The following is a 56,517-nucleotide window of genomic DNA, read 5'->3' as shown; positions in this document are numbered from 1 at the left end:
TCGCGCGTCCGCACGAGGTGCTGCTGCTGGACGAACCGGAACGCGCACTGGACGCCGAGGGCCGGGCCTGGCTGTCCACCCTGGTCACCACCAGTACGCAACGCGGCGCGGCGGTCGTGGTGGCGAGCCATCACCCGCCGCTCGAGGACGAGGTCGCGGACTACGTGGTGGACCTGTGAAACGCCCGGACCTCGTCCTGGCGCTGGTCATCGCGGCCGGCCTTCTGGGATCGCCGTTCTACAACACCGAACTGGTGCGCAGCCAGCTGATCGGCGGTGCTCCGGTGGGCGCGCTCGGCAGCGTGCTCGTACTGTGCACCGGCCTCGCCCTTGCCTGGCGGGCGACGCTGCGCCGCGGGTACGTCTGGGCCCATCCGGCCACGCTGACCTGGGACGATTTCGACGGCCAGCGTCCCGCCGTGCTCACCCGACGGCTCGTACTGGACTGGGCCGCCCGGTTCGCCGTGGCGGCTTATTTCTTCGCGGTGTCCGGGATGCTCATCGGCTTTCCCAGCTCGCTGGTCGGCCCGATCGCGCTTTTCGTAGTCATCGCCGCACTGGCCTTGGCGCTGGGCCGCCGACGTTCGTTTCCCGGCGAATCCCTTCTCCCGCTCACCCTCGCGCTGCCGCTGGTCATTCCACTGTGGACCTACGTGGTCGCCGCCGGTCTCGCGACGATCGCCTTGCTCCGGTCTTCTCCCTTGCCGCACACGGCTTCTCGAGACACCCTGATCCGGCACTACACCGAGCGCATGGTGCGCCGGACATCCGCCGCCTTCCTGGACGTCTGGGCGCTTCTCCCGGCGGGCCGCCCGGTTCCGTGGCGGAATGCGCTCGCGAGCCGGTTCGTCGTCACCCGATACGTCCTCACCGGAGTCCTCGCCCGGCGCTCCGCACTCGGCCTGCCGGTCTTCTTAGCACTCGCCGTCGTCGCGACCCACGCGACCTTCCCGGCCGTCACATCGGTCTGGCTGATCGGCATCGGCGGCTACCTGGGTTTATTGCCGTTCACCGCCCCGATCGCGCAGCTGCACCGGGTACCCGGACTGCGGCGCTGGCTGGCCGCGTCCGATCTGCACCTGCATGCCGTGACCTGCGCTTTTCTCTGCGTCCTCGCCCTGCTCTGGACCGCCGTCGTCCTGCTGCTCGGCATCCCAGCGTCGATCGGCGCGCTCGCGGCGGCCCTGATCGCGGCGCTGTCCGCCGTGCGCTCGGTGACCCGCGGCCCGCTGGACTTCAGCTCGATGGGAATGGTGCTGTACGAGGGAGTCCTGATCCCCGCAGGCCTGGTACGGCAGCTGGTCCGGGGGCCGGAGCTCCTCGTGCTGGGATTAATTGCCGCGAGCTTCCTCCCGGTCTGGCCCTAGGCTCCCCGCTCATGGGGCGACGCATCATGGTCACCGGATGCTCCGGGGCCGGAAAATCCACGCTGGCCAGGCAGATCGGCGCAGCGTTGGACATTCCGGTCACCCATCTGGACCGGCTGTACTGGCGCCCTGGCTGGGTCCCGGCCCCGCCGGCGGAGTTCCGCGCCGCGGTCGCCGAAGCCGCCAGCACGGACAGCTGGGTGATCGACGGCAACTACAGCAAGACCTTCGACCTGCGCCTGCCGTTCGCCGACACCGTCGTGCTGCTGGACGCGTCCCGCTACACCTGCCTGTTCCGCGCCGTGCGGCGGCAACTGCGCGAATGGGGCCAAGAGACGCAGGCCGCCGGATGCGTGTCGAAGATCGACGCCGAGCTGGTCCAGTGGATCTGGAAGTGGCCGACCCGCCGTCCGCTGATGCTGCAGCGGATCGCCGAGGGAGCCCCGACCGCGCGGCAGGTGTTGCTGCGCTCGCCGCGCGAGGTGTCGGCGTTCCTACAGCGCCTGCGGTGATCGCCTTGCGGGACCGGGAATACAGTGCCGCGCATGAAGACGGGAACGGCCGCGGAGACCGCCGCACAACTGGAAGCCGAGCTGGAGAAGTATCCCGAGGAGCGGGGAGAGATCCTGCTCGAGGCGGCACAGGCGTGGCGTCAGGCCGGTGACGACGACCGCGCCATCGCATTGCTGACCCAGGCGGTCGCTGCGGGCGGCGAGGAGGGAGGCAACGCCCGGGTAGAACTCGCCGAGGTCCTGTTCGACCTCGACCGGTCCGAGGAGGCCCAGACCTGCCTTGACGAGTTGCGGAACGAGCCACTGTCCTCACCGGTGCCGTATTACCTGGCCGCTGAGCTGCTGGAACACCGCGGCGAGCTCCAGCAGGCACTGACCTGGTTCGACCTGGCCGCAGCCCGACTGTCCGCGCCGGAGCCGACCGGCGGGAACGCGGAGTTCGGGTTCTTCACCCACGCGAACCACATCTTGACTGCTCGCCGACGGGTGCGCCGCGCACTGGGATTGCCTCCGGACGAGCAGGACGAGTCAGTCCAGAGCCCTTCGGATGATGCCCCGGCTCTCGCCCAGCCAGCGCCGCCAGGGGAAGTGCGAGTGTTGTTCTGGCCCCGCGCCGAGATCCCCCGCGCGCACGAGGCCTGGCCAAACCTGGTCCAGCACGCCGATGCGGACACCGCCATCGCCGACCGCGAGGCCGCCAACCGGGAGCTGTCCGAGTCGGGCATCGCGCGGATCGTGCTGGTCCCGTTGACCACCGCGAAGCTCCAGGAGTTCGCGACCCGCACCGGTAGCGACCCGGCCGCCGAAGACACCCGGCTGGCCTGCATGAACGAGATCTTCGAGGAAGGCGGCGCGATCGACTGGCCACCGGCGCGCAACGAACGCTGCTGGTGCGGCTCGGGCGGGAAGTACAAGAAATGCTGCGGCCGTCCCGTAAGCATCTGACCTGCGGTTATCCCTCCTCGGGAGCAAATCGCGGCACTCGTTCGTTCACTGGATATGGCTGTCGTGTTCCTGCTCTACGTCATCGCTGAAGTCGCCGCCATCTGGGCAGTCGGCTCGGTCGTCGGTGTGCTCGGCACGATCGGTCTGCTGATCGCGGGCGCGTTCGTGGGCTCGTGGCTGGCGCGTCGCGAGGGCGGCAAGGCGATGCGCGCGTTCATGGCGACCGCGCAGTCCGGCCGCAATCCGGAGAAAGAGCTGACCGACGGCATGCTCGTCGCGCTCGGCGGCGTGCTGATCATGGTCCCCGGCTTCGTCAGCGACGTGCTGGGCCTGCTGTTCCTGCTGCCGCCCACCCGCTCGATCGCCCGGCGGTTCTGGCTGCGCCGCGCGGAGAAGCGCGCCATCCGGTACGCCAACCAGCGCCGCGGTCCGGTGATGGTGGTGGACAGCGAGGTCGTCGCGGAGGAACCGCGGCAGGCGAAGAACCACCCGGTGATCGAAGGCCGGATCGTCGAGGGCTGAACCGCGCGCCACAATGGCTCCCGTGGAGCGGCTGGAAACGACTTCCGCGGTGAGCGCCCGCATGAGCAAACAGAAGTCGCGCAACACCGGGATCGAAATGGCGTTGCGCAAGATCCTGCACGCCGCCGGGTACCGCTACCGAGTGCACCGCCGTCCGGTGAAAGGCGTCCGCCGCGAGGCTGACCTGGTGTTCGGCCCCGCGCGAGTAGCGGTTTTCGTGGACGGCTGCTTCTGGCACGGCTGCCCGGAACACGGCACCTGGCCGAAGAACAATGCCGATTATTGGCGGACCAAGATCGAAACCAACCGCCGCCGGGACGCGAATACCGACGCACTGCTGCACGAAGCGGGCTGGCTGTCGGTGCGAATCTGGGAACACGAGGCGACCGATGTCGCCGCGTCGCGGGTGATCGAGACCGTGAAGGAACGCCGACCCCATTAATGTTGGCGCCATGCCTCAACCGGGTCAGCCCACCGCCGCGGAGTTCTTCGCCGGCATCGGTCTCGTGCGCCTAGGCCTCGAACCGGCCGGCTTCGACGTCGCGTGGTCCAACGACATCGAACCGGCGAAGCAGGCCATGTACGAGGCACACTTCAACGACCAGGGCGCACACGAGTACGTACTAGGCGATGTCGCCGCCCTCCGCGGCGCCGATCTGCCCGCCGGCCTCAGCCTGGCCTGGGCGTCGTTCCCCTGCACAGACCTCTCACTGGCCGGCTGGCGCCGCGGTCTGGCGGGCTCGCACTCGTCGACGTTCTGGCAATTCACCCGCATCCTCGACGAACTGGGCCAAGACCGTCCGCCGGTAGTCGCGCTGGAAAACGTGGTCGGCCTAGCGACCAGCCACGGCGGCGACGACCTCCGCGCGGCGATCGGAGAACTCAACCGCCTCGGCTACTCGGCCGATGTCCTCACCTTGGACGCCCGGCGATTCGTCCCGCAGTCCCGGCCCAGGTTGTTCATCGTCGGTGCGCAAAACCCGCCCTCGGACTCGCCCGCGCCGTCGCCGCTCCGCCCTCCTTGGCTCGCGCTAGACCCAGCGTTGCGGACACATCGCGCCGCCTTGCCCGCGCCGCCCCCGCTGCTGGTCACCGGGCTGTCCGCCGCCGTCGAACGCCTCTCGCCCGATGACGAGCGCTGGTGGTCCGCACCGCGCGCTGACGCGTTCATCGGGTCGCTGTCGCCGCTCCAGTTGGAGCGACTGTCGCAGCTCAAGGCAGGGAAAAAGCTGGTGTACCGGACGGCCTATCGGCGCACCCGCAACGGAAAACCAGTGTGGGAAGTCCGGCCGGACGACATCTCGGGCTGCCTGCGCACTGCCCGCGGCGGATCGTCCAAACAGGCCGTTGTGCAGGCTGGCCGCGGCTCGGTGCGAGTGCGGTGGATGACGCCGCGCGAGTACGCGCGGCTGATGGGTGCGGGGAAGTACTCGCTGGAGGGGCTGCGGAACAACCAGGCCCTGTTCGGCTTCGGGGACGCGGTGTGCGTGCCGGTGGTGCGGTGGTTGTCGGAGAATTACTTGATGCCGTTGGCTCGTGGGGAAATGAGCCTCGAAGCCGCGGGCTAGTCCGCCCCAGTCGGCTTGGGGATGTCGAAATACCCCGACAACCGCACCGCCGGCGCGTACTCGCCCTTGACCTTTACCTTCCCCGTCACGAACATCGCCGCCACCGCCGCGTTCCCGGTCGCCATGCGGATGAAGTCCTCAACCGCCACCGTGATCGTCGTGTCCGGGGTGCGGGCCAGGTCGGTGCTCGACACGCACAGGCCGTCCTCGATGACTGTTTGGTAGCGGTCGAAATCGTCCCCGGCGGGGAAGCGCCAGGAGACCACGACGTCCACGTGCCGGGCTCGGTCTGGGCGGAAGTGTTCGGACATCCGGCGGAAGATCTCGTCCAGGAAGACCGCGCGCAGTTCGTCGTGGTCGGCGATGCCTTTGAGCTGCTCCCGCGAAGCCGCCGCGACGACGTCGACCAACGACTGTGTGGTCAGCGAAGCGATTTCGATGCCGGCTCCGGCGGTGCCGAGCATGTGCAACGTCTCCAGGACCTGCACGAACTGCTCCGGGGTCAGTTTGCCCACCTCGAGAGAGCGGGCGAAACCGTTCACCGCGTGCTCACCGGGTGAGTGCGCGGCACGCATGCGCGAACGCCAGCGGGACACGGAGCGGCTCAGGCCGGTCGGGGCAGGTCGAAGTGGCCGACCAGCCCGGCTGCGAAGGCCAGGTCGCCCTTGACCTTCAGTTTTCCGGTCACGAACAGCACCGCGGGCGTTGCCTGGTGGGTGATGATGCGGAAGAAGTCCACGGGCGAAAGCGTAATCGTCACGCGGGCTTTCTCGCGCATTTCGCGGGACACCGTGCAGGTTCCATCGGAAAGCACCGTCTCGTAGCGGTCGTAGCCGCCCTCGCCGGTGCCGCCGGACAGCCGCCAGTGGACCACCGCGCGCAGTGACTTCGCACGGATGTGCGCTCCCATGCGCGCGAAGATCTCGTCCAGCACCCGCTCACGCAGCGGACGTTCGGCGACCACGGCTTCCAGCTGCGCCCGCGACGCCCGCGCGACCAGCGTGGCGAACTTCGTCGGGTCGACCTTGTCCAGCGAGAACGCCGGCACCTGTTCCGACAGCCGCATCAGCGCCGCCAGCAGCCGGTTCATGTCGGAGCGGCCCAGTTCGCGGGGGTCGATGGCGTCCGCGACCGCGTTGACGTCGAGCGCGCTCGCGTCGACGGCTTCGGTGCGGTCCAGCGCGTCCAGCAGCGCGACCCCGCGCAGGCCGGCCAGGTCAGAGCTGGTCGCCTCCGGGTTGTCGGCCATCTTCCACCCCTTCCGGAACTTTCCGCCGTAAGGCTACCGGTGAGTAGGTAGCGCGGCAAGCAACGCCGCCGACCTGGGGACGGGTACCGTCCGTGCCAGCGAGAGGGAGGAAACAGTCACCGTGTCCGACGAAGATCAGCGCCCACCCGAGCGAGCGAGGCGGCTCCCGAGGGCGGTCCGTGAACGCCAGATCCTGGACGCCGCGGTGCAGGTGTTCTCCCAGCACGGCTACCACTCGGCGTCGATGGACGAGATCTCCGAGGTCGCGGGCGTCTCCAAGCCGATGATCTACACCTATCTCGGCTCGAAGGAAGACCTCTTCGGCAAGAGCATCCAGCGCGAGGCGACCCGCCTGCTCGAAGCCATCCAAGCCGGCGTGCAGCCCGATCTGCCGCCGGACATGCAGCTGTGGCACGGCCTGCGCTCGTTCTACCGCTTCGTCGCCGAATACCGCGAGTCCTGGACAGTGCTGCACCGCCAGGCATTGACAGTCGGCGGCGGCTTCGCAGCGGAGATCACCGCGATGCGCACGCGCGCGATCGAACTGGTCGCGGCGCTCGTGGTGGCCGCGGGCACGCGCAAGGGACTCGGCGAGCAGACGGAGTTCTCCGGCCCCGGCTTGGCCGCAGCACTGGTCGGCGCGGCGGAATCGTTGGCCGACTGGGCACTGGACCACCCGGAGATCTCCGACGGCGTGCTCGCGTCCTGGCTGATGAACCTGGTGTGGCTCGGGTTCAACGACCTGGTCGAGGGGCAGGTCTGGAAGCCCTCAGAGGGCTGAGATCACCCCGTCCAGGTGCGGTTTCGGCTTCCGGGCGTGCCACAGCTCGAAGGCCCATCCGTCGTCCGTCTGCCAGGTCGTGAATGCCGCGCGGCCGGGCAGCAGCACCGGCTGCTTGAACCGCACCGCGACGCTGTATGCGTCCGGCAGCCTGCCCTCGAAGGACGCCAGCGCGTGCGCCTTCGTCCACATGCCGTGTGCGATCGCCTTCGGGAAGCCGAACAGGCGTGCGGTCAGCGGGTGCAGGTGGATCGGGTTGCGGTCGCCGGAAACCTCGGCGTAGCGGCGGCCGATGTCGCCCGGGACGTGCCACAGCGCGGACGGTTTCGGGGGCGTCAGCTGGGTGCGCGGACCCGACGAACCCGAGCCCGAGCCGGTGCGGCGGAGATAAGTCGACACCTCGCTCCACACCGTGTCCGCGCCCGCGTGGACCTCGCTCACCATGTCGAACTGGCTGCCTTTTTCGTGCGGGCGCAGGTTTTCCGCGCGCACGCTCACCCGGAACGTCTCGCCCAGCAGCAGCGGACGGTGTTGCGTGATCCGGTTTTCGACGTGCACCAAACCCAGCAGCGGGAACGGGAACCCCGGCTCGGTCATCAACGCCATCTGCAGTCCGAAGACCAGCATGTGCGGATACGTCGCGGGCAGCTCGTCCGAGAAGCGGAATCCGCAGACTTCGTTGTAGGCCGCGACGTGTGCCGGGTCTACGACGACCTCGGGGCGCACCAACTCCGTACTAGGCAGGGTCGAGCCGCCGCCGCGGCGCAGCAGGGCTTTCGGGTACAGCGTCGCCAGGCTGGGCACGCTCGTCACTTCACGAACAGCCATCCCTCACGCCCCCAGCAGCGCCTGGCCGCACACGCGGACCAGGTTCCCGTTGACCGCGGCCGACGCCGGGTTGGCGTACCAGGCAATGGTTTCCGCGACGTCCACCGGCAGCCCGCCCTGGCCGAGGCTCGACAGCCGCCGCCCGGCCTCGCGGATGAACAGCGGCACCGCGGCCGTCATCTTGGTCTCGATGAACCCGGGCGCGACCGCGTTGATCGTGCCGCCGTACTCCGCGAGCTGCGGCGCGCCGACGTTCACCATCCCGATCACGCCCGCCTTCGACGTCGCGTAGTTCGTCTGGCCGACGTTGCCCGCGATGCCCGCGATCGAGGAAACCCCGATGACACGGCCGTTTTCGCGCAGGATCTTGTCGCCGAGGAGCTTGTCGTTCACCGCGAGCTGCGCGGCGAGGTTCACCGCGATGACCGAATCCCAGCCGCCCTCGGTCATGTTGCCGAGCGTCTTGTCGCGGGTGATGCCGGCGTTGTGCACCACGACATCCACCCCGCCGTGGCGCGAAGTCAGGTACTCGGCGAGCTTGGCTGGCGCGTCCGCGGCGGTGATGTCCAGCTGCAGCGCCGAACCGCCGATCCGATTGGCCACAGTGGACAGATCGCCGCCCTGCGCGGGGATGTCCAGCGCGACCACGTGCGCTCCGTCGCGGGCGAGCGTTTCGGCGATCGCCTCGCCGATGCCCCGCGACGCACCGGTCACCAGCGCGACCTTGCCGTCCAGCGGCTTTTCCCAGTTCTCCGGCGTCGGCGCGGTCTTGGCGTGCGTGCCGACGCGGATGACCTGGCCGTCCACGAACGCCGACTTCGCCGACAGCAGGAACCGCAGCGTCGACTCGGCCGCGTCCTCCGCCCCTTCGGCGACATACACCAGTTGCGCCGTCGCGCCGCGCTTGAGCTCCTTGCCGACCGAGCGGACGAACCCTTCCAGCGCGCGCTGCGCGATCCGCTCCCGGCCCTCGGCCAGCTCCGGCGGCGTGCCGAGCACGACCACCCGGCCGGATGAACCGACCTTGCGGATCACCGGGTGGAAGAACCGGTAGACCTCACGCAGCTGGCCCGGGTCCTTCACACCGGTGGCGTCGAACACCAGCGCCGCGTTCCGGTCGGCGGGCGCGCTGATCACCTCGATACCCGCCTCGGTGAGCTGCGCCCGGACGGTCTTCTCCAGCCGGCCGCCCGGCGCGGCCCCGAGAAGTGCGGGACCCTCAAGAGCGGGTTGGCCGGGACGGTACCGGCGCAACGTCGCGGGGTTGGGCAGGCCGAGCTTCGGCACCACGAACTTCCCCAGCGGGGTCTTCGTGAACTGCTGGTACCTGTCCGCCATCACGTGCCTCCCGTGCAGTCTGCGTCACGTCGCAGTCTAACCTACTCGCTAGTAGGTTACAGTGTGAAAGGCACGACTCCAGAGAGGTGGACGGCATGGCGACCAGGAAAACCCCGGCGGTGCGCAAGGTCGCGATCGTCGGCGGGAACCGGATCCCCTTCGCGCGGTCGAACGGCCCGTACTCCCGGGCCTCGAACCAGGACATGTTCACCGCCGCGCTGGACGGTCTGGTCAGCCGGTTTTCGCTCCAGGGCGAGGTGATCGGCGAGGTCGCCGCCGGTGCGGTGCTCAAGCACTCCAAGGACTTCAACCTCGCCCGCGAAAGCGTCCTCGGCAGCAAGCTCTCGCCCGCGACGGCGGCATCGGACGTCCAGATGGCGTGCGGCACCGGATTGCAGGCAGTCATCAACGTCGCCCACAAGATCGCGCTCGGGGAAATCGATTCGGCGATCGCGGGCGGCGTCGACACCACGAGTGACGCCCCGCTGGCGGTGAACGCCAACCTGCGCCAGATCCTCGTGCAGCTCAACGCGGCGAAGACGCTCGCCGACCGGCTCAAGCTGGTCGCGAAGATCCGCCCTGGCCACATCGTGCCGGAAATCCCGCGCAACGCCGAACCGCGCACCGGACTGTCGATGGGGGAGCACGCCGCCCTCACCGCGCAGGTCTGGGACATCACCCGCGAGGCGCAGGACGAACTGGCCGCGACCAGCCACCGCAACCTCGCCGCCGCCTACGACCGCGGCTTCTTCGACGACCTGGTCACGCCGTACCTCAAGCTCGCCCGCGACCAGAACCTCCGCCCGGACTCCTCGGTCGAAAAGCTCGCCAAGCTCAAGCCGGTCTACGGCGGCCCGGACGGAACGATGACCGCGGGCAACTCGACCCCGCTCACCGACGGCGCGTCGACCGTCCTGCTCGCAACCGAGCAGTGGGCGAAGGCGCACAAACTGCCGGTGCTGGCGTACCTGACGTTCAGCCAGACCGCGGCTGTCGACTACGTGCACGGCGACGAGGGCCTGCTGATGGCCCCGGCGTACGCGGTGCCGCGGATGCTCGAGCGCGCCGGATTGACGTTGCAGGACTTCGACTTCTACGAGATCCACGAGGCGTTCGCGTCGCAGGTGCTCGCCACGCTCAAGGCGTGGGAGGACCCGGCGTTCGCCAAGGAGAAGCTCGGCCTCGACGCGCCGCTCGGCTCGATCGACCGCACCAAGCTGAACGTGAACGGCTCCTCGCTCGCGGCCGGGCACCCGTTCGCCGCGACCGGCGGCCGGATCGTCGCGACGCTCGCGAAGCTGCTGAACGAGAAGGGTTCCGGGCGCGGCCTGATCTCCATTTGCGCGGCGGGCGGCCAGGGCGTCACCGCGATCCTGGAGAAGTAAGCACGCCGACAAGGCCGCCGCCCGGAAACCCGGGTGGCGGCCTTGTTCGTGCACTCAGTCGGTAAGCGACTTCTCCGCGCGCTTGGCCAGCTTGTCGGCGCGCTTGCCCGCCTTCTTCGCCGCGCGCCGGGCCCGCCAGCCCAGCGACGGCTTGCCCGCCGTGTCGCTCGCGGCCAGCAGCAGCCCGCCGGCCAGCGACGCGTTCTTGAAGAACTGGATCTGCTGGGCCTGCTTCTCGCCCGGATCGGACAGCTGCCAGAACCGGTGCGCGGCCAGCGTCGTCGGCACCAGCGAGCCGAGCAGCGCCACCGCCGCCAGCCGCGGGGCCTTGCCGCTCGCCAGCGCGAGCCCGGCCCCGATCTTGACCGCCGCGTCGATCCGCACCAGCGTGGCGGGATCGCGCGGGACCTGGTCCGGAACCAGGCCCTCGACCTTGTCGAAGGTCTCGGTGAGGAACGGTTCGGCCGCCTTCGCGTGGCCTTGGGTGTCACGCAGGGCACCGATGCCGCCCAACACGAAGATCGACGCGAGCAGTGGACGTGCCACCCGGCGCAGTATCACGGTCTCGCCTCTCTGATCTGGAATCCCTGGAGATGAACCTACAACCGGGATTGCCCGCCACGCTCCCCGCCGAACCGAGCTAGCGATACCTAGGCGAATATTGCTTTTATTCTAGATTCTCCTAGACAGTTCTAGCGGACTTCGTGCTTGACCTTGCCGCTACGTCAACCTCTACCGTCGAAGCCGTGGTCAGGACGGAATGGTCGATCCAGGACATCGCCCGGTCCGCGGGCACGACGAGCCGGACCCTGCGGCATTACGACGCCGTCGGGCTCCTGCCGCCGACGCGGATCGGCAGCAACGGCTACCGCTACTACGACGAGGACTCGCTCGTCCGGTTGCAGCGGATCCTGCTGCTGCGCGAACTGGGACTGGGTCTGCCCGCGATCGCCGAGATGCTCGACGGCCAACGCGACGGCGCCGCGGCCCTCGAAACGCACCTGGCGCTGCTGGAGAAGGAGCGGCAGCGGATCGGGCGGCAGATCGAGTCCGTGCGGACCACGCTCCGGAAACTGAAGGGAGGTGAACAACTCATGGCAGAGGAAATGTTCGACGGGTTCGACCACACCCAGTACAAGGAAGAGGTCACCCAGCGCTGGGGCGCCGACGCCTACCGCAAGGGCGACCAGTGGTGGCGGTCGCTGTCCGAGGCGGAGAAGAAGGCCCACCAGCAGGAGCAGGTCGACATCGGCTTCGCGTTCGGAGCCGCTCGCGACGCTGGTCACGACGCCGGTTCGGCCGAAACGCAGGCGGTCACCGCGCGGCTGCACGAGTGGCTGAAGGCCACCGGGATGGCGATCTCGAAGTGCTACTTCGCCGGTCTCGGGCAGATGTATGTCGACGACCCGCGGTACGGCTCGTACGACGAGAAGCACGGCTCCGGCACGGCCGAGTACATCCGCGACGCGATGAAGATCTACGCGGAGCGGAACCTGACGGACTAACGCTCCGTCAGAGTAGGCGCTGGGGGTAAGGATGGACGGGGCTGCAGACCCGGCCATCCTTCGGCGACACGCACTAGCTGTATATGGCGGAATATCGGGCCCACGCTAGATACCTCGATACGGTGACAGAGTGGACCCCATCCGCAACCCCTTCGCGCCCGGCGCCGGGCAGCGGCCGCCCGAGCTGGCTGGCCGGGAAAGGGAGCTGAAGGCGTTCGAGGTCGTCCTTGAACGCGTCGCTCGCGGACGGCCGGAGCGCAGTCTCGTGCTGACCGGCCTGCGCGGGGTCGGCAAGACGGTGCTGCTGGGGGAGCTGCGGTCGATGGCCGTCCGGCACCGGTGGGGTGCGGGCAAGATCGAAGCGCGGCCGGACGCGGAACTGCGGCGTCCCTTGTCGGCGGCGTTGCACCGGGCGATCCGCGACCTCGCCGTGCGGCATCGCGCGCCGGACCGGGTCGAGGAAGTGCTCGGGGTGCTGAAGGCGTTCGCGCTCAAGGCGAACAAGCCGGACGCGAAGCTGCGCGACCGCTGGCAGCCCGGCATCGACGTGCCCGCCGCGCAGGGCCGGGCGGACTCCGGCGACATCGAAATCGACCTGGTCGAGCTGTTCACCGACGTCGCCGAACTGGCCGCGGACGTCGGCACCGGCGTCGCGCTGCTGATCGACGAGATTCAGGACTTGCAGCCGGACGACGTCTCGGCGCTGTGCGCGGCTTGCCATGAGCTGTCGCAGTCCGGCGCGCCGCTGGTCGTGGTCGGAGCGGGGTTGCCGCACGTGCCCGCGGTGCTGTCGGCGTCGAAGTCGTACTCCGAGCGGCTCTTCCGTTACTCGCGCATCGACCGGCTCAGCCGCGAGGACGCCGACTACGCGGTGATGGCTCCGATCGAACGCGAGGACGCCGGGATCGAACCGGAGGCGCTCGACGCGCTCTTCGACGCGTCCGGCGGGTATCCGTATTTCATCCAGGCCTACGGCAAGGCCGCCTGGGACGCCGCGCCCGCCGACCCGATCACGGTCAAGGACGTGCAGGTCGCCGCGCCCGAGGCGGAGTCGGAGCTGGCGGTCGGGTTCTTCGGGTCGCGCTACGAACGCGCGACGCCCGCCGAACGCGAGTACCTGCTCGCGATGGCCGAGCTGACCCAAGGCCGCGACGAGGCCGCCGGCACCGCCGATGTGGCCGTCTACCTGGGGCGAAAGCCGTCGTCGCTGTCGCCGGCCCGCGACAGTCTCATGAAGAAAGGCCTGGTCTACTCCGCCGAACGCGGGCAGATCGCCTTCACCGTGCCGCACTTCGGGCACTACCTGCTCGGGCGCGACTGAGCGGATCTTCCCTTCGCTACCGGTCTATGCGACTGCCTAGACCTCTCTAGTCATTTTGCTAGATATCCGTAGAGGAAGTTAGCGCGTTAGCGGTTTGTGACCGCCAACACGAGATTTGTCCGGCGTAGTCCAGGTTACTGCCGATGATTATTCGGCAAGTGCCCCATGTCACCGTAGATTCGTTGGCTTCCTTGTGAAAAAAGGTGCATACTAGAGACACAGCCACCGAAGACCTCTGAAGGGGATGCAGAAGACAATGAGCAACATCGCCTCCAAGCTCCGTGCCCGTCGCGCCGAGGCTCGCACTCGCCGGGCGCTGAACCGGGCGATCGACACCGCGGCCACCTCGACGGTCCGCCAGGAGCTCATCGCCCTCGCCCAGGCGCGTCAGCCGTTCATGCGCTGACCTGCACGGATAACCTGTTGGTGGGTCACTCACGCGAGTGATCTAGACCACAGCGAATCCTGGGTGTAACGCCGCGGAGAGCCGCGTCGATACCCACTACGACCCCGTGATGCTGGCGGACCCCCGACCTGGCAGCATCACGGGGTTTCCATATGTCTGGACCATTTCGGACGCTCGCCCACCACCGGGGGAATTCCCTTGCCCCGAGCGGGCGGCGGGGCGATGCTTGACTCAGTCAACGATCGAGTCAAGGTGGTCCCCGTGCCGGATTCCGTCCTCACCGAACGCGTTGCCACGGTTCGCGCATTCAACCGGCTCTACACCGGCGTGATCGGTGTCCTCGACGAAGGACCCGCCGACGCCGAATACTCGCTGAGCGAAGCGCGGGTGCTGTTCGAACTCGCCCAACAGGACCGGCTGCAGGTCAGTGATCTGCGCAAACGACTGTCCCTCGACGGCGGCTATGCGAGCAGGCTGCTCGGCAGGTTGGAAACCCGCGGTCTCGTCACCCGGGAACGCTGCGCGGACGACGCGCGCCGCCAGCTCGTCACGCTCACCGAGGAAGGCCGCGCCGCCTTCGCCGATCTCGACCACCGTTCGGCCAGCCAGATCGGCAGCCTTCTCGACCAGTTCGCGGACGCCGACCAGCGCCGTCTGCTCCGCGCGATGGGGACCATCACCGCACTCGTCGGCGAATCGGCACCGGAACCGACGATCTCCCTGCGCGCCCCACGGCCGGGCGACCTCGGCTGGGTGGTGCACCGGCACGGTGCGTTGTACGCCGAGGAGTACGGCCTCGACGAACGCTTCGAAGCCCTGGTCGCGCGCGTGATCGCCGACTTCGCCGACCACCGCGGCGACCCGCGCCAAGCCGGCTGGATCGCCGAACTCGACGGCGAACGAGTCGGCAGTATTTTCTGCACCCCCGGCGACGAGGACGGCACCGCGAAGCTCCGGCTGCTCCTGCTGGAACCGGGCGCGCGCGGACACGGCGTCGGCAAGCGACTGGTGCGCGAATGCGTCGAATTCGCCAGAGCGCAGGGGTATCGGTCGATGGAGCTGTGGACGCTGTCGCTGCTCACCGCCGCGCGCGGGATCTACCGCAGTGCCGGGTTCGAACTCGTCGGCGAGGAAGAGACGGACGCGTTCGGGCCGTTGGTGACCGGCGAGACCTGGCGGCGGGAGTTATAGATGTTCGTCTTGTACTGCGCCGTGTGCGATCGCCGGACATTGCTGGGCGTCGACGAGGTCGACTGGGTCGAGAACCTGACGCGCGGCGTGATCTCGGTGTCCGGCCACTGCCCACTGGGACACGACGCGGTCATCCTGACCGGCGACGCGTTCACCCCGCACGCGGACCCGAGGTATTTCGGGCCCGCGCCGCGAGTGTGGACGAAACCGGTGCACCGCCTGCGCGGCTGGCTGCGCACGAGGTTCCAGATGAGCCGCGACCTGCCGGGCCCGTTCTATCGCTTCTGACGCCCCATCAAGTAAAACTCCGGATTCGGCTTGAGCGCGGTCAGATGCGCGAGCCGGTTGGACATCGCGAACAACGCGGTGATCGCGCCGACGTCCCAGATCTCGTCCTCGGTCAGCCCCGCCTCGCGGGCCGCCTCCAGGTCGCCCTCGCCGAACAACGCGGACTCGTGGGACAACGCGAGCGCGAGATCGAGGATCGCCCGGCCGCGCTCGTCGAGTTCGACCTGCCACGGATTCGCGGCGACCTGATCGGAGAGTTCGGGGTCCTTGGCGCGGATCCGCAGGATGGCTCCGTGCGCGACGATGCAGTAGGTGCAGTGGTTCGCGCCGGAGGTGGCTACGACGACGAGTTCGCGTTCGGCCTTGGTGAGTCCGCCTTCGCGTTCCATGAGCGCGTCGTGGTAGTCGAGGAAGGCCCGCAGCTCGGCCGGGCGGTGGCCCAGGGCGCGGAAGATGTTCGGCGTGAAGCCGGATTTCTCCGCGATGGCACCGATGCGCTCGCGGAGATCGTCGGGAAGGTCTTCGAGTTCCGTCACGGGGAACCGGCTCACGGGGTTGGTCATGCCGCCCACGCTAACCCGCGCGGTTCGCGTACGGGAGGGGGTCGGATGCGCCCCGTTCACCCGGAAGGGGTTTGCTTACCCCGTGAACTGGACCGCGTACGTGGACGGTTACTGCGAGCGCACCGCGCCCGGACTCTGGGGAGAGCCGCTCAACGACCTGGCCAACCTGGCCTTTCTCGTGGCCGCCGGGATGGTCTGGTGGCGGGCCGACGGGCAGCGCGTCGGGCGGGTGCTCGCTGCGCTGATCGGGTTGATCTTCGTTGCCAGCAGCGTGTTCCACCTGGTCGCCACGCGGTGGGGAGCGGTCGCCGACTCCGCGGCCATCCTGGTCTTCACCTTGTTCTACGCCGCGGCCTTTCCCCGGGTGTTCCTGCAGGCGAAAGCCAAGTGGTCCTGGCTCGGGGCACCGGCGTTCCTGGCCGTCACCGGTGCGTCGGCGGCACTCGGCGGCGGGCTGTATCTGCCCGCACTCGCGGGGCTCGCTGGGTTCGCGATCGCGTTGGCGGTAAAGCGCGATCCGTACTGGCTGCACTTCACGATGGCCGCCGCGGTGTTCGCGTTGTCGTTGTCCTTCCGGACTGTCGACGGGGTGATCTGCGGAGACTTCCCGGCGGGCACGCATTTCCTGTGGCATTTGCTCAACGCGGTCGTCCTGTACGTCGTCGCGAAGGCGATGATCGGCAAAACAGAAGAGGCCCCCGCGCCGGAAACCGACGCGGAGGCCTCTGTCTAAAAAGGACTCAGTGCGCGCCGATCGGGCGCAGGTCCTTGTCGTGTTCGTCGGCGTGGTAGTCCTCGGGCGCGGTTTCGTCGTTGCCCGGGCTCCACTTCAGGGCCCGTGCGATGACCGAGACCACCGCGGCCACCACGATGTTCGCGATCAGGGCCACGAAACCGGGGTAGATCTGGACCACGGCGAGTGCGGTGCCGCTGAACGGGTGCCAGCCGAAGATCGACAGGTTGCCCATGGCCAGCGCGGAACCGCCGAAGTGGAGTTTTCCGTTGGTGGGGTTGGGGATTCCGTACAGCATGATCAGGCCCCAGCCCATGCCGACGATCCAGCCGGCGATGAGGCCCGCCTTGTGGAACCAGCGCGTGTACAGTGCGATCGCCACCGCGGGCAGGGTCTGCAGGATCAGCACGCCGCCGATCAGCTGCAGGTCGATCGAGAACTGCGGGTCGATCAGGATGATCACCAGCACCGCACCCAGCTTGACCACCAGCGACGCCAGTTTGGCCTGCTTCGCCTCCTGCTTCGGCGTCGCGTCCTTGCGGATGTACTCCTTGTAGATGTTGCGCGTCCACAGGTTCGCCGCGGCGATCGACATGATCGCGGCGGGGACCAGTGCGCCGATGCCGATCGCGGCGAAGGCGATGCCCGCGAACCAGTTCGCGAACTGCGAGTCGAACAGCAGCGGGACGATCGTGTTGCCGTCCGGCTTTCCGGTGGCGGCGTTCGTCAGCGGCTTGACGCCCGCCGAGATCGCGACGTAGCCCAGCAGTGCGAGCAGGCCCAGCACGAACGAGTAGGCAGGCAGCGCCACCATGTTCCGCTTGATCACGTTGCGGCCGCGCGAGGCGAGCACGCTCGTGAGCGAGTGCGGGTACAGGAACAGCGCGAGTGCCGAACCCAGCGCCAGCGTCGCGTACTGCAGCTGGTTGCTCGAGGTCAGCAGGATCGAACCGGACGGCTTGCCCGTCTTCGGATTCGGCTTGGCGAGCGTTTCCTTGGCGGTGTTGAAAATGTGGTCCCAGCCGCCGAGCTTCGAGGGCAGGTAGATGACCGCCACGATGATCACGATGTAGATCAGGATGTCCTTGACGAACGCGATCAGCGCGGGGGCCCGCAGGCCGGACTGATACGTGTAGAGCGCCAGGATCACGAACGCGATCAGCAGCGGCAGGTGCCCGACGATGCCGGAACCGTTGATCCCCATCGTGCGCAGCACGGCTTCCAGGCCGACCAGCTGCAACGCGATGTACGGCATGGTCGCGACGATGCCGGTGATCGCGACCAGCAGCGCCAGCGTCGGCGAACCGAAGCGGCCGCGGACGAAGTCGGCGGGGGTCACGTAGCCGCGCGAACGGCTGACCGACCACATGCGCAGCGCGGGCAGCAGGACGATCGGGTAGACGACGATCGTGTAAGGCAGCGCGTACAGGCCGAGCGCGCCGGCGCTGAACACGAGCGCGGGCACGGCGACGAAGGTGTACGCGGTGTAGAGGTCGCCGCCCAGCAGGAACCAGGTGATCCACGAACCGAACTTGCGGCCGCCGAGGCCCCATTCGTCGAGGTGGTCGAGGCCGCCGCCGGCCTTCCACCGCGAGGCGACGAAGCCGAGCACGGTGACGACGACGAACAGGAACGCGAAGACGATGAGTTCGACCCACTGGATGTTGCTCATCGGGCGTCCCCCTCGTCCAGGTCGTCAACGCTCAGCTCGTCCCGGCCGCCGCCCCGCGGCTTGTTCTTGGTGGCCAGGTAGACGATGCCGGTGCACAGCACGCCCAGCACCACGAACGCCAGCTGGAACCAGTAGAAGAACGGAAGGCCGAACAGCCGCGGCCCGTCGAAGTTGAACAGCGGCGTGACCAGGATCAGCAACGGGATCAGCAACAGCAGGTTCCAGGCACTGAACTGGAACCCGCGCACCCGACCGCCCGGTTTGGCAGTGGACATCGAACCTCACCTAACACTCACGTGACACGCGACCGCCTGACCCTAGACCCCGGTCATCCCGCCGTCATACGAGTTCGATATCGATTCGATCAGCACTACGAACACGTTCCAGGGTGTGGACAACCTCGGGGACAACTCGCTCCCGCGCCACCCCGGCGAACCGTTCGCTACCCCTATCAGCGGGACCGGGCCGCCCCGAATGCCCCAAGAGCTTGTGCCGGACGGCGGTTGTCCACGGGGTTGGGCAGCTTGTGCACAGAGTTATCCACAGGCAGTGGACAACTCTGTGGCTAAACTGAACGGCATGGTCCGCGTGCCCCTCACCGACGAAGAACGCTCCCGCGGCGAGCGGCTCGGCCTGGTGCTGCGCGCCGCCCGGGCCGGACGCAGCATGGTCGACGTGGCCGCGGAAGCGGGCATTTCGGTCGAAACCCTGCGCAAGATCGAGACCGGACGGATCCCGACGCCCGCGTTCTTCACCGTCGCCGCGATCGCTGACGCGGTGGGCATGCCACTGGACCGGGTGCGCGTCGCGTGCGAGGGCGACGCGGCGGCGTTTTCGCAGGCCAGCTGAGGTTTTCCGGGCTGATTGGGCAGTACTGCGGGACGGTTGAGCGGGCACCCGTGGGCTGAGGGATTCCCCTGTGGACAAGTCCGGTAGCTCAGCTGACCGGCGACTCTTCGCGTAGCGCCACCGCGGCGCGGACGAGCGCCGCTACCTCGGGGGAGCGGCTGTTCGGCGGCCAGCCGATCACCGTGGTGACGTCCGGGGCGTCGACGACCGGGACCGCGACGTGTTCCGGCCACTGCCAGGCCCGGCTCGACGCGGGGATTACCAGCAGTGTCCGGCCGAGCGCGACGAGCTGGGCGAGCGTCGACTGGGTGCGCACCTCCGGCCCAGGACCGTCCGGGTAGCTGCCGTCGAGGCGAGGCCAGCGGGCGATCGGCAGGTCCGGCACGTCGCTGACCTCGGCCAGGGTCAGCGTTTCCCGCGCGGCGAGCGGATGGGCGGCCGGGAGGATCGCGACCTGGCCCTCGACCTGGAGATCCTCGGTGTCGAAGCCGGCGAGGTCGTCGTACGGGCGGTGCATGATCGCCACGTCCGCCGAACCGTCGCGCAGCAGTCCGGCTTGCTCGCCGACCTCGCACAACAGGATCTCGACCGGCGGACCCGCGGCCAAGAGCCGCTGCAGAAGATCGTGCGACGCTCCGGCTTTGGTCGCCAGCACCAGCGGATGATTCCCGGCTCGACGCGTGCGGCGGGCAGCGGCCGCGACCGCGGCGAGGGCCAGCCGGGATTCGCGCAGCAGGACCCGGCCTGCCTCGGTCAACGCGACGCCGCGGCGGTTGCGATCGAGGAGTTGCACGCCGAGCCGTCGCTCCAGCTGGGCGATCGCGCGCGAGAGCGGCGGCTGCGCGATCCCGAGCCGTTCGGCGGCGCGGCCGAAGTGCAGTTCTTCGGCGACCGCGGCGAAGTAGCGGAGTTCGCGGGTCTCGAGGTCATCCACCAGCGCCAGCGTAATACCCCGCGGGTATCACAGCGGACTCACTTGATCTTGGACGCGGCAGGAACCCGCGCCGACCATGGACGGAGTGAACGACACGAAGACCGCGCTGATCACCGGCGCGAACAAGGGAATCGGCCTCGCCATCGCGCACGGCCTCGGCTCGATCGGCTTCACCGTCGCCGTGGGTGCGCGGGACGAAAACAACCGCGAGCAGGCCGTCAAAGAACTGCGCGGCGCGGGCATCGACGCGTTCGGGGTCGCGCTCGACGTCACCTCCGACGACAGCGTCGCCGCCGCGGCCAAGTCCATCGAACGGCTCGACGTCCTGGTCAACAACGCCGGCATCAGCGGCCCGTTCGACGGCGGCGCCCAGGATCCGACGACACTCGACCTCGACGTCCTCCGCACGGTCCTCGACACGAACGTCTTCGGCGTCGTCCGGGTCACGAACGCGATGCTGCCGCTGCTGCGCCGCGCCGATTCGCCGCGCATCGTCAACCTGTCCAGCAACATGGGTTCGCTGAAGCTGCGAACCGGACCGATCCTCGCCGCTTATGCGCCGTCGAAGACGATGCTCAACAGCATCACCGTGCAGTACGCCCGCGCGCTCGCCGACACGAACGTCATCATCAACGCCGCGTGTCCCGGTTACGTAGCAACGGATTTCAACGGCTACGCCGGAACCAGGACCCCCGAGCAGGGCGCGGCGATCGCGGTCAAACTCGCGACCCTGCCGGACGACGGGCCGCGCGGCGGATTCTTCGACGACGCCGGGGAGGTCCCCTGGTGACGCCTCAGCCGCGCAGGTCGGCGAGGACCCGTTCCCGGTCGTTGAGGTAGCGGCAGTCGCGGACCGGCAGTTCGAACGAGTTCAGCAGCTTCTCGAAGTCCGCGTACTCGTCCGGGTTGAGCTGGATGCCGGTCACCTCGAAGTGCGCGGCCAGGGTGTCGGCCAGCTCCTCCCATTCGCCGGACCACTGCAGATCGCGGTAGTGCTCGAGGTCTTCGGCAGGCATCCGGTCGGCGAGCAGGCGCAGGACGCTGTCGACGAAGTAGCTGATCCGGTTGCCCGCGCGGTCGTCGACGGTCGGGTTCGCCGGGTCTCGCGCGGCGTCCGCGTTCCGGACGACGCCGGGGCCCGGCAGCGGGTAGCTGGTGTGCACGTTCCCGTCGCCGTTGACCAGGACGACCACGCGCACGCCGTAGCGTTCGCCGACGCAGCGCCAGCGGCCGTTGTACTGCTGCCGCCGGGGTTCGCCCGGATCGTTGGCGACGTCCTTGACCACCGCGATGATCTGCTCGTCGCTCCATGCGGGCGGGAACTCGCACGTCGCCCTGCGTCCGATGCCGGAAGCGTGTCCACCGCCCACGTTCGGCTCCTCTCGTCGGCACGGAGCCTAACCCGGACTACGCCGTTCAGCCGAGTTGTGCCAACACCAGGATTCCGACCGCCAGCAGGTCCGGACCGCGGAACAGTTGCCGCATAAGGTTTGCTGGCATCGGGCCAGCAGGGGTGTCGACGAAACCCGCGCTGCTGTAGTCGACCGGTTGCCGCGTGACGGTGCGCAACACCGACAGCACCGCCAGGGCGACGGTCACCCACGAGAGCGGCGAAAACGCGGTGCCCAAAGCCAAAAGCGCCACTGAGAGCAGAGCGCACCAGACCAGGGCGACCACCGTCAGCGCGACACCGTGGGCGATCACCAGCTCCTGCGACGACGAACCCAGCCACCGTCGCCGACCTGGATTCCGCCACAGCACGCCGAGACCAGCCCCGAAAGGAGTAAGCGCGACGTACGCGCCGATGCCGAGGAGCACCGGTCCCGGCAGAGTGGGAACAGCAACATGTCCGACGGCTACCGCGAAAGCCACTAACAAAACCGCGCCCGCGTACCGGGAACGGCCCACGATCCCGACCCACGCGAGCCGGAACGCGGTGGGCGGGCGCAACGACCACGAACCGGCGGACGCGGACTCCGGCAGCATCATCATCGGGTCGAGAAACGTGACCGCCATCGCGCGCAGGACCCGCGCGTTCCAGCCGTTCAGCAGCACCGCGCGGCCGGCGCCGCTGACCGCTTCGCCGCCAAAAGCCAGCAACAGCCCGCATAACGCGAGCGCCGCGCCGACGTACTGCACCGCCATCGCGTCGAGCCTCGCCGCGGCGATGACGACACCAGCCACCGCGAGCAGCAGCGGTCCAACGGCTTCGAAAAGGAACGCGGTGCGCCGCGCGGTCGTGAACGCGAGGATCGTGCCGCCCGCGACGAGAGCTGCGGCGGCGCGCCACCAGTCGACCGAACTGCCGCCGACCGCCAGCATCAGCGCGGCGAGATATCCGATCACCACCACGAATCCGGTGAGCACGCCGGCCAGCCGGGTCGCCACGACGCGGCGACGGTCCACCTGCGCGAAGTCCATCCAGGTCAGCTCGGCCGGTTCGGCCCAGACGAACCCGCGGCGCAGCAGGCTTCGCCAGCCCACCGCGGCGCACAACGCGACGAGGCCGAGCACCGCCGAATAGTCCACTGCGGACGGTCCAAAGAGGACTCGATGCCAGGCGTCGGTGCGGAAAAAGGCGGTGAACAGGAAGCCGACGCCGAAGATCAGCACGAACGTAGGACTGTCACCGCTGAAAATGCCGCCGAACCGCTTGCGGCCGGGCACACGCAACCGGGTCACCACAGTTCGAGCACGCTGTCTGCCGTGTCCAGCAACGGTTGATGGTGCGTGGCAACGACAACTGCCGCCCCCGCGGCGGTGGAGCGGCCGATCAGTTTGACCAGCCATTCCTTGCCCGCGGTGTCGAGCGCGCGTTCCGGCTCGTCCAGCAACAGCACCCGATGCGGCCGCGCGGTGACGCCGAGCAGCAGCAACCGGCGACGCTGTCCGGCCGAGAAATGCCCGGCGGTGACGCGGGCGCGTTCGGCGAGCCCCGCGTCCGCGAGCAGTTCGCCGTAATCGCCGAGGTCTTCGCCGAACGAGCCGGAGAGCAGTTCCAGGTGCTGCATCGGAGTCAGTTCGGCGAAGAAGTCGGAATCGTCGAAGAGCACGGAAACCTTGCGACGGAAGGAAACACTGCGTTCGTCCGGTTTGGCTCCGTCGATCAGCACCCGGCCCCGCTGCGGTTCCTGCATCCCGTACAGACACCGCATCAAGGTGGATTTCCCGACGCCGTTAGGCCCGACGAGCACCGCGCATTCGCCGGGGTCGACGGAAAAATCGAGATCCTCCAACAGCCACAGGTCACCGGCCTTCACGCCGAGCCCGCGCGCGTCCACTATCGGCGACACAGCAGCTCCACCACCGGGGCCAGCACTTCGAGATTCGGCTCGAGGACGGTGAAATAGCTGAAACCGAACCGAGCGCGATGCGCGACCAGCTGCTCAGCGATTTCCTCGACGGTGCCGACCAGGACAGTGGGCACTTCAGCCAGTTCGTCCAGCGTGAGCGTGTCGCTGAGGCGCGCATGGATTTCGCGCAGCGCGCTTTCGCGATCATCAGTGATCTGGACGAATTGCACGAGCAGGTTGAATTCCGCGTCGCGGCCGGCGAGCCGCTCAACGACAAACCGCGTGCGTTCTTCCACCGCGTCCGCCGTCGCCAGCATCAGCGGCGCACCGTCGCGCACCTTTGCCATGCCGCTGAAGGCAATCGTCGCCGCGTGTTCGGCGGCGAGCGAAAGCAACCGGTCGCCGCGCCCGCCGATCATCAACGGGGGACCACCGGACTGCACGGGTTTCGGCGCGTATTCCGGATCCGCGTACAGCCGCGCGAGTTCCTTGATCGCGAGTTCGAGGTGATCGACCCTGGCGCCCGCACTGGGAAACGGCATTCCGGCCGCTTCGAACTCCGCTTTGACATAACCGGCGCCGAGCCCGAGTTCGAGCCGCCCGGACACGAATTGGTCCGTGCCCGCGACGTCGCGCGCGAGCAGCACCGGGTTGTAGAACGGCGCGTTGAGCACGAAAGTGTTGAGCCGCACCCGTTCGGTGACCGCACCGGCCAGCACGAGCGCGGGAAACGGCGGCGCGATGCCGAGGTGGTCGGCCACGCTCAGCACGTCGTAGCCGAGTTCCTCGACCCGGCGGCATTTCGCGACCCACTCGTCACGCGGGCCCGGCCGCACCAGGTTCACGCCGAACCGGAAAGTCTTCTCCCCAACAGAGGCCATGCGGCCCACGCTACCGTTTTCCGGCAACGAAGAAGGGGACGTCCGCGCCCGGTGCGAACGTCCCCTTCCTACGGCAGTGCGACGGCGTCAGCCCAGCCGCTGGGCCAGCGCGTCCAGCTCGTCGCGCAGCGAGGACGGCACCTCGCCGATCTTCGCGAACCACTCCTCGATGAGCGGCAGTTCCTCGCGCCACTCCTCGTTGCGCACCTCCAGCGCGGCCTGGATGTCCTCGACCGGCTCGGAAAGGCCCTCGAGGTCGAGGTCCTCGGCGTTCGGCACGAAACCGATCGGGGTCTCGACCGCGTTGCCCTTGCCCTCGACGCGCTCGAGCACCCACTTGAGCACGCGCGAGTTCTCGCTGAAGCCCGGCCACAGGAAGCGGCCGTCGTCGCCGCGGCGGAACCAGTTGACGTAGAAGATCTTCGGCAGCTTGTTCGCGTCGGCGTTCTTGCCCAGGTCCAGCCAGTGGTTGAAGTAGTCGCCGGCGTGGTAGCCGAGGAACGGCAGCATCGCCATCGGGTCGCGGCGCACGTTGCCGACCGCGCCGACCGCCGCGGCGGTGGTCTCCGACGACATGGTCGCGCCCATGAACACACCGTGCTGCCAGTCGCGGGCCTGGTTCACCAGCGGCACCGTCGTCTTGCGCCGACCGCCGAACAGGATCGCCGAGATCGGCACGCCCTTCGGGTCGTCCCACTCCGGCGCGAGGATCGGGCACTGCGACATCGGCACGCAGTACCGCGAGTTCGGGTGGGCGGCCTTCTCCTCCGAGTCGGGCGTCCAGTCCTGGTGCTTCCACGAGGTGGCGTGCGCGGGCTTGTTCTCCATGCCCTCCCACCACACGTCGCCGTCGTCGGTGAGCGCCACGTTCGTGAAGACCGTGTTGCCCTTCTCGATCGTGCGCATGGCGTTCGGGTTCGTGTGGTTGTCGGTGCCCGGCGCGACGCCGAAGAAGCCGTACTCCGGGTTCACCGCGTACAGGCGGCCGTCCTCGCCGAAGCGCATCCACGCGATGTCGTCGCCGAGGGTCTCCGCGCGCCAGCCCGGGATGGTCGGCTGCAGCATGGCGAGGTTGGTCTTGCCGCAGGCGCTCGGGAACGCCGCCGCGACGTAGTGGACCTTGTCCTCGGGCGAGATCAGCTTGAGGATCAGCATGTGCTCGGCGAGCCAGCCCTCGTCACGGGCGATGACCGAGCCGATGCGCAGCGAGTAGCACTTCTTGCCCAGCAACGAGTTGCCGCCGTAGCCAGAGCCGTAGCTCCAGATCAGCCGCTCCTCCGGGAAGTGCGAGATGTACTTGGTCTCGTTGCACGGCCAGGCGACGTCCTTCTCGCCCGGGGCCAGCGGCTTGCCGACCGAGTGCAGCGCGGGCACGAACTCGCGCTCCGAACCGTCCGGCGCGATGAACTTGTCCAGCGCGGCCTTGCCTGCCCGGGTCATCACGCGCATCGACGCGACGACGTAGGCGAAGTCGGTGATTTCGATGCCCAGCTTGGGGTTTTCGTCGCCGAGCGGGCCCATGCAGAACGGGATGACGTACATCGTGCGCCCGGCCATGCAGCCGCGGTACAGCTCCGTCATGGTGGCCTTCATCTCGGCCGGGTCGACCCAGTTGTTCGTCGGGCCCGCGTCCTTCTCTTCCTTCGAACAGATGAAGGTGCGGTTCTCGACCCGCGCGACGTCGTCGGGGTCCGAGGTGGCCCAGTAGGAGTTCGGCTTGGCGTCCAGCTTCACGAAGGTGCCGGCGTCGACCAGCTCCTGGTTGATCCGGGCGGCTTCCTCGTCAGACCCGTCGACCCACACCACGCGGTCCGGGGTGGTCAGCTCGGCGACCTCCCGGACCCAGGACAGCACGCCACTGTGCGTCGTCGGCGCGTTGTCCAGTCCGGGGATGGCGACTGCGGTCATCTCTACTCCTGACTTCCGACGACAAAAGAGCCCACACCGCGAACGACAGTGTTCTTGGTGCGGGCTTCGTTGCCGGCGACCGAATGGCTTCGCACACCGGCGGAAGACCGGTGTGCGGGTTTTGGGATTCCCCGACTGTAGCCGGATGGACGGCAGGTAACCGAGAGCTGACCTGTCGGTTCTCTCACAAGAACGATAAGGGAATCGATTCAGTTTCACCGGAACGGGCCAGCGCCGAAAATCTTTCCGCGTGGCCCGCGTCGCATTCGTGCCGGATGCCGGGAGAGGGGCTGAGCAGTTCCGATCTTGCGCGGACGCTGCCGGGCGCCGGTTCGCTGGAGCCGGGCGGATCGCGTCGGGATTTGGCGGCCCCGGAGACAGCGAAACGGGCCCGGCGCGCGGCCGGACCCGTTCGTGTGACGTCAGTTACCGAGGGCTCAGTTGGGGCTGATCCACTGCCCGGTTCCGCTGTCGATCTTCGCGACGCCGCTGAGCAGCTGGGCGCCCTCGCCGCCCCAGGCCGAGTCGCTGCCCGGGTCGGCCGCGGCCGCGTGGTTCGAGCCGCCGTCGGCCTCGGTCCACTGGCCCTGGCCGGTGTGCTCGAACGTGTGGGTGGAGCCGTCCGCGCCGACCTGCACCGCGACGTCGGCCTGGCCGTCGCCGTTGGTGTCGGTGAACGCGATCGTGCCGCCGGACTTCGTCTCGACCACGGCGGTGTCGTTGTGCCCGTCGTGGTCGGTGTCGATGGTGGCGACCCCGGCGTCGACGTTGCCGTCCGGCAGGTCGGCGTGGATGTGCCCGGTGGTCGAGGTGTCCTGCGAGTGCGTGTCGGTGCCGTCGGAACCGGACTGGCCGTGGCCGGATTCGACCCAGCTGCCGCTCTGCTCGTCGTAAACCGCCTGGTCCACGACGTGCCCGGTCGAATCGAGCACCGCGTAGTGGTCGGCGACGCCGTCGTGATCGGTGTCGGCGAACGCCTGCGCGGAGCCGTCGTCGTGCTCGACGACCGCGGTGTCGGAGACCCCGTCGTGGTCGGTGTCGTAGTTGACCTCGGCCTGGTACTCCTGGCCGTCGACGTGGACGGTCAAGGCCTCCGGGCCGGTCGCGTCGGTGCCGCCGCTCTCGTCGACCCACATGGGTTGGTCCCCCTTAGTACGCCGGGTCTGCCGTTTCTCGCTCGGTATGACTCACGTTAGGCCGGTTCGGTTCCCGTCCACAAGCCGATCACGTGCTCACGGCGGCAGGTTGGCCGGAAGCCCGTCGCCGGTGACGAAAACGCACCAGGTCCCGGCTTCCTCGCGGTTCAGATCCAGCCGGGTGGTCGTCGCCGGATGGGCGTTCCGGGTGACCTCGACCTCGAAGAACGCGCCGTCGCCGGGGCCGGTGGTCGGCTTGCCGAGGCGGATCCGGACGTTGTCCTCGTCGAAGCTCTGGACCGCCCGGGTCGCCGGATACTCAGTGGAGGCGTGGCAGTTGACGTTCTGCAGGCCGATCGGGTCGCGCCTGTTGACCGCGTCGACGTAAGCCTTGACCACGACCTCGGGCCCGCCTGCCGGGCGGTGCACCTCGACGCTGTCGTCGGTCGCGACGATGAAGATGGCGACGCCGCCACCAGCAAGAAGCACTACGGCACCCAGGCAGATCCCGATGATCAGCCCGATCCGGCGGCGCTTCTTCGGCGGTTGCGGTGGCTGCCACTGTTGCGGCGGCGGGCCGCCCCACTGCGGAGCGGGCGGCGGTGCACCCCACTGCGGTGGTTGCGGCGATCCAGGTCCGTACGTCACCCGCTGATCATGCCCGATCGCGGACCGTGCGAATGCGGGAAAGCAGAGTTTCGGCCCGGGTATGGCCCTCGGTCACGTCCTTGAGGCGTTTCGAGACGATCGCGATCTTCTTCGCCCGCTCCTGCGCGCTCATCTTGATCGTCTGGTCCACCTCTTTCAGCTCCGCCTCGATCGCCTCGATGCGGCGGCCGAGCGCCTCGTCGAGAGCGAGTGACAGTTGCTGCTCGGCCTCGATGAGCTGTTCGGCGATCAGCTGGTCGAGCGTCGAACGGGCGTCCGCGATCGCTTCGACCAGCCATTGCTTCAGATGTTGTTTGTCCGAGGCGTGTTTGCGGGTGCGCGCCATCCACCAGCCCGCGCCGAGGCCGATCACGATCGTCGCCGGGAGCACGACCGGGTTGAGGATCGCGACGCCGGCCAGCGGCAACGCGGCGATCTTCCCGGCGCCGACGCCGCCGGAAATGCCCATGAACACCAGCAGTTTGTCTTCGGCGGTCGGCGGTTTCTTGTCCGGCGGGCGCAGCACCACCGGCGGGCCGCCGGCGCGGGCGAACTGGGCGCGGATCACGTCGAGCTCCTCGGCGGAGAACAGCTCCGACAGCGCTGTGTTCGTCACCTGGTTCAGCCGCCTCGACAACTGCATCGACACCCGCTGCGACGCGGTCTGCAGCGCGATGTCGACTTCTTGCGGCAGCGCGGCCAGTTCGTCGCGTTTGGCCGCGTCGATGCGCTGGCGGAAATGCGCCTGCGCCTCGCGCATTTCGCGGCTGCTCTCGTGGCCGACCTCGACCCGCGTGCGCTGGATTTCGCCGCGCAGGCGCAGTTGCCAACCGCGGGTGGAGGTGCGGCGCTGGGACTGCAGATCGTCGCGGCGGGCGCGGAGTTGTTCGGCTTCCGCTTCGCCCGCGGACAGGGCCCGGCTTTCGGCTTGCAGCTTCGCCTTGATCCCGGCCAGCGCGCTCGACAGCGAGCGGAGCGTGTTGGCTTCCTTGAGCATCATCGACCGGCCGACCAGCAGTTCCTGCAGCGCGACCTGCACCGCGGCGATGCCGGACTTCTCCCGGAGCATCGCGGCGACCTGCGCGTTCGGTGCCTTCGCGGCGGTCTCGAAGACGCGCGCCGACACCGGATGGAAGACCGCGTCGGCGAAGCGCGGCGCGTGTTCGGCGAGCAGTTGCCGGTCGGCTTCCAGGATCTCGCGCCAGCCGCGGAACGCGTCGGTTTTGGCCAGTACGAAGACAACCGTCTCGACGCGGTCCGCGACCTCGCGCAGGAATTGCAGCTCAGTGGAGGTGAACGGGGCCGACGCGTCGACCACGAACACCAGTGCGGTCGCGCCCGCGGCGGCTTCCTTGGCCAGTTCGCCGTGCAGCGAATCGAGCCCGCCGACGCCAGGAGTGTCGACCAGCGTCAGCCGTTCCAGCAGCGGGACCGGGCCGGACACCTCGACGTAGCGCGGCGGCAGCTGTCCCGGCGGCAGCTCGTGCGCGGCGGACACCCAGTCGACCAGCTGCGTCAGGTCGAACGGCACCGACGCCAGCTGACCGGGGTAGCAGGCCTGCGCGCCCCACTGCTGCGCGTGCTCGAAAACGAGGTAGGTCGCGGTGGCCACGTCAGCGTCCACAGGGGACAGTCCCGGGGTCGCGAGCAGGGCGTTGACCAGCGAACTCTTCCCGCGGTTCGTCTCGCCGACGACCACCACGGACGGTTTCTCCGACCGGGCCTTACGCTGGTCCTCGACCCATTTGGCGGCCTGCGGATCGGCCTCGCGGACGACGCCGAGCAGCTGTTCGCGAGCGGCCTGGACCTGAGCGGGAAGCGTCGGTGCGGTCACTGCGCCCGCTTCGCGTAGACGGTGACGATCGGCGCGCGCAACAGCCGGTCCTGGTCGGCGAACCCGACGACCTCGGTCTCCGCGACCACGCCTTCCAGCTCCGGATCGTCGGTGGGCACCGCGCCGCCGGCCTCGTGGCGAGACGGGTCGAAGCGTTCGCCCTCGGCGCGCAACGCGGTGACGCCGATGTCGGCGAGCCCGTGTTCGAGCCGTTCCACGACGCCGCTGCTGCGGGCGCGGTCCAGCGCGTACAGGCAGAGCTGGATGAGCGCCTGCCGGTCGGAAAGCGCGCGTTCGAGGTCACCCGGGGCAGCTACGAGGTCCACATCGGGATCCGACGCATCCGCCGCGGCGGCGGTTCCGTCCGCCTCGGCGATGATCCGCGCGAGAGCGTCCGCGCTGATCTCGCCGGTCGGCGCTTCGGCCGCGTCGGCAGGTTCCTCGTGGCCGAACCACGCCATTGAGACCCTCCCCTGGTCGTCCGGGTGATTTCACCAGTTTGCGGCAATGCGGTGCGCGGCGGGGGCGGATCACTCAGACGGGCCGAGAATCCGGGTCAGCAACTGCCGCAGCACCGCCTGCTCGTGCTCGACGTCCAGGTCGGGGTCGAGGCTCGCACGGGAAAGCAGGGCGTCGACCAGCGCGACGACCCAGTTTCCCGCGTCGACGGGGGACAGCATGGGGGAGAACCGTCCGGTCCGGGCCCCGCGCTCGATCAAGTCCGCGAGACCGACGCGCATGCGGTCGTCGTTGCTGCGGATCAGCTCGTTGAACTCCGGATCGCGCGCGGCCTGCGCGGCCGCCTCGAGGATCAGCCGCACGACGCCGGGCACCACGATCGCCACCGTCATCCGCCCGACGACGGCGAGCACGCCTTCCCACGGGTCGGCCATGTCCACCGCGGTGGCGAGCAGTTCCTCGTTGTCGGCGGTGTCCGCCTCGAAAATGCCGACAAAGACCGCACGCTTGCTGGGGAAGTAGTGGAACAGGCTGCCGGAGCTGATCCCGGCGGCGCGGCAAATGTCCGCGGTGGAGGTCTTTTCGAACCCGTCGCGGGCGAAGCATCCCGCTGCCGCGTCGAGAATCGCGCGTCGTTTCGCCGCGTGCTTTTCCGGATCGACGGTCCTCACCACGGGAACATCATCGCTCAGGCGGCGGTTCGTCGAGCCACGGGCGGCCGTGCGCGGTGAACGCTTCGGCCAACTGCCGCCGCGACAGGTCTGTCTTCTCCCTGGCGATTTCCCGGTCGTTTTCGCCGAGCAGCACGAGCTTGCCGTCGTCGACGAACACGGAGGTGAGGGGAGTGTCGATGCGCCGGCGCCGCTCACGCCGTTCGAGCGTGACGCGCGTGGCGGACACCGTGACGATCAGCCGGTCCCACGCCCAGAACCAGGCGAACGCGACCCCGAGCAGCAGGCCGACGACGACCGCACCGATCAGCCGCCACGGCTGCGGCACCGAATGCAGCAGCCGGAACGGGCCCTGCACCGGAAACCACGGCAAGGACGTGATCCAGTCGGCGAGCGCCTGCACGCCCCAACCCAGCAGTGCCCCGGCGACCGGGCAGACCAGCCAGGACCCGCGGCGCACCCACGCCGGTTCGTCGACCACTGTCTCCATGGGGATCATTATTAGACCGAGTGCTCGGTTTATCAAACCAGGGTGCGCGAAACCCTGGGGCAAGCGTTTGCGCCAGGGTCAGGCGAGTTCGTGGATCAGCGAGCGCATCGCCTGGTCGAGCGCCGGAACGTCCGCGGCCAGCCGGGACGAGACCAGCAGCTGGTGCTCCGCCGTCCGCAGCCACACCCGGCCCGCGACCGGGATCTCCAGCACCGACAGCCGGAACGGCCGCGCGCGGCGGCCCAGCTCCACCTCGGTTTCGCGGACGAGCCGGCCGATCCGTTCGCTCGCGAGGATCTGGCGGCGGTGGAAGCCGGACGAGACCGGGCGGCGGGCCGCGGCGAAGTGTTCGGCGGCGGCGGGGGCGAAGTGCTGGGCCGCGAGGTCGATCGCCGAACCGTCGCCGGGAGCAGGGCTTTTCCGGCGGGTGCGGGCGGAACCGCGCTCGCGGAGGAAGGTCAGCAGGCCGTTCCACCACGGTTCCCACTGCGCCTGCACCGCCGCGCGGTCGAGGGCGGGCGGGACGTGGACCGGGACGGCGGGTTCGACCGGCGGCAGCAGCTGGCCGTCGGCGATCGAGAGCGCGAGCACGTCCCGGAGGAACAACGCCACGTCGACGTCGTGGTCGCTCCCCCAGTTCACCCGCCACGAGGTGGTGTCCTCCAGCCGCACGACATTCAGCCTACGCGTCGCGGACGGGTTGTTTACTGTTCGCGAATCTGTTGCCAGATCAGGAAATAGGCGCGGTGCACGACGTGGGCCACGCGGCTTTGCGCCGGAGTCGCGCCGAACGACGCGAAAGACCGCCACCAGCCGGCGCGTTCCAGCGCGTGCGCCGCCAGCTCCGGCCGCGAGGCGCCGGGAAGGCCGAGCTGCGCGCCGAGGTCGGCGTTGCTGCCGACCCGGAGCACCTCTTCCGCCAGGTCTTCCGGCATCTCGACCGCGCCAGAGGCGACGAGCGTCAACGCTTCCAGCAGCCGCAGCTGATGCGCTTCCGGGCGGGCCAGCAGCACCTCGATCGCGTCGTGCACGCGCTGCCGTTCGCCCGGGTCGCCGGACGCGTGCGCCAGCGCGGTCACCGACGCCAGCGCGGCCGCGGCCTTGATCCCGTCCGCGCGCGCGGCGAAGACGATCGACAGCCGACGGCGCACCGCGTCGAGTCCGGAGATGTCGAGAAGCTTGCGGCGCAACGCTCCCGCGGTGATCTCCGGTTCCGCGCGGATCGCGTCGACCGCGCAGCGGATTCCGAAGAGATCGAGTTTCTCCAGCAGCCGCAACCGGATTCCGGTCGGGATGTCGCACTCCCAGCTGGTGAAGATGTCGGCCGCGATGAGCATCGTTTCGAGTACGTCGTCGTCGAGCGCGGCGAGCTGGCCGAGCGCTTCGGCGTCGGCGGAGGTGAACCCGCCGGACTCGGCCGATTCGGCGATCAGGCCGATCACCGGCAGCACGTCCGCGACACGCGGCTTCAGCGTCGCGGCCTGCTTCTCGGCGAGCAGCTGCGCGGCCTTCCAGACGTCTCCGCCGGAGCCTTCGACAGTTTCCGCGACGACCGTGTCCGCCTTGTTCAACACGGCGATCGCGTTGACCGGCCCCGCGTCCCGGCTCGCGGTCGCGGCGGTGAACGCGGCCAGCGCCTGCTGATCGTCCGCGCGCACGCCCTGGGTCACCACGTAAAGCACGGCCTCCGCGCCCGCGACGGCGTTGCGCGAGGTGTCGTCGAGGTCGTCGGAACCCTCGTCCTGCTCGGCCGCGCCCAGCAGCTGCTCGGTCCGCGACACCGACGCGGCGTCCAGCGAGCCGAGGCCGGGGGTGTCGATCACCGTCATGTCCTGCAGCACCGCGTTGGTGAGGTAGGCCTCGAGGTGCGAGACCTCGGAGATGTCGACGCCGAGCTCGGCCGGGATCGAACCGTCCGCGGCGAAGGGCAGCACCTGCTTGCGGCCGTCGAGGAACACCACCTCGACCCGGTCGACGGTGCCGTACTGGAACCGCGTGACCAGCCGCGTGCACTCGCCGACGTCGGTGGGTGCGACCAGCCGCCCGATCAACGCGTTGACCAGCGTCGACTTGCCCGATTTGATCCGCCCGGCGACCGCGACCTGCAACGGCGCGCCGAGCCGCCGCAGCACCTCGGCGAACCCGGCGGCGGTGCGCGGGGACACCTGGGACCGCAGCCGGTGGCACAGCTCCGCCACCGACGCGGACAGTGGGCCGGCGAGTCGTCCCCGTTCCGCCGCTGCCGTCACCGCCCCGGCCCCCTTCCGGCTCGTTCGCTCACCCGAGCAGGAATCGTCGCATGCCGGTCATCCTTCGGTCGCACCGAAGGTGCTACCCGGGACCGACGCGGCCGCCCGGGACGCGACCTACTGTTGAGTCGTGCGACGGCTCAGCCTCTGGATGCGTGCTCACCCGATGGTCGGGGACTCGCTGCTCGCGCTGTTCCTCGCGGCGTTCGACATCCTGGTGTTCGCCACCAACAGCCTCGACCCCGAACTGCCCGGCCCGAAGTGGTACCTCGCGATCCCGATCGACCTCGCCGTGGTCGCGCCGCTGGTCTTCCGCCGCAAACGGCCGGTCCTCGCCGCGTACATCGTGTACGTCATTTCGTACGCGCACGGCGCGCTGGACCTCGGAGTTTCCGGACTGGCCGCGCTCGCGATCAGCCTCTACTCGGTCCAGGTCTATGTCGGACGCAAACAGGGCCTGCTCTACGGCGGCGCGTTCGTGGTGGCCATGATCGTCACCGCGATCGTCAAGCCCGAGCCGTCGATGCTGGCGCAGCTGGTGTTCAGCGCCTTCACCATCGCCTTCTGCTGGCTGCTCGGCGAATTCATGTACGCCCGCCGCGCCTACCAGCGCGAACTGGAGGCCCGGTTGCATCTGCTGGAGACCGAACGCGATCAGGCCGCGCGCATCGCGGTGGCCGAGGAGCGCGGGCGGATCGCCCGGGAACTGCACGACGTGGTGGCGCATTCGGTGAGCGTGATGGTCGTGCAGGCCGACGGTGCCGCGCTCGCCCTGAAGTCCAATCCGGAGCTGGCCGGACGCGCGCTGGGGACGATCTCCGAAACCGGCCGCGGCGCGCTCGGCGAACTGCGCCGGCTGCTCGACGTGCTGCGCAACGACCGCGGCGACGACGAACCCCGGGTGCCGCAGCCGGACGCGACCGCGCTGGGCGACCTCGCCGAGCGGATGCGCGCCGCGGGCGTCCCGGTCGACCTCGCCCTCGGCGACGGACTGGACGAACTGCCCGCCGGGGTGTCGCTCGGGATCTACCGGATCGTCCAGGAATCGCTCACCAACACGCTCAAGCACGCGGGGGCCGGGGCGAGCGCCGCGGTCCGGGTGCACCGGACCGGCGACCAGGTCGAGGTGCTCGTGCGCGACGACGGCGCGGGCCGGGCGCGGCGGCTGGAACAGGTCGGCGCGAACGGAGCGACCGGCTCGTCCGCGACGGCGGCGACGGTTCGGCAGCCTGCGCCGCGGCTGTCGGTCGCGGGCGGGAACGGGCTGATCGGGATGCGGGAGCGGGCGCACGTGTACGGCGGGACACTGGAGGTGGGCCCCGCCGCCGGCGGTGGCTGGCAGGTGCGAGCGGTGCTGCCGGTTAGGTTGAACTCGTGATCCGAGTGGTGGTCGTCGACGACCAGGAATTGATGCGCGTCGGGTTCCGGATGGTGCTGGGCGCGCAGGCCGACATCGACGTGGTCGGCGAGGCCGGCGACGGCGCGCAAGCCGTGCGGATGGCCGCCGAACTGCGGCCCGACGTCGTCTTGATGGACGTGCGGATGCCGGTGCTCGACGGCGTCGAGGCGACGAAACAGATCGTCGCGGCAGGCACCGCGCGGGTGCTCGTGATGACCACCTTCGACCTCGACGAGTACGTCTACGCCGCGCTGCAGGGCGGCGCGTCCGGCTTCCTGCTCAAGGACACCCAGCCGGACTACCTGGTGTCCGCGCTGCGTTCGGTCGCCGACGGCGACGCGGTGATGTCGCCCTCGGTCACGCGCAGGCTGCTCGACCGATTCGTCGGCTCGGGCGGTTCGGAAATGCGCGATCCGGCCGAACTCGACGTGCTGACCGACCGCGAACGCGAAGTGCTCGTACTGATCGCGAAAGGCATGTCGAACGTCGAAATCGCCGAAACCCTGTTCCTTTCCGAGGCTACGGTGAAAACCCACGTCGGGCGGATCCTGTCGAAGCTCGACCTGCGCGACCGCGTGCAGGCGGTCGTCCTCGCGTACGAGACCGGGCTCGCCCGTCCCGGGATCGGCTGAACCATCCCGTTCGGACACTGTCCACACCGGACCCCGCCGCGGATTCCGCAGCGGGGTCCGCGCGTACGGGGGAAAGTTCAGGGTCGGCTCAGGGGCATCCCCCATCGCGCTCCACCCTGCGACACGATTGAGTACTACTCAGGTCGGGTAGCCGGTTCGATCCACAGGATGACGCGAAAACGGCCGCGCTGAGACAGGATGAATTCCGTTAGCACCGCCGTAGAGGGAGCAGGGGATGATCGAGGCAACAGGTCTCACCAAGCGTTACGGGAGCACGCTCGCGGTGAACAACCTGTCGTTCAGCGTGGCAGCGGGGAAAGTCACCGGATTCCTCGGCCCGAACGGCGCCGGCAAGTCCACGACCATGCGCATGATCCTCGGCCTGGACAACCCGACCGCGGGCCAGGTCCGGATCGGCGGGAAGCTCTACCGCGAGCTGAAGGACCCGCTGCGCACGGTCGGCGCGCTGCTCGACGCGAAATGGGTGCACCCCAACCGCTCCGCGCGGGCCCACCTGCAGTGGATGGCCCGGTCCAACCGGATCCCGGCCTCGCGGGTGGAGGAGGTGCTCGACACCGTCGGGCTCACCAGCGTCGCGGGCAAGCGGGCGGGCGGGTTCTCGCTCGGCATGTCGCAGCGGCTCGGCATCGCCGCCGCGCTCCTCGGCGACCCGGAGGTGCTGCTGTTCGACGAGCCGGTGAACGGCCTCGACCCGGAGGGCATCCTCTGGATCCGCAAGTTCATGCAGCGCCTCGCCGCCGAGGGCCGGACCGTGTTCGTGTCGAGCCACCTGCTTTCGGAGATGGCGCTCACCGCGACCGACCTCGTGGTCATCGGCAAGGGCCAGCTGATCGCGCAGTCCACCACTGAGGAATTCGTGGCGCGGGCCGCGGAAAACACCGTGAAGGTGCGCTCGCCGCAGCTTCCGGCGCTGCGCCAGCAGCTGATCTCCGCCAGCGCACAGGTCACCGATTCCGGCGAAGCGCTCATCGTGTCCGGAATGGACAGTGCGAAGATCGGCGAGATCGCCGCTTCGGCGAACCTCGTGCTGCACGAGCTGAGCCCGCAGACCGGCTCGCTCGAACAAGCCTTCATGCAGATCACCGGCGACTCCGTCGAGTACCACACCGGGCTCGAAGCTGAGGCGCAGCAGGCCGCGGCCATCCGCTGACCACACTCTCGTTGGGAAGAGAAAACTCATGACTTTGCTCGCGGTCGAACGCATCAAGCTCTTCACCACCCGGTCGCCGTGGTGGTGCGCCCTCATCGCCGTCGCGCTCACCGTCGGCTTCGCCGGCCTCATGGCCACCGCGTTGCCGAGCGGGGAAACGATCTCGGTCGCCAACACCCAGGCCGGGCACCAGTTCGGCATCGCGGTGATCATGGTGCTGGCGGCGCTGTCGGTCACCACCGAGTACCGCTTCGGCACGATCCGCACCACGTTCCAGGCGGTGCCGCACCGGGGTTCGGTGCTCGTCGCCAAGGCCACCGTCGTCGCGCTGCTGTCGCTCGTGATCGGCGAGATCGCCGCCTTCGGCGCGTGGGCGCTCGGCTACGCGATCCGCCCGTCGGACTCGGTGGCGCTGCACACCTCCGCGGACTGGATCAACGTCGCGGGAGTCGGCGTGGTGTTCGCCTTCGCCGCGGTCATCGCGGTCGCCGTCGGAACGCTGATCCGGCACAGCGCAGGCGCGCTCTCGCTGCTGCTGATCTACGTGCTGGCGGTGGAAAGCCTCGTGCAGCTGATCCCGACCATCGGCCCGAAGATCCACCAGTGGATGCCGTTCAACGTCGCGGAGCGCTTCCTCGGCGGTTCGGCTTCCTCGCGCGGACCGGGCATGCCGGACGCGGTCCTGTCGCAGTGGGGCTCGCTGGCCTACTTCGCCGGGGTGGCCGTGGTGCTGCTGGCCATCGCGATCGGCGTCGCGAAGAAGCGCGACGCGTAAAGACCCACAGGGGCGTTCGGGCGAGTCAGGCGGGGGCCGGCGGAGCCGAACAAGGGGAAAAAGGGAAAAGGGGAACAAGATCCGGGTCGCCATTCGGGGGGCGGCCCGGATCTTTCCGTTTCGGTAGAGTTCGGTGCCACGAGAAGGGGGACGGCGTGCTCGAAGCGACTGGACTCACCAAGTCCTACGGCGACACCGTCGCGGTGCGGGACCTGACATTCACCGCGGAGGCCGGTCGCGTCACCGGATTCCTCGGTCCGAACGGGGCAGGCAAATCCACCACGATGCGGCTGTTGCTCGGGCTCGACGCGCCCACCGCGGGCACCGCGCACATCGAAGGCAAGCCGTACCGGCAGCTGTCCGATCCGCTGCGGACGGTCGGCGCGCTGCTCGACGCGACATGGCGGCATCCGGGCCGTTCCGCCCGGCAGCACCTGCGATTCCTGGCCGCGACGAACGGGCTGCCGGACCGGCGTGCCGACGAGGTGCTGGAGCTCGTCGGGCTGTCCGCGGTGGCACGCAAACGCGCGGGCACCTTCTCGCTCGGCATGCTGCAGCGGCTCGGCATCGCGAGCGCACTGCTCGGCGACCCGCGGGTGCTGCTGTTCGACGAACCGGTCAACGGCCTCGACCCGGAAGGCGTGCACTGGGTCCGCCAGCTGCTGCACGGGCTCGCCGCGGAAGGCCGCACGGTGTTCGTGTCGAGCCATCTGCTGCCGGAAATGGAGCAGACCGCGCAGGATCTCGTGGTGATCGGCCGCGGCCAGCTGATCTATCAGGGCACGATGGCCGATTTCGTGGAGCGCGCCGGATCGCGCGGGGTCCGGGTGCGCACGCCGCACGCCGACGCGCTGCGCACCGCGCTCACCGAAGCGCGCGCGGTTTTCACCGAGGATTCCGGTGCGTTCCTGGTGTCCGAAATGGACAGTGACGCGATCGGCGAACTCGCTTTCGCCGCGCGCGCCACGCTGCACGAGCTGAGCCCGCTGGCCGGTTCGCTCGAGCACGCCTACCTCGAATTGACCGGCCAGGCGGCCGAATTCACCAGTGGAGGTGCGCGGTGAATGTGCTGCGGGCGGAACGGATCAAGCTTTTCAGCACCCGCGCGCCGTGGTGGTGCGCGCTCATCGCGGTGGCCGCGCCGATCGCGTTCACCGCGTTGTTCCTCGGGCTTTCCGGGGCCGAAATCACCGCCGACGTGAGCAATACCCAGCTCGCCACGAGCACCGGCCGCACGGTCGCGCTGGTGCTCGCGGTGCTCGCCGCGACGGCCGACTTCAACTGGGGCACGCTGCGGCTCACCTTCCAGGCGGTGCCGACGCGGACGCCCGCGCTGCTCGCCAAGGGCGCCGTGGCGTTCGCGACGTGCGCGGCACTGGGCCTGCTCGCCGGCGTCGGCTCGTGGGGCATGGCGCATCTCGTGCGCCCGGACGCCGACCTCAGCCTGCACTCCGGGGCGGACTGGCGCATCGTGTTCGGCCAGATCCTGACCTTCGCGCTCACCGGGTTGCTCGGCGTCGGCGTCGGCCTGCTGCTGCGCAGTTCCGCGCTGGCGCTGGCGATCGTGCTGGTGTGGACCCAGCTGGTCGAGGGCCTGGTGCTGCTGATCCCCAAGATCGGCAGCGATCTTTACCAGTGGATGCCGTTCTACGCGGCCTCGCAGTTCGCCGGTGGCGATTTCACCAGGACCACGCTGAAACTGTCGCCGCCTTTCGGACCGTGGGGTTATCTCGCGTATTTCGCGGCGATCAGCGTGGTGTTGTTCGCCGCGGGCGTGGCCACCGCGAATCGGCGCGACGCCTGACCTGCACGTGCACATTCCCGATTGCGCGGCAGGCAATCGGATTAAATTCGCGTAAACCGGTGTGGCTTCTCTCACAGGGAGCGGACATACTGTCGGAAAGCCACGGATATTCACAGCAGAGCCCCGTCTCAGCTCTCCGGAGGTGAACCGTGACGGTGGACGTTGATCAGAATCTCGTTTCCCGCGACGCTGCGGTACCAACCCCTCGGCTCGAGCCGATGCTGGACCTCGAATGGTCCCAGGCGATCGAACTGCCCCGGTTCGCGCTGCCCGCGACCCGGCCCGCCGAACTGCGCCAGGCGTGGGTGCACCGCGCGCCCGAGGACGCGGTGCTCGGGCTGTACCGGCGGGCGAGCGGAGCCGACGACGCACTGCCCGCACCGTGGTGGCTGCGCGCGGTCGCGAGCGGACGGCTCGAATCGCGCGAACTCGGCTTCCGCATCGAAGACCGGGTGGCGCAGCTGCTCGGCAAGCGGATGGGCTGGGAGTTCGTCCCGTGGGCGGCCGACGGCGAATCCGGGTACTGGGAGTTCATGCCGTCCGAACGCGGCAAGTCCGGCCATTCCATCCCGACCACCGTGCTGAACACGGACCGGCACGACGGCTGGATCGACGTCTTGCCTGCGCACTCCGCCCGCGCACCGGAGCCGGTCGCGGTCGCCGGACTCGCCGGACTGCGCTCCCGGCTCGGGGAGTTCGAAGCGGTCCGCTGACGCGCCCGTATGTTGTCCGGGTGGAAAACGAGGACCAGCCACGGCTGCGCAGCGTGGTCAGCTACGTCAAACGCGGCGGGCGAATGACCGTCGGCCAGCAGCGAGCCTGGGAAGAACACTGGCCGCGACTCGGCCGGACGGTGTCGGAACTGCCTCCAGGACCAGTCGACTTCACGGCATGGTTCGGCCGCGAAGCGCCGGTCATGCTGGAGATCGGTTCCGGCATGGGCGAGACGACGTCGCAACTGGCCGCCGCCGCGCCGGAGCTGAACTACGTGGCCGCCGAGGTGTACGACCCCGGGCTCGGGCAGCTGATGCTGCGCGCGGAGAAGCTCGGAGTGACGAACCTGCGGCTCATGCACGGTGACGCGGTGGTCCTGCTGACGTCGCATGTCTCGCCCGACACGCTGTCCGGCGTGCGGCTGTTCTTCCCGGACCCGTGGCCGAAGAAACGCCACCACAAGCGGCGGATCGTGCAGCCGGAATTCGTGGCGCTGATCGCGTCACGGCTGGCTCCGGGTGGGACGTTCCACATGGCGACGGACTGGGAGCACTACGCGGAGCAGATGCTGGAGGTTTGCTCGGCGGAGCCTGCGCTGCGGAACCGGTATGCCGACGAGCCCGGCGGGTGGGCCCCCCGGCCGGAATGGCGGCCGGTGACGAAGTTCGAACAACGAGCGGACCGGGAGGGGCGGGTTTCGCACGATTTGATCTTTGAGAAGCGCTGATTCGTTGGGGGCTGGGCTCGGGTTGGTCTTTCAGCTGGGCGCGGGCCGGGGCTCGAGCTGGTCTTTCAGCTGGGCGCCGGGCTGGGCTCGGGTCGGTCTTTCACCTGGGTGCCGGGTTGAGCTCGGGTCGGTCCTTAACCTGGGCGCCGGGCTGGCTCGGGTCGGTCCTTAACCTGGGCGCCGGGCTGGCTCGGGTCGGTCCTTCACCTGGGCGCCGGGCTGGCTCGGGTCGGTCCTTCTGCTGGGCGCCGGGCTGGCTCGGGTCGGTCCTTCTGCTGGGCGCGGGCGAGGCTGGGCTAGGGCTGGCGAGTCTTGGCGGGGGCTGAGGCTGGCGGGGCTGGACGGGTCCGAAGCGCCCCAATGCCACATTGGGTGCGTCGCATGCACCCAATGTGGCGTTCGTTGCGTTGAGCGCACCCAATGCGGCATTGGGGCGGACGGCGAGGCGAAGTTGGCCGCGCGGGCGGAGCTGGCGAACGTCGGCGATGTTGTGAAGCACCGCTAGACCGCGAAGCGGCGGAACGCGCGGAGTTGGTGAAGCGGCGAAGCGGCCCACGGCGGCGAAGCAGCGACGCACGTGACGCTGGCGAGCATCGGCTGTGGCGAAGCGCCCGAGAACCGCGAAGCGGGCCGAGTTAGCGAGGCAGGCAGGGCTTGGCAACGCCCACAACGGCGCGAAGCACGCGAGGCTGGCGAAGCGGCGCGTGGCGGCGAAGCGGCGAAACGGCCCGCAGTGGCGAAGCAGCGACGCACGCGACGCTGGCGAGCATCGGCGGTGTGGTGAAGCGCCCGAGAACCGCGAAGCAACGAAGCAACGAAGCAGGCGAAGTCATCGCGGCAGACGAAGCAAGCCGTAGCCAGCTCACCGAGCGAAGCAGCAGGAAAGCGACGAAGGGCCGCCCCCGGGTTCCCATCCCCGGTGACGGCCCTTCGTTTCCTTCACCCCCGGTGCCGCCCCTCCCCCGACGAGGGGCGGCGGCCAGCTATTCGTCGGCCAGTGGCTCTGCCTGCACTCGCTTCAGCGCGGGCGTGCACACCGACGCACCGAGCAGAGCGACCCCGATGCCAAGCACCACCGGCGCGGCGATCCACGGACTGAACACGACCGAACCCCGTTCCATGGTTGCCATGAACAACCCCAGTCCGACCGCGACGCCCACCACACCGGCGCCGATGGTCGCCACGAGCGCGGGTAGGGCGGCTTCCATTCGCAGCGCTCGGGACAGCACTCGCACCGGTGTGCCCGCCGCCATCAGGGCGCCGAACGTCCGTCGGCGGTCCATGACCGAGCCCGCCGTCGCGACCGCGGCGCTGCAGCCGGCGAGGATGCCTGCTGCGATGAGGCCGATCACGGTGACCCGCCGCAGGTCGCTGAGCTGCACTTGCTGTCCGTAGAGGTGCTGCTCGCGACTGCCGATCTCCGCCCCGACCGCGTTGGGCACCAGTGCGGTTCGCACGCTCTCTCGGTTGGTCTCGGCGGTCGGCACGACCAGGGTGACCTGGCTCGGTTTGACCCCGGCCGGCACCGCGGACGGGTCGATCACGTATTCGCCGAAGTTGTTGTGCCGTTCCGGGTGATACGTGCTCAGGTTGACCGCGCCGAGCGGGGTGCCGGTGCTGTCCTCGCCGCCGTACCGCGCGACTCGCAGGTTGTTCGTGTCCAGTTGGTACGGGGCGTACAGGCCGACGCCCGGTTTGCAGTCCTGCTCGGTGATCCCCAGCCGGGTCAGCTTGGCGGCGTCGGCGCAGGTCATGACGTATGCACGCTGCATCGACTGGTAGTTCCCCTCGCCCTGCATCACGTAGACGCTGGCCACCGGGATGACGCGTTCGGACAGTCCCGCCTTCGAAAGCGTGGCGTTGGTTCGCTCGATCGCCTCGGGAGCCCGGTCCGCGGTGACGTCGACGTACAGCGCCGAGTCCACGTACTGGCGTCCGCCGCCGGCGAGGGATTCGATCGACGGCAGCAGGGTGAGCGCCATCGACCCGGTGAACACCGCGAGCACGATCCCGGCCGAGGCCCGGTAGGAACCCTTCGGGTCGTTGCGCAGCCGACGTCCGGCCAGCAGCGACGACGGCCGCCGCCAGATCCGGACGAACGTGCCGCCCACGGCCGAGGTCACCCACGGTCCGACCACCATCGCCGAGGCGACCACCAGCAGCAGGCCGAACAGCACCAGGTTGCCGCTTCCCCCGCTGCGTGCGCCGAAAACGGTGTAGAAGAAGAACAATCCGGCCGCGGGCAGTGCGAGCAGCCGCCACCAGCGCAACGGCTTCACCGTGTGCCCGCCGGTCGCGAACAGCGGCGTGCGCACCACCCGGCGCAGGCCGAGCACCCCGGCGAGCACCACGAGCAGCGGGACCAGCAGCACCGCGAGCACGGTCAGTCCCACCGGCAGGGCGAAGTCCGAGGCCAGCCAGGTTCCGCCGTCCCACGGCACGAACGTGGCCAACCCGCGCAGTGCCGGGCTCAGCAGCAGGCCGAACAACGCCCCGACGCCCGCGGACAATCCGGTCTCGGCGGCGACCATCGCGGTCACCTGACCAGGGGTCGCACCCGCCAGGCGGATCGCGGCGAGCCGTTGTTCGCGCCGGGCGGCGGTGAGCCGGGCGGACGACGCGACGAGCACCAGGCTCGGCACGAGCAGCACGATGATGCCGACCCAGGACAACACCGTCAGCAGGCCGTCCGGATGCCCCTGCCCGGTCGGGAAGGCCGTGGCCGGGAAAGCGTCCTGGCCAGGCTGGTCCTTGTGCCCGTACGGGCGCATCTCCTGCGGGCTGTGCCCGACGAGCGCGACGAGCTGTTCCGGGTACCGCAGCGCCTCCTCGCCGAACGCGGCGACCGGTTTGCCGAAGCGGTTCCCGAGCTGGTCGGCCGGGGTGGTGTTGAGCAGTTTCCCGAGCGCGGGCGACACGATCGTCTCGCCGGGGCCGGGCAGCTGCGGGATGCCCGGGGGCAGGCGCAGCGAGCCGGCCGGGCCGGTGACCGCGATGTCGACGCGGGCGACCTGCTTGCCCTCGAAGTAGTCCTTGGACGAGTTGACCAGCAGGGCGTTCTGCTGGCCGGAGTCGTAGCGGCCGCTGCTCTGCCACAGCGCCCGCTGCTCGCGCGCCTGGGTGGCGTACGGCAGGGTCGCCAGCAGCAGGACGAGCCCGGTCGCGACGGCGACGCCGACCGCGGTGAGGATCGCCGAGGTGCGGGTCCGCCGGTCGCCGCGCAGCACCCGCAGGGCGAGCTGGAACGGGTTCATGCCGCGAGCCTCGTCGCGATCAGGCCGTCGCGGATCGCCACGGTGCGCGGCATCGATTCGGCGAGTTCCCGGTCATGCGTCACCACGAGCACCGCGGCCCCGGACGCCTGCGCGGCGGCCAGCAGCGCGTCCATCGTCTCGCGGCCGGTGCGGGTGTCGAGCGCGCCGGTCGGCTCGTCGGCGAAGATCACCTTCGGCCGGTGGGTGAGCGCGCGGGCGATCGCCACGCGCTGCGCCTCGCCGCCGGAAAGCTCTCCGGGACGGCGCGCTTCCTTGCCGGCCAACCCGAGTTTGCCGAGCCATTCCCGTGCCGCGGCAATGGCTTCGCCACGAGTTCCGCCGGCCAGCAGCGACGGAAGTGCGACATTCTCTTCCGCGGTCAGCTCGGACACGAGCATTCCGGACTGGAACACGAAACCGAATTCGGTGCGCCGCAGTTCGCTGCGCCGCTTTTCGCCGAACTGGTCGATCCGCTGTCCCTGCAACCAGATTTCGCCGCTGTCGGCGCGCAGGATGCCCGCCAGCACGTGCAGCAGCGACGTTTTGCCGGAGCCGGACGGGCCGACGATGGCGATCGCCTCGCCCGGCTGGACGTCGATGTCGATTCCGGCCAGCGCGTGCTGCTGCCCGTAGCGCTTCACCAGCCCGCGCCCCGACAACACCGGTCCGGCGCTCCACTGTGGATTCGTCATCCGCCAGCTCTCTCCCTGTCTCCGTCATGCGTCTTCGGCTGCGACGGAAAGCAGCTTCGCGGATCCGGGCGGGTGTCCACTTCAGGCAGACGGCCGGTACCCGCGGCCCCGCCATCGGCCGATCGGCCGATGGCGACGAACCACGTGGCCAAGGTGCGCCAGGCCGCGGATCATCTACCGTCACGGTGTGCCGCACACCCCGCCGTCGAAAACGTTCGCCGCGCGGGCGACCGAACTCGCCCGCCGCCTCGACATGTCCGTGCTCGTGTTGTTCGGCGCACTGGCGTTCGACCTCGTGTTCGTGACCGACGCGGCACTCGACAACGTGGGCCCCCGATTCGTCGATCTCGGTCTTTTCCCCGGCATTTTCGTGATGGCGGCGTGCGCGTTCTGGGCCCGCAAACGCGCGGCGGTCGCGGGCGTATTCGGTGCGCTGACGCTGATGTTCTGCACCTTCGCCATCCGCTATCTGCACATCCCGACCTACTCCAGCGTGCTCGCGAACCTCACCATCACCGAGGTCGTGGCCGGGGTCGAAATGGTCTACTTCCTCGCCCGCCGGGCCCGGCCCGGGGTCGCCTTCGCGGTGATCTGCGCGCTGGTGATGGGCGCGCTCACCGCGGTGTTCGGCCGCGAATACGACGGCAGGCTCTACGGCAGCGCCATCGTGCAGGCGCTGCTTTTCGGTTTCCTGTTCCTCGTCGCGGCGGTGCTCACCGGGGTGGTCGGCCGCCCGCGCCGCGAACGGGATCCGGCGACGGCGGAACGCCTGCGCAGCATGCACCGGTTCACCGAACTGGTGCGCGGCCAGTGGCCGTTGATCGGCATGCTCAGCATCGGCGTGCTGATCGAATTCGGCTACACCTACGAAAGCGGCAGCCGCGGGTTCCCGCTGCTGGCCTGCTCGATCGGCGCCGCCGCGGTGACCACCCTGTCGCCGCGCCGGCCACGCGATTCGATCCTGGTGGTGGCCGGGCTTCTGCTGCTTTCCGCGCTCGCGACGCCGTTCCTGCACCCCAGCCACAGCTACCAGCTGCTCGGCGGCATCCCGCCGACGCAGATCGTGGCCGCCTTCGGCGTCGTGGTGAACGTGGTGCGGGCGGTGCCGCTCGCGCGGGCCTGGCCGCGGATCGTGCTGCTGTCCGGCGTGGTCGCGGTCGGTGCGGTGCTGAACTTCAGCCAGTACCGCACCGGACGGCTGCTCACCGACCCGATCACGCTCGGGATGCTCGCCACCGTCGCGGTCCTGCTGCTCGGCATCGCCATCGCGATCGGCCTCTACCTGCGTTCGCGCGATTCCGAGCGCGCTCAGGTGGTGAAATCGGCGGTCACCGACGCGCAGACGTCCGAGCGGATGGCGCTGGCCAGGGAACTGCACGACGTCGTCGCGCACCACGTGACCGGCATCGTCGTGCAGGCGCAGGCCGCGCGGATGATGGGGGAGAAGAACCCGGAGCTCGCGCTGGAGGCGATGGTCCGGATCGAGAACGCGGGCGTCGAGGCGCTCGCCGCGATGCGCCGCCTGGTCCGCAGCATGCGCGGCGACGCACAGGCCGGATCCGGCGAGTTCAACGAGCAGGCGACCACGGACCTGGCCGCTGACCTGCGCAAACTCGTCGACGCGGGCAACCACGGCATCCCGACGCAGCTGCGGCTCGACCTTCCGGCGGACCTGCCGCACGAGGTCGGCCGGTCCGCGCTGCGGCTGATCCAGGAGTCGCTCACCAACGTCGGCAAGCACGCCTCGGACTCCACCGAGGCGCTCGTGCTGGCCGAGGTCGTCGACGGCGAACTGCACTTGCGGGTGACCGACAACGGCACCGGGCAGACTCACCGTCCGGCGGGCGGGTCGGGCGGATACGGTCTGGTCGGCATGCGCGAACGCGTCGCGTTGCTGCACGGCAGGCTTTCGGCAGGCCGCGAGCCGAACGGCGGCTGGCGGGTCGAGGCGTGGCTGCCGCTCGAGGCGAACGGGGAGACAGACAGGTGATCCGGGTACTGATCGCGGACGACCAGGAAATGGTGCGGATGGGCTTCCGCATGATCCTGGACGCCCAGGACGACATCGAGGTGGTCGCGGACGTGCCGGACGGGGTCTCCGCGGTCGCCAAGGCGCGCGAACTGCGCCCGGACGTCTGTCTGCTGGACATCCGCATGCCGGGCCTGGACGGGCTGGAGGTCACCCGCCAGCTGGCCGGCCCGGACGTCGCCGACCCGCTGAAGGTCGTCGTGGTCACCACCTTCGACCTCGACGAATACGTGCACACCGCGCTGCGCAACGGCGCGAGCGGCTTCCTGCTCAAGGACGCCGGACCGGCCCTGCTGATCGAAGCGGTGCGCGCGGCCGACCGCGGCGACGCGCTGGTGTCTCCGCAGATCACCGTGCGGCTGCTGAAGCATTTCGACGGCGGGACCACCGCCAAGCGCGAGGCCCCGGCGCCGTCGGAGCCGCTGACCGCGCGCGAACTGGACGTGGTGAAGGCGGCCGCCCGCGGGCTCACCAACACCGAGATCGGCGCGGAGCTGTTCCTGTCGCTGTCGACGGTCAAGACGCATTTGGCTTCGGTGCAGGGCAAAGTCGGCGCGCGCAACCGAGTGGAAATCGCGGCTTGGGCTTGGCGTAGCGGCGTAGTCGATTAACCGCTACTGGGACGCCCGTACTATCTCGTTATGTCGCGTCGATTCCACGCCCCGGTTGTTCTGCCCGCCGACCCGTCCTGCTCGCTGCTCCGCGACGCCGTCGTCGATGTCGACGACGAGGGCCGGATTTCGTTCGTCGGACCGGCTTCGACCGCGCCGGAGTTCGCCGGCGAGGTGACCCGGCTGACCGGAATCCTGTTGCCCGGCTTGGTGAACTCGCACGCGCACAGCCCGATGACGCTGCTGCGCGGCATGGGCGGCGACCTGCCGCTGCTGCGCTGGCTGCGCGAGATCATCTGGCCGACCGAGGCGAAGCTGAAGCCCGCGGACGTGCGCACCGGCATGCTGCTGGGCTCGGTCGAAATGCTCCGGCACGGCGTGACGACCAGTGCGGAAATGTATTTCGAGGGCGAGCAGCTCGTCGACGCGGTGCTCACCACCGGCGGCCGGGTGCTCGTCGCGCCGCCGGTGATCGAACTGCCCGGACTGGACTGGCGATCGACGCTCGCGGCGATCGACCGGTGGATCGACGCCGACGGGCTGCGGTTCGGTCCCGGCGAGCGGATCGAGCTGGGCTACGGGCCGCATTCGGCGTACATGCTGAACCCGGACGGCCTGCGCGCTACCGCGGAATCCGCGGCGGCCCGGGGGGCGCTGGTGCAGATCCACGTGGCCGAGGCGGCCGCGGAGGACCTGGAGCAGCGCAAGGAGCACGGGTCGGTGCCGAAGCTGCTGGATTCGCTGGGGATGTTCAACGGGCGGACGCTGGCGGCGCATTCGGTGCATTTGTCGGACGAGGACATCGCGATCTTCGCCGCCCGCGGGGTCGGGATGGCGCACTGCCCTGGGTCGAACGCGAAGCTGGCTTCGGGGATCGCCCGGATCAAGGATCTGCGGGCGGCCGGGGTCGCGATCGGCCTCGGCACCGACGGTCCGGCGTCGAACGACGACATCGACCTGTGGGAAGAGCTTCAGCTGACGGCGATGCTGGCCCGGCTGGCCAACGACGATTCGACCGTGGTGACCGCAAAGGACGTGTTCCTGATGGCCACCCGCGGCGGCGCCGAAGCGCTCGGCCGCCCCGACCTCGGCGCGCTGGAGCCGGGGCGCTGGGCCGACCTGGTGCACGTCGACCTCGACGACCCGGCCTTCGCCGCCGGTCTCGACGTGCCGGACGAGCAGTTGCTGGCGAACCTCGTGTGGGCGGCCGGGTCGCGCCGGGTGCGCGACGTGTGGGTCGCGGGCGAGCAGGTCGTCGCCGACGCCGAACCGACGCGGGTCGACCGCCGCGAGGTCCAGGCGGCGGTGGCCGACACCGCCGCCCGGCTGCGGGCCTGACCTCAGCGAGGACGGACCTGGATCTCGGTGAAGTGGGCTTCCGGGGTGGCGGTCACCGCGGTGAGCACGGCCGTCGCCACGGAGTCCGGGCGCAGGTACTTGTCGGCTTCGTACTCGCCGCCTTCCTGGGCCCGGGCCTCGCGCTGCATGTCGGTGTCGGTGCGCCCGGGGAAGACCGACGTCACGCGCAGGTCCGGTTCTTCCGCGCGGAGTGAGTCGGTGAACGCTCGGACGGCGAATTTGCTTGCCGCGTAAGGACCCCAGCCGGGGCGGGCGGTGTAACCGGCACCGGAGTTGATCACCACGACATGGCCGTTCGCGTTGCGGAGGGCGGGCAGCAGCAGACGGGTCAGCTCGGCGACCGCGATGACGTTGACCTCAAGGTTCGTGCGCCACACCGAGGACGGCGCGTCGGCGACCGTGCCGATCTTGCCGACGCCCGCGGAGTGGACCAGCACGTCGAGGCGGTCGATCTTGCTGGCCGCGGCTTCCAGGGAAGCGGCGTCGGTGAGGTCGACCGGCCATGGCTCGGCTCCGGGCAGTTCCTCGGCCACCTTCGCGAGTGCGTCGGTGTCGCGGCCGCCGAGGAGAAGACGGTGCGTCGGGGAGAGCTGATGCGCGATAGCCGCGCCGATGCCCCGCGAGGCACCGGTGATCAGGGCGAGCGGAAGGTCGGTCATACCGGCCACGGTAGGCGTCCGCCGCTGAATCGCCAGCCCGGGGAGTCGGCGATCACTTCGCCGGGGCGCAGCGGACCGCGGCCCACGGATCGCGCGGGTAGCGGATCTCCGTTCGGTCCCACGAGCCGGTGAAATTGTCGATAAACCGACTCCAAGTGAGCGGTTCGCGGGTGGAGGCCAGAACGTTCTGCACGTCGGGGCAGCGCAGCGCGACACGGGCGGCGTCGATTTCGGCGGGCTGGAACATCCGGATCTCGCCGTCGGTGGCGTAGTCGCCGTACCCGGCTTCGGCGATTTCCCAGGCCGCGACCAGCCACTTCGAGTGCCCAGGACGGCCATTGGGGATCGACGACGAGTGCGCGGCCAGGTCGCTGGCCAGGCCGTAGCCGTCGTGGATGCGCACGTCGAGGGACACGATGTTGCTGATCGCACCCATGCTGTCGGCCGCCATGGTCACGTACGGCCGGGTGGTCGGGAAGCGGAACCACTGCTTCACGTCGCCGTAGCTGTAGACGAGCACGGCTGGCTGCTTCGTCGCCTGCACCGCGTCGACGGCGTGGCGGATGATGTCCTGGCCGAGGTAATCGGTCGCCAGCACCGGATGTTCGTGTCCGGTCGCCCAGGCCCAGTAGCCGCGTTCGTCGGTGACGCTCACCGCTTGGTGGGTGCCTTCGTACGGCACGCGCAGCCAGCCGCCCGCGACTACCGACCACGCGGCGACCCCGGCGACGAACGCGATGGTCTTCCGGGTCAGCGGGATCGCCATGACCGGAAGCAGCAGCACGAACAACGCGGGCAGCAACATCCGGCCGTGCATGAAATCTCCGCCGACGCGCACGACGTACAGCGCGAGCAACAGCGCGGCAATCAACGGAGTCAGCAACAGGATCCGCGACCGGCACACCAGTACCGCGGCGATCACCAGCAGCAGCAACGGAATCCACAGCACGTACGGGCTGATCAGGTCAGCCAGATACGCGAAACCGCGTGGCCAGTCGCTGTTGGCCGCTTCCTTCGCGAGCGCGGTGTTCGGCGTGAGCAGCCCGTAGTAGCCCATCCGAAACACCTGGTACGCCACCGGAATCGCGATTCCCGCGCCGAGCCAGCCCAGTGCGGCAAGCCATCGCGGGCGGAGCAAAAGCACCAGGGCGACGAAGCCGACCATGCTGAACAACGCCAGGTCCGGCCGGACGAGCGGGCCGAGTCCGAGCACGATCGCGGTGGCGACCGGCGTTTTGCCGCGCACCAGCAGCCACCAGCTCAGTCCGAGCCACAGCAACACCAGTCCGGTTTCCAGCCCGGAAGTCGCGAAATCGCGGAACGGCGGGAGCGCGCACACGATCAGCGCGCCGGCGGGTGCCACGGGTCCGGCGTAGAGCCGGCGGGCGCCGTCCAGGCCGAAGAACAGGCCGCCGACGGCGCACAGCAGGCCGGTGATCACCGCGATCCATTCGAGCGGCGGTCCGGGAATCGTGCCGATTCCGGCGAGCAGCCAGGTCCACAACGGACTCGTGCTCGCCTCGACGCGCTCGCCGACGTTGAACACCGGACCGTTCCCGGCGAGGATCTGCCGGACGGTGCGGAGCACGAGCAGCCCGTCGTCGCTCATCCACCGGCGCTGCCAGGCGAGCACCGTGTACAGCACGAGAACCGCCCCGGCGGCGGCCCACGTCCAGGTCATCGGGCGGCGGTACCACGGGAGCGGGTCGGCGGGCAGGCGGGCGGCCGCGGTCATGATTGGTCCAGACCTCCCCGAGACGTGACGTGCAGCCACAGTCTCGCATCCGCCGGGAAGCGACGCCGCGCGGTCGCCGTCAGCGGTCGGCCGAGGCGGAGGCGGTCGGCATCGGCGGCCCGCTCGGCGCGGGCGGGACGGTCGGCGCCGGCGGGGCGAGGCCGATGTCCAGGTCCATCCGCTCGCGCTCCTTGCCGCCGAGGGTGAACGGCGAGGTGCAGCCGGTCGCCGGGTCGACGGCCGAGTCCAGCCCCGGTGCGCCCGCGCCGCGCTGGGTGACGGTGAGCCCGTCCGGCAGCTTCGAGATGTCGAAGCACACCTGGTAGGTGCCGTCCTTGCGCTGGTCGAACAGGTAGCTGCCGTCGGCGTTCGTGCGCGCGGTGGCGACGGTGCCGCCCGCGCCGTCCTTGAGCGTGACCGGCAGCTCCGGGAAGCCGGGTTCGTCGTCGTCCTGCGTGCCGTTGCGGTTCAGGTCTTTCCACGCGCGGTCGCCGATCTTGCCGACCGCGGGCTGCGGCGTGACGGTGACCGTCGCGGTGGCCTTCTGCTCGGCGAGCGGGCCGCCCGGGCCGGTGCCGGTGACCTTCGCGGTGTTGACGTGCCCGTTGTCGTCCTCGGTGAGGTTCGGGTGGTCACAGGTGAGTTCCCGCGACGCGTTGGCGGCGAGGTCGAACGCGCCGGGGAGACCGGAGCACCACGGGTCCTTCACGAGCAATCCGGTGAGCGGCTGAGACCCGGTGTTGGAGACGGAAATGCGGAAGTGCGCGGCGTCGCCGGCCGGGATGGCAGCCGACGGGCCCCACGTTCCGTCCGCCGGATTCCGCACCTCCATCTTCACCGCGAACGCGGCGAGGGCCACGTGCACGCAGTCCCACAGCACCCAGTTGTGGTTGGTGTTGGCGAAAAACGAGACCGCCGCGGTGTCCTCCGGCGCGGTGAACGGCGGCAGTTGCTGTTGCGCGAGCCTGCCGTCGGACGCGACGTCGTGCGTGACCGCGAGCGGTTTCTCCGCCAGTACGCGCCCAGTACGGTCCGCGAAGCGCAGCCCGGTGGTCGCGCTCGCGCGCGAACCGAGGCCGGATTGCGCCGTCCCCGCCCACACCGACAGCGAGTATTGCCCGCCAGGCACCGCTTTCACCTGCTGGGCAGCCGAGCTGACCCGGCCGTCCGGCGTCTGGATCTGGGCGTTGACGTGCCCGTCGACCGCGTGCGCGGTGCTGGTGACGAGCTTCGGCACCCGGTCCGGCGGGGTGCTGCGCGGAACCGGCGCGGCGGGGCTGAACAGGTACCCGCTCGGCGCTCCGCCGGGCGAACCGGCGTCCTCCACGCTCGGGTTGGCCGCGATGCCGCCGCACTCCGGAGCCCCCTCGGCGGGAGCAGACCCGGGAGTGACGACGGCGAGCGCGCCGACCAGCATCGCAGTGCCCGCCGCCGCGCCCGCCGTGCGTCCGATCGCGACTTTCCTTGCCCGCCTCACGCGGTGAAGCTAGACCCAGCAAGCCCGATCGGCGGTAAGAAACACCCCAAAGTGTTACCGGTGCCCGATCCGACCCGGCAATCCGAAGGCACCCTTCTTCCAGACCGACACGATCGCCGGCCGCGGCTGGGAGCTTCCGCCGTCCGGCCAGTGCGAGGTCGGGTTCGCCGAACTCGGCGCGTCCTCGCCGGGGTGCTGCACCGCAACGAGCACCAGGTTCTCGGTGACGACCGGACCGCACGTCTCGGCGCCGACCGGCACGGACAGGAACTGCTTCACGTGCCCGCGCTCCGGTCCAGTCACCGGGACCGAGAAGAGGCCGTCGTTCGCGCCGAGGGTGTTGCCGTCGGTCGAGATCCACAGGTTGCCGTGCGGGTCGAAGGCCACGTTGTCCGGGCACGAGATCGGGCTGACCTGGTCCTTCGGGAAACCGCCGAAGTAGGTGTCGGCCGTGGCCGGGTCGCCGCAGACGAGCAGCAGCCGCCAGGAGAACCGGGTCGCGGCCGAGTCGCCGCGGTCCTCGTCCCATTCCAGGACGTGCCCGTTTTTGTTGCGGGTGCGCGGATTCGCCTCGTCCGGAGCCGCCTTGCCCGCCGCGCCGCGGTCGGAGTTGTTGGTGAGCGCGGCGTAGATCCGGCCGTTGACCGGGTTCGGCTCGATGTCCTCCGGACGGTCCATTTTGGTCGCCCCGGCGCGGTCGGCGGCCTGGCGGGTGAACACGTAGACCTCCTCCGCGGTGAATCCGTCCACAAAGGACTTGTCGCCGCTGGCGAGGGGAATCCACTCGCCGGTCCCGTCGAACTCGCCGTCGGCGGGCAGCTTGCCGGAACCGTCGATCTCGCCCGGGCTGTTGCCGGAGAACTTCGCGACGTACAGGGTTCCGTCGTCCAGCAGCGCCGAGTTGTGCCGCCGGGCGAGCGCGGAATGCCCCTTCTTGTACTTGCCCTTCGACACGAATTTGTAGATGTACTCGAACCGCTCGTCGTCGCCGGAGTACACCGCGACCCGGCCGTCCGCAGTGATCTTGACGTTCGCCGCCTCGTGCTTGAACCGGCCGAGCGCGGTGTGCTTGACCGGCGTGGAATGCGGGTCGTTCGGGTCGATTTCCACGACCCAGCCGAACCGGTTGGGCTCGTTGGGCTCGCGCGAAACGTCCCAGCGCTGGTCGAAGCGCTCCCACTTGCGCGTGCTCTCACCGGTGCCGATCGCGTACCGCTTGAGCCGCGCGGCCTCCGTCGGGTCGGACACCTTGTCCGCGTGCGCGAAGTACTGGTGGAAGTTCTCCTCGCCGGACAACACGGTGCCCCACGGCGTGACGCCGCCGGAGCAGTTGTTCTGCGTGCCGCGCACGCGCTTGCCGGACGGGTCGGCCGACGTCTTGAGGTACTTCGAACCCGCCGCCGGACCGCGCACCTCGAAAATCGTGTCGAGCGTGATCCGCCGGTTCAGCGGGCTCGGAACGGTGCGCAGCGCGCCGCCGATCGGGTCGCGCAGGGTCTGCAGCACCGACAGTCCGTGCGCCGCCCAGGCGATCTTCACCTGCTCCTCGGTGGGGTTGGCCGGGTCGTACTGATCGGCCGGGAAGAGGTGCACCTCGGTGGTGTACTCGTGGTTGACCACCAGCAGATTGCGCAGGCCGAGCGGGTCCTGCGGGATCAGGCCGACGAAGTCGTTGTTGTAGCCGAACTGCTTGGCCTGCGCGGCCGCGGTCTGCTTGCGGAAATCGAACTTCGGCGCGCCGGGGACCACCGGGTCGCCCCAGCGGATCACCACGTGCTGGGCGTACCCGTCGGGGATGCTGACGGCGTCGAGTTTGTTCGGCGGCACCGGCGTGAAGTCGGTGCCGGGCACGGTGCGGCCTTTCGCCAACGGCACAGGGGCCTGGGTCGGCGTGGCCGCGGCGGCGGTGCCGGACAGCGCGGCGAACCCGCCCGCGGCCGCGGCCATCACCGCGCCGGCCTTGAACACGCCGCGCCGCGAGACGCCCTTGGCGATGTCGCCGAAGTATTCGTTGCCGGTCGGGTTCGGGGCCTCGTGCGCGCACGCGTTGCCGCAGCGGTACTCGCAGGTGATCGGTGACCGGCCGCCGGAATGCGCGGTGAACAAGGGCAGCAGTCGTCCGGGCTCCAGGGACACGGGGCCTCCAGGGTCGCTTCTCGGTGGGAACCCGGCGACCGTATGCGGCGAAAACCCCCTGAATCAGACCAAAAGGTTAACGGCGGATGTATTCGCGCAAAGACGGCGATCGCCCCCGAACAGACAGTCCGGGGGCGATCGCCGAGTGTCGCGAAACGGCTCAGAACTCCTCGTCGCCGACGAGCGCGGCCTCCTTCGGCACGGTGTGCGGGTCGGCCTTCTTCTCGCGCTGCGAAAGCAGCACGGCGGCGATCACGCAGAGCACGGCGGCGACCAGGAACGGACCCTGCTCCCAGCCCATCCACTCGGCGACGTGCCCGACGAGCGTCGCCGCGATCGCGCCGCCGAACCAGCGGCAGAAGTTGTACCCGGCGCTCGCGACCGGCCGCGGCGCGTCGCTGATCGACATCGCGGTCCCGGTGAAGAGCGTGTTCAGCAGCCCGGAAACCAGCCCGGACACGATGATCCCGACGACCACCACCGGCTTGCTCGGGATGGCGAGCACCAGCATCAGCACCGTGTACCCGGTCACCGCCAGCGCGGCCGCGTGCCGTTCGCCGAAGCGGGCGGCCATCTTCGGCGCGAGCACCACGCCGGCGATCGCCACGCACAGGCCCCAGCCGCAGAAGATCAGGCCGACCGCGATGGCGTTCCAGCCGAGCACGAACGGGGACCAGGCGAGCACCGCGAAGAAGGCGGCGGTGTAGAGCGCCGAGGCGATCGACGTCCGCAGCAGACCGGGGTGCTTGAGCGCGCGGATCGGGTCGAGCAGCTTGATCGGTTCGCGTTTCTCGTGCGAGTCGCTCTTCAGGAAGATCGAGCACAGCACCAGCGCGGCGATCATCAGCACGGCGGTGCCGAGGAACGGACCGCGCCACGAGATCGTGCCCAGCAACGCCCCGAGCAGCGGGCCGACCGCGAGCCCGACGCCGAGCGCTGCCTCGTAAAGCAGGATCGCGCCGGATTGGCCGCCGGTCGCCGCGCCGACGATCACCGACAGCGCGGTGGCGATGAAGAAGGCGTTGCCCAGCCCCCACACCGCACGCAGGCCGACGAGCTGTTCGATCGAACCCGCCGCGGCGCACAGCGCGGTCGCGGCGACGATCAGGGTCAGCCCGACCAGCACGGTCCGCTTGGCCCCGAACCGGGCGGACATCGCGCCGGTGAAGAGCATCGCGATCACCTGCACGCCGAGATACGACGTGAACAGCAGCGTGACCTGGGACGGCGAAGCGTTCAGCCCTTTGGCGATGGACAGCAGGATCGGGTCGACGAGGCCGATGCCCATGAACGCGATGACCGCGGCGAACGCGGTGATCCACACCTGTTTGGGCTGGCCCTTGACCGCGTCCAGCAGGCTCGAGTGGTGCTCAGCGCTCATCGCGGATCAGTTCCTCCTTCAGACATGACAGCGAGTTCCGCGGCGGGGTCGTCACGGTGGAAGTCGGCGATCAGCTTGGTGAGCGCGGGGAGCGCGGCGTCGATGGCGGCGCGCTCGTCCGGGTCGAGCCGGTCGAGCCGCGCCCGCAGCTCCGCCTCCCGGCCCGCGATCATCTCGGCGTAGAACCGCTCGCCTTCCGGGGTGGCTTCCACGAGCACGGCGCGCCCGTCGTCGGGATCGGGACGGCGGGTCACCATGCCGAGCCGTTCGAGCCTGCGCACGACGTCGGTCATCGACGGCATCCGCACGCGCTCGAGGCTCGAGAGCCTGCTCATCCGGCTCGGTCCCCGGCCGACCAGCTCCGACAGCACCGATCCCTGGGTCAGGGTCAGCAGCTGCGCGGATTCGCGGCGCACCAGGTAGTACAGCCGGAACAC

At 69.4% G+C, this 56,517-nt stretch carries 58 protein-coding genes (2 of these 58 cut by a window edge); 28 read left to right on the top strand and 30 right to left on the bottom strand.

Annotation, left to right across the window (positions count from 1 at the left end; genetic code table 11):
• The 7 genes in view from DMP23_RS34750 to DMP23_RS34720 are tightly spaced (at most 54 nt apart) and all read left to right on the top strand, a layout consistent with a single transcriptional unit that may run on beyond the window.
• Positions 1-179: the end of an ABC transporter ATP-binding protein gene (locus DMP23_RS34750; protein ID WP_337823581.1), read on the top strand. The gene continues 406 nt to the left of window position 1, outside the view; only the last 179 of its 585 coding nucleotides appear in the window; the start codon falls outside the window, past its left edge; it ends in the stop codon at positions 177-179.
• Positions 176-1,366 carry a hypothetical protein gene (locus DMP23_RS34745; RefSeq protein WP_337823580.1) on the top strand — a complete coding sequence of 397 codons (1,191 nt, stop codon included), beginning with the start codon at positions 176-178 and terminating at the stop codon, positions 1,364-1,366. The genes DMP23_RS34750 and DMP23_RS34745 overlap by 4 nt, the downstream gene beginning before the upstream one ends.
• 11 nt (positions 1,367-1,377) lie before the next feature.
• A complete protein-coding gene (locus tag DMP23_RS34740; RefSeq protein ID WP_037808990.1) occupies positions 1,378-1,878 on the top strand; it encodes a DNA topology modulation protein FlaR in 501 nt (166 codons plus the stop codon).
• A gap of 33 nt (positions 1,879-1,911) precedes the next feature.
• Positions 1,912-2,823, top strand: a complete 912-nt coding sequence (locus DMP23_RS34735; RefSeq protein ID WP_337823579.1) for an SEC-C metal-binding domain-containing protein — start codon at positions 1,912-1,914, stop codon at positions 2,821-2,823.
• Positions 2,824-2,877: 54 nt separating this feature from the next.
• On the top strand, positions 2,878-3,345 hold the full coding sequence (locus DMP23_RS34730; protein ID WP_037808993.1) for an FxsA family protein: 468 nt from the start codon (positions 2,878-2,880) through the stop codon (positions 3,343-3,345).
• Positions 3,346-3,358: 13 nt separating this feature from the next.
• Positions 3,359-3,787 carry a very short patch repair endonuclease gene (locus DMP23_RS34725; protein WP_107050910.1) on the top strand — a complete coding sequence of 143 codons (429 nt, stop codon included), beginning with the start codon at positions 3,359-3,361 and terminating at the stop codon, positions 3,785-3,787.
• Between the two features lie 10 nt (positions 3,788-3,797).
• Positions 3,798-4,913, top strand: coding sequence for a DNA cytosine methyltransferase (locus DMP23_RS34720; RefSeq protein WP_337823578.1), 1,116 nt, complete (start codon positions 3,798-3,800; stop codon positions 4,911-4,913).
• On the opposite strand, the gene DMP23_RS34715 is transcribed toward DMP23_RS34720, so the two are convergent.
• Together DMP23_RS34715 and DMP23_RS34710 are read right to left on the bottom strand one after the other, a co-directional pair.
• Positions 4,910-5,488 carry an SCP2 sterol-binding domain-containing protein gene (locus DMP23_RS34715; RefSeq protein WP_205673037.1) on the bottom strand — a complete coding sequence of 193 codons (579 nt, stop codon included), beginning with the start codon at positions 5,486-5,488 and terminating at the stop codon, positions 4,910-4,912. The genes DMP23_RS34720 and DMP23_RS34715 overlap by 4 nt on opposite strands.
• A gap of 29 nt (positions 5,489-5,517) precedes the next feature.
• Positions 5,518-6,162 (bottom strand): SCP2 sterol-binding domain-containing protein, encoded by a 645-nt coding sequence (locus DMP23_RS34710; protein ID WP_037808997.1) that lies wholly within the window; start codon positions 6,160-6,162, stop codon positions 5,518-5,520.
• A 121-nt stretch (positions 6,163-6,283) separates the two neighbouring features.
• Here DMP23_RS34710 and DMP23_RS34705 point away from each other — a divergent pair, with 121 nt between their 5' ends.
• The gene (locus DMP23_RS34705; RefSeq protein WP_037808998.1) at positions 6,284-6,943 is read left to right on the top strand and encodes a TetR/AcrR family transcriptional regulator; all 660 of its coding nucleotides are present in this window, start codon (positions 6,284-6,286) and stop codon (positions 6,941-6,943) included.
• On the opposite strand, the gene DMP23_RS34700 is transcribed toward DMP23_RS34705, so the two are convergent.
• Both DMP23_RS34700 and DMP23_RS34695 read right to left on the bottom strand, forming a co-directional pair.
• Positions 6,932-7,771 (bottom strand): MaoC/PaaZ C-terminal domain-containing protein, encoded by an 840-nt coding sequence (locus tag DMP23_RS34700; RefSeq protein ID WP_134664249.1) that lies wholly within the window; start codon positions 7,769-7,771, stop codon positions 6,932-6,934. The two genes, DMP23_RS34705 and DMP23_RS34700, sit on opposite strands and share 12 nt — an antisense overlap.
• 3 nt (positions 7,772-7,774) lie before the next feature.
• Entirely contained in the window at positions 7,775-9,109 is a 1,335-nt protein-coding gene (locus DMP23_RS34695; protein WP_037809002.1) for a 3-oxoacyl-ACP reductase, read from the bottom strand.
• A 95-nt stretch (positions 9,110-9,204) separates the two neighbouring features.
• On the opposite strand from DMP23_RS34695, the gene DMP23_RS34690 reads away from it, so the two are divergent.
• Positions 9,205-10,494, top strand: coding sequence for an acetyl-CoA C-acetyltransferase (locus DMP23_RS34690; RefSeq protein ID WP_037809004.1), 1,290 nt, complete (start codon positions 9,205-9,207; stop codon positions 10,492-10,494).
• A gap of 54 nt (positions 10,495-10,548) precedes the next feature.
• Here DMP23_RS34690 and DMP23_RS34685 read toward each other — a convergent pair whose 3' ends face one another.
• On the bottom strand, positions 10,549-11,055 hold the full coding sequence (locus DMP23_RS34685) for a DoxX family protein (RefSeq protein WP_009085133.1): 507 nt from the start codon (positions 11,053-11,055) through the stop codon (positions 10,549-10,551).
• Positions 11,056-11,240: 185 nt separating this feature from the next.
• On the opposite strand from DMP23_RS34685, the gene DMP23_RS34680 reads away from it, so the two are divergent.
• The 5 genes from DMP23_RS34680 to DMP23_RS34660 all read left to right on the top strand — a co-directional run bounded on the left by DMP23_RS34680 (position 11,241) and on the right by DMP23_RS34660 (position 15,205).
• Entirely contained in the window at positions 11,241-11,999 is a 759-nt protein-coding gene (locus DMP23_RS34680; protein ID WP_337823577.1) for a MerR family transcriptional regulator, read from the top strand.
• A gap of 130 nt (positions 12,000-12,129) precedes the next feature.
• Positions 12,130-13,320: an ATP-binding protein gene (locus DMP23_RS34675; RefSeq protein WP_037809009.1), complete on the top strand. Its 1,191-nt coding sequence runs from the start codon at positions 12,130-12,132 to the stop codon at positions 13,318-13,320.
• Between the two features lie 256 nt (positions 13,321-13,576).
• Positions 13,577-13,726 (top strand): hypothetical protein, encoded by a 150-nt coding sequence (locus DMP23_RS34670; RefSeq protein WP_337823576.1) that lies wholly within the window; start codon positions 13,577-13,579, stop codon positions 13,724-13,726.
• A gap of 261 nt (positions 13,727-13,987) precedes the next feature.
• Positions 13,988-14,917: a bifunctional helix-turn-helix transcriptional regulator/GNAT family N-acetyltransferase gene (locus DMP23_RS34665; RefSeq protein ID WP_337823575.1), complete on the top strand. Its 930-nt coding sequence runs from the start codon at positions 13,988-13,990 to the stop codon at positions 14,915-14,917.
• On the top strand, positions 14,918-15,205 hold the full coding sequence (locus tag DMP23_RS34660) for a hypothetical protein (protein WP_037809011.1): 288 nt from the start codon (positions 14,918-14,920) through the stop codon (positions 15,203-15,205). It begins immediately after the preceding gene.
• Here DMP23_RS34660 and DMP23_RS34655 read toward each other — a convergent pair.
• Positions 15,193-15,768, bottom strand: a complete 576-nt coding sequence (locus DMP23_RS34655) for a peroxidase-related enzyme (RefSeq protein WP_037809430.1) — start codon at positions 15,766-15,768, stop codon at positions 15,193-15,195. The two genes, DMP23_RS34660 and DMP23_RS34655, sit on opposite strands and share 13 nt — an antisense overlap.
• Positions 15,769-15,850: 82 nt before the next feature.
• Between DMP23_RS34655 and DMP23_RS34650 the strand changes: the two genes are divergently transcribed.
• The gene (locus DMP23_RS34650) at positions 15,851-16,501 is read left to right on the top strand and encodes a hypothetical protein (protein ID WP_337823574.1); all 651 of its coding nucleotides are present in this window, start codon (positions 15,851-15,853) and stop codon (positions 16,499-16,501) included.
• 7 nt (positions 16,502-16,508) lie between these two features.
• Here DMP23_RS34650 and mctP read toward each other — a convergent pair whose 3' ends face one another.
• Positions 16,509-18,173, bottom strand: a complete 1,665-nt coding sequence (gene mctP / locus DMP23_RS34645; protein WP_037809015.1) for a monocarboxylate uptake permease MctP — start codon at positions 18,171-18,173, stop codon at positions 16,509-16,511.
• Positions 18,170-18,448 carry a DUF3311 domain-containing protein gene (locus DMP23_RS34640; protein ID WP_043831686.1) on the bottom strand — a complete coding sequence of 93 codons (279 nt, stop codon included), beginning with the start codon at positions 18,446-18,448 and terminating at the stop codon, positions 18,170-18,172. The genes mctP and DMP23_RS34640 overlap by 4 nt, the downstream gene beginning before the upstream one ends.
• A 304-nt stretch (positions 18,449-18,752) precedes the next feature.
• Between DMP23_RS34640 and DMP23_RS34635 the strand changes: the two genes are divergently transcribed.
• Positions 18,753-19,022 carry a helix-turn-helix domain-containing protein gene (locus DMP23_RS34635; protein ID WP_037809018.1) on the top strand — a complete coding sequence of 90 codons (270 nt, stop codon included), beginning with the start codon at positions 18,753-18,755 and terminating at the stop codon, positions 19,020-19,022.
• Between the two features lie 88 nt (positions 19,023-19,110).
• Here DMP23_RS34635 and DMP23_RS34630 read toward each other — a convergent pair whose 3' ends face one another.
• Positions 19,111-19,956 (bottom strand): LysR family transcriptional regulator, encoded by an 846-nt coding sequence (locus DMP23_RS34630; RefSeq protein ID WP_337823573.1) that lies wholly within the window; start codon positions 19,954-19,956, stop codon positions 19,111-19,113.
• 76 nt (positions 19,957-20,032) lie between these two features.
• Between DMP23_RS34630 and DMP23_RS34625 the strand changes: the two genes are divergently transcribed.
• Positions 20,033-20,746: an SDR family oxidoreductase gene (locus DMP23_RS34625; RefSeq protein WP_337823572.1), complete on the top strand. Its 714-nt coding sequence runs from the start codon at positions 20,033-20,035 to the stop codon at positions 20,744-20,746.
• 4 nt (positions 20,747-20,750) lie between these two features.
• Here the strand turns inward: DMP23_RS34625 and DMP23_RS34620 are convergent, their stop codons facing one another.
• The 13 genes from DMP23_RS34620 to DMP23_RS34560 all read right to left on the bottom strand — a co-directional run bounded on the left by DMP23_RS34620 (position 20,751) and on the right by DMP23_RS34560 (position 33,525).
• Positions 20,751-21,326, bottom strand: a complete 576-nt coding sequence (locus DMP23_RS34620) for an EndoU domain-containing protein (RefSeq protein ID WP_337823571.1) — start codon at positions 21,324-21,326, stop codon at positions 20,751-20,753.
• A gap of 46 nt (positions 21,327-21,372) precedes the next feature.
• Entirely contained in the window at positions 21,373-22,641 is a 1,269-nt protein-coding gene (locus DMP23_RS34615; protein WP_337823570.1) for a DUF6297 family protein, read from the bottom strand.
• Positions 22,635-23,240, bottom strand: coding sequence for an ATP-binding cassette domain-containing protein (locus DMP23_RS34610; RefSeq protein ID WP_134664413.1), 606 nt, complete (start codon positions 23,238-23,240; stop codon positions 22,635-22,637). Before DMP23_RS34610 ends, DMP23_RS34615 begins: the two co-directional genes overlap by 7 nt.
• A complete protein-coding gene (locus DMP23_RS34605; protein ID WP_337823569.1) occupies positions 23,237-24,130 on the bottom strand; it encodes a TIGR03621 family F420-dependent LLM class oxidoreductase in 894 nt (297 codons plus the stop codon). Before DMP23_RS34605 ends, DMP23_RS34610 begins: the two co-directional genes overlap by 4 nt.
• A gap of 87 nt (positions 24,131-24,217) precedes the next feature.
• A complete protein-coding gene (locus tag DMP23_RS34600; RefSeq protein ID WP_037809023.1) occupies positions 24,218-26,038 on the bottom strand; it encodes a phosphoenolpyruvate carboxykinase (GTP) in 1,821 nt (606 codons plus the stop codon).
• 437 nt (positions 26,039-26,475) lie between these two features.
• Positions 26,476-27,174: a hypothetical protein gene (locus DMP23_RS34595; RefSeq protein ID WP_037809024.1), complete on the bottom strand. Its 699-nt coding sequence runs from the start codon at positions 27,172-27,174 to the stop codon at positions 26,476-26,478.
• A 96-nt stretch (positions 27,175-27,270) separates the two neighbouring features.
• A complete protein-coding gene (locus DMP23_RS34590; protein WP_337823568.1) occupies positions 27,271-27,822 on the bottom strand; it encodes a hypothetical protein in 552 nt (183 codons plus the stop codon).
• A 7-nt stretch (positions 27,823-27,829) separates the two neighbouring features.
• Positions 27,830-29,656: a dynamin family protein gene (locus DMP23_RS34585; protein WP_238603746.1), complete on the bottom strand. Its 1,827-nt coding sequence runs from the start codon at positions 29,654-29,656 to the stop codon at positions 27,830-27,832.
• Complete coding sequence (gene grpE, locus DMP23_RS34580; RefSeq protein ID WP_199817334.1) at positions 29,653-30,117, bottom strand: nucleotide exchange factor GrpE; 465 nt, start codon at positions 30,115-30,117, stop codon at positions 29,653-29,655. The genes DMP23_RS34585 and grpE overlap by 4 nt, the downstream gene beginning before the upstream one ends.
• 69 nt (positions 30,118-30,186) lie before the next feature.
• Complete coding sequence (locus DMP23_RS34575; RefSeq protein ID WP_337823567.1) at positions 30,187-30,789, bottom strand: TetR/AcrR family transcriptional regulator; 603 nt, start codon at positions 30,787-30,789, stop codon at positions 30,187-30,189.
• Positions 30,790-30,796: 7 nt separating this feature from the next.
• The gene (locus tag DMP23_RS34570; RefSeq protein WP_037809028.1) at positions 30,797-31,276 is read right to left on the bottom strand and encodes a YqeB family protein; all 480 of its coding nucleotides are present in this window, start codon (positions 31,274-31,276) and stop codon (positions 30,797-30,799) included.
• Between the two features lie 78 nt (positions 31,277-31,354).
• Entirely contained in the window at positions 31,355-31,948 is a 594-nt protein-coding gene (locus DMP23_RS34565; RefSeq protein WP_134727744.1) for a hypothetical protein, read from the bottom strand.
• Between the two features lie 32 nt (positions 31,949-31,980).
• Positions 31,981-33,525 (bottom strand): dynamin family protein, encoded by a 1,545-nt coding sequence (locus DMP23_RS34560; protein WP_134727745.1) that lies wholly within the window; start codon positions 33,523-33,525, stop codon positions 31,981-31,983.
• A 166-nt stretch (positions 33,526-33,691) separates the two neighbouring features.
• Between DMP23_RS34560 and DMP23_RS34555 the strand changes: the two genes are divergently transcribed.
• From DMP23_RS34555 to trmB, 8 genes are all read left to right on the top strand, one after another.
• Positions 33,692-34,903 carry a sensor histidine kinase gene (locus DMP23_RS34555; RefSeq protein ID WP_337824473.1) on the top strand — a complete coding sequence of 404 codons (1,212 nt, stop codon included), beginning with the start codon at positions 33,692-33,694 and terminating at the stop codon, positions 34,901-34,903.
• Positions 34,900-35,556 (top strand): response regulator, encoded by a 657-nt coding sequence (locus tag DMP23_RS34550; protein WP_009085178.1) that lies wholly within the window; start codon positions 34,900-34,902, stop codon positions 35,554-35,556. The genes DMP23_RS34555 and DMP23_RS34550 overlap by 4 nt, the downstream gene beginning before the upstream one ends.
• A gap of 235 nt (positions 35,557-35,791) precedes the next feature.
• Positions 35,792-36,727: an ABC transporter ATP-binding protein gene (locus DMP23_RS34545; RefSeq protein ID WP_037809032.1), complete on the top strand. Its 936-nt coding sequence runs from the start codon at positions 35,792-35,794 to the stop codon at positions 36,725-36,727.
• 28 nt (positions 36,728-36,755) lie between these two features.
• Positions 36,756-37,502: an ABC transporter permease gene (locus DMP23_RS34540; RefSeq protein ID WP_037809034.1), complete on the top strand. Its 747-nt coding sequence runs from the start codon at positions 36,756-36,758 to the stop codon at positions 37,500-37,502.
• A 155-nt stretch (positions 37,503-37,657) separates the two neighbouring features.
• Positions 37,658-38,566, top strand: a complete 909-nt coding sequence (locus tag DMP23_RS34535; RefSeq protein WP_037809036.1) for an ABC transporter ATP-binding protein — start codon at positions 37,658-37,660, stop codon at positions 38,564-38,566.
• Positions 38,563-39,306 (top strand): ABC transporter permease, encoded by a 744-nt coding sequence (locus tag DMP23_RS34530; protein ID WP_043831715.1) that lies wholly within the window; start codon positions 38,563-38,565, stop codon positions 39,304-39,306. Before DMP23_RS34535 ends, DMP23_RS34530 begins: the two co-directional genes overlap by 4 nt.
• A 218-nt stretch (positions 39,307-39,524) precedes the next feature.
• Positions 39,525-40,019 (top strand): hypothetical protein, encoded by a 495-nt coding sequence (locus DMP23_RS34525; protein WP_220507610.1) that lies wholly within the window; start codon positions 39,525-39,527, stop codon positions 40,017-40,019.
• A 20-nt stretch (positions 40,020-40,039) separates the two neighbouring features.
• Positions 40,040-40,747: a tRNA (guanosine(46)-N7)-methyltransferase TrmB gene (gene trmB, locus DMP23_RS34520; RefSeq protein ID WP_078870286.1), complete on the top strand. Its 708-nt coding sequence runs from the start codon at positions 40,040-40,042 to the stop codon at positions 40,745-40,747.
• 983 nt (positions 40,748-41,730) lie between these two features.
• Here trmB and DMP23_RS34515 read toward each other — a convergent pair.
• Entirely contained in the window at positions 41,731-44,001 is a 2,271-nt protein-coding gene (locus DMP23_RS34515) for an FtsX-like permease family protein (RefSeq protein WP_337823566.1), read from the bottom strand.
• A complete protein-coding gene (locus tag DMP23_RS34510; RefSeq protein WP_037809043.1) occupies positions 43,998-44,693 on the bottom strand; it encodes an ABC transporter ATP-binding protein in 696 nt (231 codons plus the stop codon). Before DMP23_RS34510 ends, DMP23_RS34515 begins: the two co-directional genes overlap by 4 nt.
• Positions 44,694-44,880: 187 nt before the next feature.
• Between DMP23_RS34510 and DMP23_RS34505 the strand changes: the two genes are divergently transcribed.
• The 3 genes from DMP23_RS34505 to DMP23_RS34495 are packed head-to-tail and all read left to right on the top strand — an operon-like array spanning position 44,881 to position 48,671.
• Positions 44,881-46,683, top strand: coding sequence for a sensor histidine kinase (locus DMP23_RS34505; RefSeq protein ID WP_337823565.1), 1,803 nt, complete (start codon positions 44,881-44,883; stop codon positions 46,681-46,683).
• Positions 46,680-47,333: a response regulator gene (locus DMP23_RS34500; RefSeq protein WP_043831721.1), complete on the top strand. Its 654-nt coding sequence runs from the start codon at positions 46,680-46,682 to the stop codon at positions 47,331-47,333. The genes DMP23_RS34505 and DMP23_RS34500 overlap by 4 nt, the downstream gene beginning before the upstream one ends.
• 30 nt (positions 47,334-47,363) lie before the next feature.
• The gene (locus tag DMP23_RS34495) at positions 47,364-48,671 is read left to right on the top strand and encodes an amidohydrolase family protein (RefSeq protein ID WP_275293343.1); all 1,308 of its coding nucleotides are present in this window, start codon (positions 47,364-47,366) and stop codon (positions 48,669-48,671) included.
• Between the two features lie 2 nt (positions 48,672-48,673).
• On the opposite strand, the gene DMP23_RS34490 is transcribed toward DMP23_RS34495, so the two are convergent.
• The 6 genes from DMP23_RS34490 to DMP23_RS34465 all read right to left on the bottom strand — a co-directional run.
• Complete coding sequence (locus DMP23_RS34490; protein ID WP_037809047.1) at positions 48,674-49,351, bottom strand: SDR family oxidoreductase; 678 nt, start codon at positions 49,349-49,351, stop codon at positions 48,674-48,676.
• Between the two features lie 52 nt (positions 49,352-49,403).
• Positions 49,404-51,086, bottom strand: a complete 1,683-nt coding sequence (locus DMP23_RS34485) for a hypothetical protein (protein WP_337823564.1) — start codon at positions 51,084-51,086, stop codon at positions 49,404-49,406.
• 79 nt (positions 51,087-51,165) lie between these two features.
• Positions 51,166-52,563 (bottom strand): DUF7850 domain-containing protein, encoded by a 1,398-nt coding sequence (locus DMP23_RS34480; RefSeq protein ID WP_337823563.1) that lies wholly within the window; start codon positions 52,561-52,563, stop codon positions 51,166-51,168.
• A gap of 54 nt (positions 52,564-52,617) precedes the next feature.
• The gene (locus DMP23_RS34475) at positions 52,618-54,699 is read right to left on the bottom strand and encodes a PhoX family protein (protein ID WP_337823562.1); all 2,082 of its coding nucleotides are present in this window, start codon (positions 54,697-54,699) and stop codon (positions 52,618-52,620) included.
• A 160-nt stretch (positions 54,700-54,859) separates the two neighbouring features.
• Positions 54,860-56,080: an MFS transporter gene (locus tag DMP23_RS34470; protein ID WP_037809052.1), complete on the bottom strand. Its 1,221-nt coding sequence runs from the start codon at positions 56,078-56,080 to the stop codon at positions 54,860-54,862.
• Positions 56,077-56,517: the 3' portion of a MarR family winged helix-turn-helix transcriptional regulator gene (locus DMP23_RS34465; RefSeq protein WP_037809053.1), read on the bottom strand. 45 nt of this gene lie beyond the right edge of the window; the window shows 441 of its 486 coding nt (coding positions 46-486); the start codon falls outside the window, past its right edge; its stop codon occupies positions 56,077-56,079. Before DMP23_RS34465 ends, DMP23_RS34470 begins: the two co-directional genes overlap by 4 nt.

This window comes from Amycolatopsis sp. A1MSW2902, assembly GCF_017312175.1.
GTDB lineage: Bacteria > Actinomycetota > Actinomycetes > Mycobacteriales > Pseudonocardiaceae > Amycolatopsis > Amycolatopsis nivea.
This window is presented reverse-complemented; position numbering and strand designations above follow the sequence as displayed.

Bases quoted from the DNA above. Each gene is read 5' to 3' on its own strand.
- DMP23_RS34740 (WP_037808990.1), top strand. From the start codon at position 1,378: ATGGGGCGACGCATCATGGTCACCGGATGCTCCGGGGCCGGAAAATCC.
- DMP23_RS34735 (WP_337823579.1), top strand. From the start codon at position 1,912: ATGAAGACGGGAACGGCCGCGGAGACCGCCGCACAACTGGAAGCCGAG.
- DMP23_RS34730 (WP_037808993.1), top strand. From the start codon at position 2,878: ATGGCTGTCGTGTTCCTGCTCTACGTCATCGCTGAAGTCGCCGCCATC.
- DMP23_RS34725 (WP_107050910.1), top strand. From the start codon at position 3,359: ATGGCTCCCGTGGAGCGGCTGGAAACGACTTCCGCGGTGAGCGCCCGC.
- DMP23_RS34720 (WP_337823578.1), top strand. From the start codon at position 3,798: ATGCCTCAACCGGGTCAGCCCACCGCCGCGGAGTTCTTCGCCGGCATC.
- DMP23_RS34715 (WP_205673037.1), bottom strand. From the start codon at position 5,488: ATGCGTGCCGCGCACTCACCCGGTGAGCACGCGGTGAACGGTTTCGCC.
- DMP23_RS34710 (WP_037808997.1), bottom strand. From the start codon at position 6,162: ATGGCCGACAACCCGGAGGCGACCAGCTCTGACCTGGCCGGCCTGCGC.
- DMP23_RS34700 (WP_134664249.1), bottom strand. From the start codon at position 7,771: ATGGCTGTTCGTGAAGTGACGAGCGTGCCCAGCCTGGCGACGCTGTAC.
- DMP23_RS34695 (WP_037809002.1), bottom strand. From the start codon at position 9,109: ATGGCGGACAGGTACCAGCAGTTCACGAAGACCCCGCTGGGGAAGTTC.
- DMP23_RS34690 (WP_037809004.1), top strand. From the start codon at position 9,205: ATGGCGACCAGGAAAACCCCGGCGGTGCGCAAGGTCGCGATCGTCGGC.
- DMP23_RS34670 (WP_337823576.1), top strand. From the start codon at position 13,577: ATGAGCAACATCGCCTCCAAGCTCCGTGCCCGTCGCGCCGAGGCTCGC.
- DMP23_RS34660 (WP_037809011.1), top strand. From the start codon at position 14,918: ATGTTCGTCTTGTACTGCGCCGTGTGCGATCGCCGGACATTGCTGGGC.
- DMP23_RS34655 (WP_037809430.1), bottom strand. From the start codon at position 15,768: ATGACCAACCCCGTGAGCCGGTTCCCCGTGACGGAACTCGAAGACCTT.
- mctP (WP_037809015.1), bottom strand. From the start codon at position 18,173: ATGAGCAACATCCAGTGGGTCGAACTCATCGTCTTCGCGTTCCTGTTC.
- DMP23_RS34640 (WP_043831686.1), bottom strand. From the start codon at position 18,448: ATGTCCACTGCCAAACCGGGCGGTCGGGTGCGCGGGTTCCAGTTCAGT.
- DMP23_RS34635 (WP_037809018.1), top strand. From the start codon at position 18,753: ATGGTCCGCGTGCCCCTCACCGACGAAGAACGCTCCCGCGGCGAGCGG.
- DMP23_RS34625 (WP_337823572.1), top strand. From the start codon at position 20,033: ATGGACGGAGTGAACGACACGAAGACCGCGCTGATCACCGGCGCGAAC.
- DMP23_RS34605 (WP_337823569.1), bottom strand. From the start codon at position 24,130: ATGGCCTCTGTTGGGGAGAAGACTTTCCGGTTCGGCGTGAACCTGGTG.
- DMP23_RS34600 (WP_037809023.1), bottom strand. From the start codon at position 26,038: ATGACCGCAGTCGCCATCCCCGGACTGGACAACGCGCCGACGACGCAC.
- DMP23_RS34595 (WP_037809024.1), bottom strand. From the start codon at position 27,174: ATGTGGGTCGACGAGAGCGGCGGCACCGACGCGACCGGCCCGGAGGCC.
- grpE (WP_199817334.1), bottom strand. From the start codon at position 30,117: ATGGCGTGGTTCGGCCACGAGGAACCTGCCGACGCGGCCGAAGCGCCG.
- DMP23_RS34570 (WP_037809028.1), bottom strand. From the start codon at position 31,276: ATGGAGACAGTGGTCGACGAACCGGCGTGGGTGCGCCGCGGGTCCTGG.
- DMP23_RS34555 (WP_337824473.1), top strand. From the start codon at position 33,692: ATGGTCGGGGACTCGCTGCTCGCGCTGTTCCTCGCGGCGTTCGACATC.
- DMP23_RS34545 (WP_037809032.1), top strand. From the start codon at position 35,792: ATGATCGAGGCAACAGGTCTCACCAAGCGTTACGGGAGCACGCTCGCG.
- DMP23_RS34540 (WP_037809034.1), top strand. From the start codon at position 36,756: ATGACTTTGCTCGCGGTCGAACGCATCAAGCTCTTCACCACCCGGTCG.
- DMP23_RS34525 (WP_220507610.1), top strand. From the start codon at position 39,525: ATGCTGGACCTCGAATGGTCCCAGGCGATCGAACTGCCCCGGTTCGCG.
- DMP23_RS34515 (WP_337823566.1), bottom strand. From the start codon at position 44,001: ATGAACCCGTTCCAGCTCGCCCTGCGGGTGCTGCGCGGCGACCGGCGG.
- DMP23_RS34510 (WP_037809043.1), bottom strand. From the start codon at position 44,693: ATGACGAATCCACAGTGGAGCGCCGGACCGGTGTTGTCGGGGCGCGGG.
- DMP23_RS34495 (WP_275293343.1), top strand. From the start codon at position 47,364: ATGTCGCGTCGATTCCACGCCCCGGTTGTTCTGCCCGCCGACCCGTCC.
- DMP23_RS34490 (WP_037809047.1), bottom strand. From the start codon at position 49,351: ATGACCGACCTTCCGCTCGCCCTGATCACCGGTGCCTCGCGGGGCATC.
- DMP23_RS34485 (WP_337823564.1), bottom strand. From the start codon at position 51,086: ATGACCGCGGCCGCCCGCCTGCCCGCCGACCCGCTCCCGTGGTACCGC.
- DMP23_RS34470 (WP_037809052.1), bottom strand. From the start codon at position 56,080: ATGAGCGCTGAGCACCACTCGAGCCTGCTGGACGCGGTCAAGGGCCAG.